39 protein-coding genes are annotated in these 48,441 nt (G+C 66.5%); 26 read left to right on the top strand and 13 right to left on the bottom strand.

Translation table 11 applies throughout. From position 1 onward, the window contains the following. Positions 1-662: 662 nt before the first annotated feature. The 6 genes from CUC05_RS23040 to CUC05_RS23015 all read right to left on the bottom strand — a co-directional run bounded on the left by CUC05_RS23040 (position 663) and on the right by CUC05_RS23015 (position 8,736). On the bottom strand, positions 663-2,807 hold the full coding sequence (locus CUC05_RS23040; RefSeq protein WP_170128100.1) for an HNH endonuclease: 2,145 nt from the start codon (positions 2,805-2,807) through the stop codon (positions 663-665). Between the two features lie 343 nt (positions 2,808-3,150). Beyond that, a complete protein-coding gene (locus CUC05_RS23035; RefSeq protein WP_157965923.1) occupies positions 3,151-3,957 on the bottom strand; it encodes a hypothetical protein in 807 nt (268 codons plus the stop codon). Positions 3,958-4,128: 171 nt separating this feature from the next. Further along, on the bottom strand, positions 4,129-4,680 hold the full coding sequence (locus tag CUC05_RS23030) for a hypothetical protein (RefSeq protein ID WP_157965922.1): 552 nt from the start codon (positions 4,678-4,680) through the stop codon (positions 4,129-4,131). Positions 4,681-4,856: 176 nt separating this feature from the next. Continuing rightward, complete coding sequence (locus CUC05_RS23025; protein ID WP_157965921.1) at positions 4,857-5,651, bottom strand: hypothetical protein; 795 nt, start codon at positions 5,649-5,651, stop codon at positions 4,857-4,859. 110 nt (positions 5,652-5,761) lie between these two features. Further along, entirely contained in the window at positions 5,762-8,125 is a 2,364-nt protein-coding gene (locus tag CUC05_RS23020) for a VPS10 domain-containing protein (protein ID WP_108668492.1), read from the bottom strand. 200 nt (positions 8,126-8,325) lie between these two features. Continuing rightward, positions 8,326-8,736 carry a hypothetical protein gene (locus CUC05_RS23015; protein WP_108668491.1) on the bottom strand — a complete coding sequence of 137 codons (411 nt, stop codon included), beginning with the start codon at positions 8,734-8,736 and terminating at the stop codon, positions 8,326-8,328. Between the two features lie 496 nt (positions 8,737-9,232). Here CUC05_RS23015 and CUC05_RS23005 point away from each other — a divergent pair, with 496 nt between their 5' ends. Next, positions 9,233-9,916 carry a TylF/MycF/NovP-related O-methyltransferase gene (locus CUC05_RS23005; RefSeq protein ID WP_108668489.1) on the top strand — a complete coding sequence of 228 codons (684 nt, stop codon included), beginning with the start codon at positions 9,233-9,235 and terminating at the stop codon, positions 9,914-9,916. A gap of 1,415 nt (positions 9,917-11,331) precedes the next feature. Here the strand turns inward: CUC05_RS23005 and CUC05_RS22995 are convergent. Further along, positions 11,332-11,544 (bottom strand): hypothetical protein, encoded by a 213-nt coding sequence (locus CUC05_RS22995; protein ID WP_157965920.1) that lies wholly within the window; start codon positions 11,542-11,544, stop codon positions 11,332-11,334. A 111-nt stretch (positions 11,545-11,655) separates the two neighbouring features. Between CUC05_RS22995 and CUC05_RS22990 the strand changes: the two genes are divergently transcribed. The 13 genes from CUC05_RS22990 (at position 11,656) to CUC05_RS22935 (ending at position 25,970) form a co-directional block, all read left to right on the top strand. Further along, positions 11,656-12,231: a YdcF family protein gene (locus tag CUC05_RS22990; protein ID WP_108668486.1), complete on the top strand. Its 576-nt coding sequence runs from the start codon at positions 11,656-11,658 to the stop codon at positions 12,229-12,231. Between the two features lie 67 nt (positions 12,232-12,298). Further along, entirely contained in the window at positions 12,299-13,681 is a 1,383-nt protein-coding gene (locus CUC05_RS22985; protein ID WP_108668500.1) for a TrpB-like pyridoxal phosphate-dependent enzyme, read from the top strand. A gap of 237 nt (positions 13,682-13,918) precedes the next feature. Then, positions 13,919-14,953, top strand: a complete 1,035-nt coding sequence (locus tag CUC05_RS26155) for a glycosyltransferase family 2 protein (RefSeq protein ID WP_108668485.1) — start codon at positions 13,919-13,921, stop codon at positions 14,951-14,953. Further along, positions 14,950-16,002, top strand: a complete 1,053-nt coding sequence (locus tag CUC05_RS22975; protein WP_108668484.1) for a DegT/DnrJ/EryC1/StrS family aminotransferase — start codon at positions 14,950-14,952, stop codon at positions 16,000-16,002. The genes CUC05_RS26155 and CUC05_RS22975 overlap by 4 nt, the downstream gene beginning before the upstream one ends. Positions 16,003-16,007: 5 nt before the next feature. Beyond that, on the top strand, positions 16,008-17,117 hold the full coding sequence (locus CUC05_RS22970; RefSeq protein WP_108668483.1) for a DegT/DnrJ/EryC1/StrS family aminotransferase: 1,110 nt from the start codon (positions 16,008-16,010) through the stop codon (positions 17,115-17,117). Next, positions 17,114-17,923, top strand: coding sequence for a transketolase (locus CUC05_RS22965; protein WP_108668482.1), 810 nt, complete (start codon positions 17,114-17,116; stop codon positions 17,921-17,923). The genes CUC05_RS22970 and CUC05_RS22965 overlap by 4 nt, the downstream gene beginning before the upstream one ends. Beyond that, positions 17,916-18,812, top strand: a complete 897-nt coding sequence (locus CUC05_RS22960; protein WP_108668481.1) for a transketolase family protein — start codon at positions 17,916-17,918, stop codon at positions 18,810-18,812. Before CUC05_RS22965 ends, CUC05_RS22960 begins: the two co-directional genes overlap by 8 nt. Before the next feature lie 35 nt (positions 18,813-18,847). Then, on the top strand, positions 18,848-19,561 hold the full coding sequence (locus CUC05_RS22955) for a sugar transferase (protein WP_205712506.1): 714 nt from the start codon (positions 18,848-18,850) through the stop codon (positions 19,559-19,561). Then, on the top strand, positions 19,558-20,142 hold the full coding sequence (locus tag CUC05_RS26150; protein ID WP_108668479.1) for a GNAT family N-acetyltransferase: 585 nt from the start codon (positions 19,558-19,560) through the stop codon (positions 20,140-20,142). The genes CUC05_RS22955 and CUC05_RS26150 overlap by 4 nt, the downstream gene beginning before the upstream one ends. Beyond that, positions 20,139-21,026 (top strand): methyltransferase domain-containing protein, encoded by an 888-nt coding sequence (locus tag CUC05_RS26145; protein ID WP_108668478.1) that lies wholly within the window; start codon positions 20,139-20,141, stop codon positions 21,024-21,026. Before CUC05_RS26150 ends, CUC05_RS26145 begins: the two co-directional genes overlap by 4 nt. After that, entirely contained in the window at positions 20,957-22,282 is a 1,326-nt protein-coding gene (locus CUC05_RS26140) for an O-antigen ligase family protein (protein ID WP_108668477.1), read from the top strand. Before CUC05_RS26145 ends, CUC05_RS26140 begins: the two co-directional genes overlap by 70 nt. A gap of 16 nt (positions 22,283-22,298) precedes the next feature. Beyond that, entirely contained in the window at positions 22,299-23,435 is a 1,137-nt protein-coding gene (locus CUC05_RS25005; protein WP_157965917.1) for a lipopolysaccharide biosynthesis protein, read from the top strand. An 867-nt stretch (positions 23,436-24,302) separates the two neighbouring features. Next, positions 24,303-25,970, top strand: a complete 1,668-nt coding sequence (locus CUC05_RS22935; protein ID WP_157965916.1) for a tyrosine-protein kinase domain-containing protein — start codon at positions 24,303-24,305, stop codon at positions 25,968-25,970. A 9-nt stretch (positions 25,971-25,979) separates the two neighbouring features. Here the strand turns inward: CUC05_RS22935 and CUC05_RS25000 are convergent, their stop codons facing one another. Continuing rightward, positions 25,980-26,273, bottom strand: coding sequence for a hypothetical protein (locus tag CUC05_RS25000; RefSeq protein WP_157965915.1), 294 nt, complete (start codon positions 26,271-26,273; stop codon positions 25,980-25,982). Positions 26,274-26,348: 75 nt separating this feature from the next. On the opposite strand from CUC05_RS25000, the gene CUC05_RS22930 reads away from it, so the two are divergent. The 4 genes from CUC05_RS22930 (at position 26,349) to CUC05_RS22915 (ending at position 32,742) form a co-directional block, all read left to right on the top strand. Next, the gene (locus CUC05_RS22930) at positions 26,349-28,265 is read left to right on the top strand and encodes a DUF4012 domain-containing protein (RefSeq protein WP_157965914.1); all 1,917 of its coding nucleotides are present in this window, start codon (positions 26,349-26,351) and stop codon (positions 28,263-28,265) included. Between the two features lie 217 nt (positions 28,266-28,482). Beyond that, the gene (locus tag CUC05_RS22925; RefSeq protein WP_157965913.1) at positions 28,483-29,073 is read left to right on the top strand and encodes a hypothetical protein; all 591 of its coding nucleotides are present in this window, start codon (positions 28,483-28,485) and stop codon (positions 29,071-29,073) included. A gap of 35 nt (positions 29,074-29,108) precedes the next feature. Then, entirely contained in the window at positions 29,109-30,692 is a 1,584-nt protein-coding gene (locus tag CUC05_RS22920) for a cell wall-binding repeat-containing protein (RefSeq protein WP_157965912.1), read from the top strand. Between the two features lie 130 nt (positions 30,693-30,822). Beyond that, a complete protein-coding gene (locus CUC05_RS22915) occupies positions 30,823-32,742 on the top strand; it encodes a polysaccharide biosynthesis protein (RefSeq protein ID WP_108668472.1) in 1,920 nt (639 codons plus the stop codon). A gap of 48 nt (positions 32,743-32,790) precedes the next feature. Here CUC05_RS22915 and CUC05_RS22910 read toward each other — a convergent pair whose 3' ends face one another. Further along, positions 32,791-33,912: a peptidoglycan-binding protein gene (locus CUC05_RS22910; protein WP_170128099.1), complete on the bottom strand. Its 1,122-nt coding sequence runs from the start codon at positions 33,910-33,912 to the stop codon at positions 32,791-32,793. A gap of 90 nt (positions 33,913-34,002) precedes the next feature. Between CUC05_RS22910 and CUC05_RS24995 the strand changes: the two genes are divergently transcribed. After that, entirely contained in the window at positions 34,003-34,443 is a 441-nt protein-coding gene (locus tag CUC05_RS24995) for an acyl-CoA thioesterase (RefSeq protein ID WP_170128098.1), read from the top strand. Positions 34,444-34,492: 49 nt separating this feature from the next. Here the strand turns inward: CUC05_RS24995 and CUC05_RS22900 are convergent, their stop codons facing one another. From CUC05_RS22900 to CUC05_RS22890, 3 genes are all read right to left on the bottom strand, one after another. Then, the gene (locus tag CUC05_RS22900) at positions 34,493-36,037 is read right to left on the bottom strand and encodes a M20/M25/M40 family metallo-hydrolase (RefSeq protein WP_108668470.1); all 1,545 of its coding nucleotides are present in this window, start codon (positions 36,035-36,037) and stop codon (positions 34,493-34,495) included. 156 nt (positions 36,038-36,193) lie between these two features. Beyond that, positions 36,194-36,814 (bottom strand): response regulator, encoded by a 621-nt coding sequence (locus CUC05_RS22895; protein ID WP_205712505.1) that lies wholly within the window; start codon positions 36,812-36,814, stop codon positions 36,194-36,196. Further along, positions 36,811-38,100 carry a sensor histidine kinase gene (locus CUC05_RS22890; RefSeq protein ID WP_108668469.1) on the bottom strand — a complete coding sequence of 430 codons (1,290 nt, stop codon included), beginning with the start codon at positions 38,098-38,100 and terminating at the stop codon, positions 36,811-36,813. The genes CUC05_RS22895 and CUC05_RS22890 overlap by 4 nt, the downstream gene beginning before the upstream one ends. A 175-nt stretch (positions 38,101-38,275) precedes the next feature. On the opposite strand from CUC05_RS22890, the gene CUC05_RS22885 reads away from it, so the two are divergent. Further along, complete coding sequence (locus CUC05_RS22885) at positions 38,276-39,169, top strand: cell wall-binding repeat-containing protein (RefSeq protein WP_108668468.1); 894 nt, start codon at positions 38,276-38,278, stop codon at positions 39,167-39,169. Between the two features lie 92 nt (positions 39,170-39,261). Further along, positions 39,262-40,164 carry a prolipoprotein diacylglyceryl transferase gene (locus CUC05_RS22880; protein WP_108668467.1) on the top strand — a complete coding sequence of 301 codons (903 nt, stop codon included), beginning with the start codon at positions 39,262-39,264 and terminating at the stop codon, positions 40,162-40,164. Between the two features lie 24 nt (positions 40,165-40,188). Here the strand turns inward: CUC05_RS22880 and CUC05_RS22875 are convergent, their stop codons facing one another. Continuing rightward, positions 40,189-41,196, bottom strand: a complete 1,008-nt coding sequence (locus CUC05_RS22875) for a LacI family DNA-binding transcriptional regulator (protein ID WP_108668497.1) — start codon at positions 41,194-41,196, stop codon at positions 40,189-40,191. A 120-nt stretch (positions 41,197-41,316) separates the two neighbouring features. Between CUC05_RS22875 and CUC05_RS22870 the strand changes: the two genes are divergently transcribed. From CUC05_RS22870 to CUC05_RS22850, 5 genes are all read left to right on the top strand, one after another. After that, positions 41,317-42,708, top strand: a complete 1,392-nt coding sequence (locus CUC05_RS22870; protein WP_157965909.1) for a sugar ABC transporter substrate-binding protein — start codon at positions 41,317-41,319, stop codon at positions 42,706-42,708. 37 nt (positions 42,709-42,745) lie between these two features. Continuing rightward, positions 42,746-44,317, top strand: a complete 1,572-nt coding sequence (locus tag CUC05_RS22865; RefSeq protein ID WP_108668465.1) for an ABC transporter permease subunit — start codon at positions 42,746-42,748, stop codon at positions 44,315-44,317. Next, positions 44,317-45,159 carry a sugar ABC transporter permease gene (locus CUC05_RS22860; protein ID WP_108668464.1) on the top strand — a complete coding sequence of 281 codons (843 nt, stop codon included), beginning with the start codon at positions 44,317-44,319 and terminating at the stop codon, positions 45,157-45,159. Before CUC05_RS22865 ends, CUC05_RS22860 begins: the two co-directional genes overlap by 1 nt. Positions 45,160-45,423: 264 nt before the next feature. Continuing rightward, complete coding sequence (locus CUC05_RS22855; RefSeq protein WP_108668463.1) at positions 45,424-47,043, top strand: 2-isopropylmalate synthase; 1,620 nt, start codon at positions 45,424-45,426, stop codon at positions 47,041-47,043. A gap of 103 nt (positions 47,044-47,146) precedes the next feature. Further along, the gene (locus CUC05_RS22850; RefSeq protein WP_108668462.1) at positions 47,147-48,352 is read left to right on the top strand and encodes an ATP-binding protein; all 1,206 of its coding nucleotides are present in this window, start codon (positions 47,147-47,149) and stop codon (positions 48,350-48,352) included. Positions 48,353-48,441 lie beyond the last annotated feature (89 nt).

Here is a 48,441-nt window from a genome sequence, read left to right as displayed (position 1 = left end):
CGTGGGGCGAGGCGGTTGGCGTGCGCGATGTGCGACGCCTGCGGTCGGGTGCCGGGTGGGGCTGGTCGCACCTCGCAGCGACAGGGCGTGGGGCGAGGCGGTTGGCGTGCGCGATGTGCGACGCCTGCGGTCGGGTGCCAGATGGGGGTGGTCGCACCTCACAGCGACAGGGCGCGGGCGCGAGGGGCAGTCCGCGATGCTCGACGCCACGCTCCAGTGTCGGATCGGGCTGGTCGCACCACAACGACAGGCGCGAGGACTGGCCGTTGCAGTGAGCGACTGGCGATGGAGCGCTCGAGGCGTCGGATTGAGGCAATGGAGGTCCGGCTTGGTCCCGGACCGGCCAAGGTCAGCGGTCTGGCGATGGGGCGGCCAGCCAGGGCTGTCGTCGGATGCAGGTAGCTCGGGGGCTTCGTCGGCGACCGAGGGGGTCAGAGCCCCTTCACGAACCACTTGGGGATCGTCCCACTCGGGATGGTCGCCGTAGGCGGTGTGCCCAGTGCGTTCGCCGTGGTCCTCTGGCTGTAGGCAGCCCGAGGGCGTCGACCCGGGCCGCTCGGGGCTCGACAGCGCCGGGTCGCCGTAGGCGGTGTGCCCAGTGCGTTCGCCGTGGTCCTCTGGCTGTAGGCAGCCCGAGGGCCCCGCCGGCGGCGGGGTGCGGATCAGATCGGTAGTCGACCATCGCCCGGGTCGCCCCGGTCCAGCCCAGCCCGGTCCGGGTCGGAACAGTCCTGACCAGTCCCGTCCACGAGCTCGGCTGCCGTGCTGACCGGCCCCGCGCTGGTGGTCGGGTCGGCGATGCTGGGTCTGGGGTTGTCGTCGGGGAACCTGGTTGTCCGTGTCACGGTTTCACCCTCGCGGGTGCGGGTGATGGTGACGGTGCCGGTGGGCAGGTCGAAGTCCAGCAGCCAGCCGTCGTGGTGCACCGCGTTGTGATGATGGCGGCACAACGGCACCCCGTTGTCCTGATCGGTGGGGCCGCCGTGACGCCACCACTGGACGTGATGCAGATCAGTCCAACCGATCGGCCTGCCACACGGCCTCCGATCAGCAGTCGGGAACGCACAGCCACCGAACAACAGGTTGGCGGCGGTGTGCTGGGCTGTCGTCCACGCCCTGGTGGTCCGACCGATGTCCAACGGCATCCCCCGAGCATCGATGATCGCGCGGGTCAACCGGGCATCACACGCCAACCGACGCGCCGTCTCCGGCGAGACCACCGTCCCGAACCCTGCCACCCCGGCCACCTCGGCCTCACCCGTCAACGTCGTCAGCGGCACGGTCACCGTCACGTGGGGCTTGATGCCACGCGACGTGGGCAGCTCACCTGCATGCAGCCCGGCGGTGATCAGGTCGAGGAACGCGTCGTAGCGACGCTGCTCGGGGGTTCGTCGTTCGTCCTCGGGGGTGTTGGGCGGGTCGAAGGTGTGGGCTGCCTCGATGCCGGCGTGGAGGAGTTCGCGGTCGGTGTCGGTCAGCACCACCCGCAGGACCGTCTGCCCGGTGATCCGATCCGACCCGAACGTCACCGATCGGCGGGCCCGCTGCGCCGCGACCGCCCGTTCCAGCGCCGCCACATCAGCGGCCCGCATCGCATTGGCTTCGGTCCGCACCCGATCAGGCGACGCCCCCGCCACCGCCGATCCCAACAGGGCCTCTTGGCGGGCCCTCCGGGCCGCCTCGTCCGCCGCTGCCCGCTCCCGCGCAGCCTCGGCCCGCTCGCGGGCGAGCTGTTCCTCGCGTGCAGCAGCTTCCCGGGCCAGCCGCATCCGTTCCGCCAGGGTGGCGGCTTCTGCCTGGGCCCGCTCATCAGCCAGACGACGCTCCTGGCGTTCGGCGTCCTGCCGTGCGGCCTCGGCCCGGGCGGCGGCGTCCTGATCGGCGGCCTGCTTCTCCGCCGCCGCGACCAACCCGGCCGCATGATCCCGCGAGATCACCCCGGCCTGCAGCCGGTCCAGCACCTCCGCCTCGTCAGCCAGCCCGACCGCCAGACGCACCTCACGTGCCGCTGTGGCCCCGGACAGGCCGAACACCCCCGCCACCCACGCCGACAACGACACCGCCCCGTCCGAAGACGGCAACCCCGCCACATCAGCCGCCACGATCCCCCGCAAACGCGCCGCCGACAACGCCGCGTCGATCCCGGCGAGTCCCTCCATCGCGCGTCGGACCGTCCAGGGCTCAATGGTCCCTGAGGAACCGTCGCTGGTCACCCCCGAGGCGGTGCCGGCAGCCATGCCCGCCAGCCAGTCGTTCAACCGGCCCAGGACACCCAGCGCCTCACCCACCAGCACAACCGGATCACCCGTGCCGCCGGCGTCCGCCCTGCCGGCGTCCGCCCTGCCGGCGCCTGTCCTGCTGGTATCCGCGTGGTCGGCACGGGCCTCGTCGGCATCCGTCGCGACGTGAGCTGACGCGAGGGCACCGGCATCTGCGGCGTCACCGGCCACGGGTGCACCGGCCCCCTGGGGGCCACCGGCACCCTCCGGACCGCCGGATGGCCCTCCCTCGTCGTCCGGTGGCTCGGCGAGGTAGGCCGCGACGTCCTCCTCCGCAAGCCACACCTCCGCCAGCCGGCCACCCCAACAGCAGGCCTCCCCAACCTCCCTCACGTCACCACCGCCAGCCGGTTGCCGTTCACGCCCAGCGGCCGCCGAGCCACCCTGGGGCAGGTCCTCCGCGAGGTAGGCGACGACGTCCTCCTCCGACAGCCACACCTCAGCCAACCGGCCACCCCACCAGCTGCCCGATCCGGCTGCACCCACCTCGTCCTGACCAGCCACCCGCCGGTCCACCGCCGTGGTCATCGTCGCGTTCACCTCCTCCCGGAATCCAGTTCTCGATGTACGGATCAAGGTACGCCTGGGGTGTGACATCGGGCTCTTGGAGGGCTGTTCGGGGGTCGGTCGGCTGCTCGCCGTGTCGATGGGACGCTTGTCCAGACCGGAGTCCCGGGACGTGCATCAGGTGGTCCGGTCCGCCGCTACCCGGACTCGGCGGGTCCGGCTGGTCATCAGCGTCCCAGATCAGGCGTCAGCACCGTTCGACGAGGCAGAGGCACCGGTGTGCGGCCTCGGCGCCGGCCGAAGTTCGTCCCCGAGCGCGACGTTGGCCGGCCCAGTGGTACCGGGCCGGCCAACCGAGCAGACGCTACTGGCCGGTGTTCACGTACTGGATGCACTGCCCCTGGTTGCGGAACGAGGGGTTGTCGAAGGTGGCCCAGCCGCCCTTCTTGCACTCGTCCTTGTTCGTGGGCGGCGCCGTGTCAGCCACACCGTTGCCGTCCTCGTCGACCTCGAAGTCGTAGACGGTCGTGTCGCCGCCTCCGGTCAGCACCACGTTGTCGAGGTAGCCGTCCAGGCCGACGTCGCTCGTCGACGTGTCGCCGACGTTGATCGCGAACACCCGGATGGTTGAACCGGGCAGAAGGGAGTCCATCGCAGCTGGAGTGGTGGGACAGGTCTCCGGTGACGTTCCTCGGGTATGAACGGGGTAGCTCGCCGAGGTGTCGAACGTCACGGTCGTCCAGTCCAAGGTCGAGCCCGTCGTCGGCACGACGTCGTAGCGGCAATCGTAGAAGTTGGTCTCCGGTGTCCCGCCGAAGTTGGCGTACACGTTCAGGTAGAACTCGTTCTCGTCAGCCGCTGTCCCGCCGGCCCCGATGAGGAAGTCATAGGAGAGCGACTCGATCTCCGCCACCGGGGTCAGCACGAACAACTCGGCGATGAACTTGTCTAATCGGTTCGTGCCCCCGATGGGTTCGATGTACACGCTGCCGGCCCCGATGCTCGCCTTGGCGTTGGTGAACTCATACGGGGTCGAGGTGGTTGTGTCACGGTTGAACATCCAGCCTGGTTCGTTCTCGGCCGCTGCGGTGTCTCCTGCCACGACCACCGTGGTGGTCGCGGCGCCTGCTGGCAACGCCATCACCACCGCCAGAAGCGTGCAGCCCAACATGATCGACAAGCGTCGCATTGCGTTCCCTCTCGTTCCGGACGGGGCGCCCGCTGCGACCCCCGCCTCCCCTGTATCGCCCGCGTCGGGTGATTGCAGAACCCTAGAACCGCATCGCCCCTGTCAGCAAGGAAACCTGATAACGAATCGACTGCTAGTGACAGCGAGTGAGGATCAGCTGGGAGTGGTGGCTACTGCCCGGATCTCGAGGACGGGGTAGTCGCGGGTCGAGCTGCTGGTGATCCGGTCCGCGCCCGCGTGCGTTCGGCGAGCCCACGTGATGGCCAGCGTCTGGGTGTAGGTGTCGACGCGTTCGTAGAGGTGGGTGATGTCGGTGTCGGCGCCGTCGTGGCCGGGGGCGGTCGAGGTGTAGTGCCGAGGGTGGCCGAACTCCTGGGCGTGGACGTCGCCGGTGTCCACGGCGAACTCCACCGCCTCCAGCTGGCACGACACTCGGTATCCGGCCACGGTGCCCGTCTCGGTCACCTGATGCGGCCCGGCAGACCAGAACCACGTCTCGAGGCCGGTGTAGCCCTCCTCCGGCGGGCTGGTCGCCAGCACCGGCTCGGGAGCCGTCGGGCAGAGGGCGGCGACGATCTGGCCATGCGTCGGGGGAGGGTCGGCGACTCCGTCCCCGTCGACGTCGGGGCAGTAGGGGATGGCGTCCGACTGCTCCGCCCCGGCGTCCACGATCCGGCCGCCCGCGCAGCCCTCCGCATTGCCCACCACGCCGAGCGTGGCAGAGCCCGGGAGGGCGTCAAGCACCCCGACGCAAGCGAGCGGCCCTAGGACGCAGGCGTTCCCGCCGTTGTCCCCGCCGTGTCCTCCTCCGCCGGTCGGGTCCCCGGCGTCGACGGCGCCAAGCAAGAGGGTGGCAATGAGGGAAACGGCTGCTGGCCGGCTCAGCAGACTTCGCATGAGTAGCCCTCCTCCGACGCCGATCGGCGAAGCCACTCGACGGCGACTTCGCCTCGAGCCAACGCATCCTCCACGTCTGACTCACCGACTAGGAAGGGCCCGAACGTCGCCAGGATCTCACCCTCGAATGAGATGACGTACCCCCAATGGGCCGTTGTGGCGGAGGTGTCGTCTTCGTGTTGATACGTGGCGCTCCACAGGGCCGTGTAGACCCTTTGACTTGGGTAGATGTCCTCGACTCCACCGAAGGCATTGAACGCCTCGGACAGTTCGGCTCCGCCGAACGCGGGGCGGGTCACGGGTTCGCCTAGTTGGACTGCCTCTGCTGCCACCTCTGCGGTGATCTGGTCCCACAGCCAGTCCGGTTGGTTCTCCTCCGCCGGATCTGCCCAGAAGTTCGCGTAGCCGAAGGTTGACCCCGGCGCCGCGTCCGGGTGGGTGATCTCGGCTACCGACCCGATAGTGCGCCACGGGCCCTCCGCCGGGCCGCCGCGGAACAGCACGGTCTGGCCCTCCGGCACGGCCGACACCGACGGGGAGGGAGACGGCGTCGGCTCCGCCCCCTCCGTCTCGCTCGGCTCCACCTCCACCTCGGACTCAGTCGCCGTGGGCTCGGGCGCGGTCGTCGGCTCGGGCCCGGGCGTCATGACCGCGGTGGCCACCGGCTCGGGCTCGGCCCCCGATCCGCGCGTCACCCAGGCCACCCCGACCCCAACCACGATCACCACCATGACGGCGACCGCGACCATCTGCTGGCCCCACTCGCTCACCGCGTCCACTCCCCTACGCGCACTGCACCGACTGCCGACTGCACCCCTTGACCTCCCCTGGCCGCACACCGACCGCTCGCCGGTGCACGGGGAAGGCTACGACGAACCCCGCCCCCTCCTCATCCGCTTGTCCACAGGCCCCCCGCCGACCACACCAGACCCGACCCCACGAGACCCGAAGCCGAAGCCGGCGGCAGCTGCACCCGCCACGCGCTCCGACCGAACGTCGCCACGGTCAGCAGGCCGCCGGGCTGCACGTCCAGGTCCATCGCCGGCGCCTTCGGCAGGTTCCCGCCGACCGCCAACCACACCGGCTCACCCCCACCCTCAACCAGGGACACGAACACGCCGACATCCGACGCCACGACGACTCGCCCGTCCCCGACCAGCACGAGGTCGTTCACCGGCGCCGCAGGCAGGTTGCCCGACACGTCCGCCCACGTCTCCCCTCCATCACGGGTCAAGAGAACCCGCGCCGCATCGTCTCCCGTCCGGAAGCCCGAGAACGTCACGAACACCACGTCCGCATCCGCCGGGTCGATCGTGATCCGCGTCACCCAATCACCGGGCAGCACACCCTCACCGACCCGCTCCCACGTCTCCCCACCATCAATGGTCCGGTGCACCAACCCGTCATCGGACCCCGCCCACACGACCGAGGGGTCGCTCGCCGCCCCCGCGATCGTGGTAAGGGTCTGGTACGGATAGCCCGCCGGGTCGATCTCCAGCTCCCCACCCCCCGTCAGATCGGGCGAGATCGCCTGCCACGTCAACCCGGTGTCGTGCGAGACGTTCACCCGCTCGGACCCGTAGTACATCGTCGTGGACGACCCCCCGTGGTACTCCACCGGCGCCATCCAGTTCGTCCGCGCCACCGACGTCCCCACGAACGGCGTCCCCACCAGCTCACCGCCCAGCGCGTACCGGCTGCACGCCCCGTACTGCGAGCACCCGTAGATCGTCGTGTCCACCGTGGGGTTGAACTGGACCTCCAACCCATCCCCACACCCGAAGCTGTCCCACCCATCGACCGCCGGCGTCGACCCCAACGAGTAGTTGCGCACGCACCCGTTGTCCTGCAACCCGGCCAGCAGCTTCGAGGGGTCCAGGTCCGAGACGTCCAGCGTGTACAGCTGCGTCCACGCCTCACCGGTCGCCTTCTGCCACGACCCGCCGTTGACGTCGGAGCGGTAGAGCCCGCCGTCGTTGCCCAGGTACACCCGCCCCTCGACCGCCGCGTCCCACACCATCGCGTGCTGGTCGGCATGCACCCCACCGGAGGAGGAGAACGACGCCCCACCGTTGCTCGACACGCTCAGCGACACACCCGGGATCCACACCCGATCGGCGTCGGCGGGGTCGACGAAGATCCGCCCGAACCACCAGCCGAACGACGACTGCGACGGCACCGACCCAACCCGCTCCCACGACCCCCCGCCATCGGAAGAACGGAACAGCCCGTTGCCCGAGGACCGGCCGAACGTGTCGATGACTGACACGTATACGACCTCGGGGGAGGAGGGGGCCACCGCCACGCCGATCCGGCCGATGTCGGCGTTGCCCGGCCCGAAGTCGGCGGCGTTGACCACCGACCACGTCTCGCCGCCGTCGAGGGTCACCCACAGGCCCGACCCCTCGCCGCCGTAGGTGCGGATCTCCGGCTCGCGCAGGTGGTCCCACATCGCCACGTACACCCGGTCCGGATCGGTCGGGTCCATAGCCAGGTCCACCGCACCGGTCGTGTCGTTGAGCCCCGCCAGCACCAGCTCCCAGCTGTCCCCACCATCAACGGAGCGGTACAGCCCACGCTCCCCGCCGGGGAGGTACAGATGGCCCGCAGCCGCCGCCCAGATCACGTCGGGGTCGGTCGGGTGCACGAGGATCCGCCCGAACGCCGCGGTGTCGGACAGGCCGACGTGCTCCCAGGTCACCCCCGCGTCAACAGACCGGTACATGCCGGTCCCGCCGAAGGTGAACGAGCCGCCACCGGGGTTGGCCTCGCCCGTCCCCGCGAACACCACGCCGTCGACGGTCACCGCCAGCGCACCGATCGCCGGGGTCAGGTCGTCGGGCCACGCCGGCTGCACGGTCGCCCCGGCGTCGTCGGAGCGCCACACCCCTCCCGAGGCTGCCGCCACCCACACCGTGTCCGGCCGGGTCGGGTCGACCGCGAGGTCGGTCACGCGCCCGCCGATGTTGGTCGGGCCCATCAGCGTCCACTCGGCGGCCGCCAGCGCCGGGTCGACGTCGGCCGTCAACGCCTCCACCGCGCCTGCATCCTCCAGCGCCGCGGCGTAGGCCCGCCCGTCGGGCAACCCCCGGGCGGCGTTCATCCAGTCCGCCGGCTCGGCCAGCGGGCCGATCGCCGTGCGGGGGTCGAAGGCCACCGTCGTCTCGGCGGGCAGCGTGGCCAGCACCAGGCCGACGGCCAGCAGGAAGGAGACGAGGAGGGCGACTGGCGGGGAGACGCGCGAGAGGGTCATGGGCGCCTACTACGCCGCGACGCCCCAGAACTCCTGCACGATTTGTTGCGTGACCGACGATGGACCGCTCGCGTGACCGCCGAAGACACGGGACGAGGGCACCACGCACGGAACCCCAGCGTTAGGAGTCTCACAGGCCCGCCCATCAGGCCCCTCCCACGGTTGCTCCACAACGTGGTGGCATGTTGATTCGCCACCCCTCACCAGAGATCAGCACCGCCGCCCCACCAGCCACAACCCGGCGCGACGCCGTCCGCCGGTTCGTCGAGGACCGGCTCGCCGTCCCCCCCGTGGATCCTCGTCGTCCAGCTCTTCATCGGCACGGGCTGGCTCCGCGCCGCCATCGAGAAGATCATCGACGTCGAGTGGTGGAACGGCACGTGGCTGTCCACGTTCCTCGACCAGCACGCCGGGACCGCGCTGCCGTGGTACCAGCCGTTCGTGGACGTCGTGGTCGAGCCCAACGTCCTCCTGATATCCGTCGTCGTGGTGGTGGCCCAGCTGTTCGCCGCCGCCACCCTGCTGTCCGGGAGGAACCTGCTGGCCGGTATCGCCGTCGGCGCGTTCCTGAACCTCAACTTCGTCGCAATAGGCGCGGTCGACCCGTCCATCTTCTACCTGATCTGCCAGCCGCGATCCTGCTGTGGGCGCTCCACGGTGCGAGGACGCGGTCCTTCCGGCTGCTCGCCACCGGATCCGTTGCGCTGGCGGCGCTCAACCTGCCGTTCGTCTCCACCCTCGACCCGCACGAGGTCATCCAGGACCCCGGCGATCATCCTGGTGACCCTCGGCCCGCTGGTCGCCACGACAAGCGTCCTGTCCGTGTGGCAGTCCCACACCCCTCGCCACCCGGCGGTGGACACCTAGCCCCATTCCCCCAGTAGCGCCCGACGAGGCCCATCAGACTTTGGTGGGCCCGAACTCGGACGCGAGGGTCCCCCAGTCTTCGGCGGGGCTGGCGACACTCGGGCAGCACTTGCGAGGGTGCCTCTGTGATGTAGTGACGGCCGCCGCCGGACTGGGCCTACCCGTCGATCAGTTGCGTCTCGCCTCCGCGTTCCGACGCCGCGTGATAGCTTGACCACCGCTTCCGAGAGAGGGTGGGTCATGCGACTGCAGTACAGAGCCTTGAATGCTGTCAACGGGGTGCTGCTAAGGCGGAACCTGGTGGTGACACCGTCCCTGTTCCAGCGCCCGAACGGGCACGCCCTGTCACTGGCGGAGCATTCGTTCGACTACATACGTGCTGCCACGATCCGAGAGGCTCTGACCTCTCTGGACGAGCGCGGCATCGACGGCGACATCGCGGAGCTGGGCGTCTACCAAGGCCGCACGTCGGCGCTGATGAACGCCACCAGCCCAGACCGGACCCTGTACCTGTTCGACACCTTCGAGGGCTTTGACGAGCGCGACCTCGCGGTCGAGCGAGCCAACGCCTACTCCCACGGCAAGGTCGAGTTCGAGGACACCAGCGAAGCCGCCGTCATGGCCCGCATGCCCCACCCTGCCCACTGCATCCCCGTGAAAGGGTTCTTCCCTGAGAGCGCTGGAGACGTCGACGCCAAGTTCGCCCTCGCGGTCATCGATGTCGACCTGTACCAGCCGATTCTTGAGGGCCTGCGATGGTTCTGGCCTCGACTGGCCCCGGGCGGTGTCATCTTTGTGCACGACTTCGGTACGACGAAGTTCAAGGGTGCACGGGCGGCAGTCCAGAAGTTCTCGGCCGAGCAGGCGGTCCACTACCTGCCGCTGCCGGATACGGCCGGGTCGGTAGTGTTCATAAAGTCCTGACCGACGGTTCGGTCGACAGAACCTGCACGGACCCGGTCGCCAACCGGGCGCACAACTGCGTCTTGCCAGATGCGATGTCGCGCACGAACAATCGACTTGGTCGGTGGCCGGGGTGCCTGGCGTAGACACCTCCGTGACCTGCTTGTACCCAACCCGGTGGTGTGCCCCTGCGCGTTCACGTCGAAGTAGGTTGTCCAGCCCCGTACGGCGCGGAGGAACGACTTCAGTGCCCGTTCGGTGGTCGCCAGAATCGTGGTCGGCGTACCACTGCCAGTGTTGGCGTCCGCCACATGGAGCCCGATGGTGTTCGAGGGGTGGATGAGTTGGAGGAGCATGGCGAAGACGTCGGTGGTGAAGTTGATCGGGAACCGAAGTCCGCCGCCACCCTTGTCGGTCGGGTCGAAGATCATGGTCCGAGTGCCCACGGCGCTGTCGGGCGTCGTGGTCGTCTCGAAGTGGGTAAGAATGACCTGGGTCTCCGGGACGCCGGACCCGTCGGCGATCCCGGTCGTACCCTGCTCAATCCGACAGAACGCGATGACGTGGCCCCGGCCACCCCAGGCCGAGCTGGTCGAGAGGTCGAACGCCGACGTGAACGCCTAACATCCGATGACCACGTCGTCGTTTATGTCCACGATATTGTAGCCGGTGAGACAGTTGTTGGCCTGACCTGCGCAGAACCGGGTTTCGTTTACCCGCGAGCCGAGGTCATAGCCGATGGTGCAGGTCTCGGCGGCGACGTCAGTGAAGTTGTTGGACAACGACGCCTGTCCCGAAACGTCTGGGTCGTTGAGCTTGATACCGGTAGGTGAGGTTGGTCGTGGCGACGTTGTCGTAGCGGCCCAGCGTGGAGTTCAACACCTCCAACCCGACGGGCGTGCCTGACGCGCCGCCCCGACAGGGGCAGGTCGCACAACCCCTGGCCGATAGGTGCGGGCACCGCTCGTCTGGGTGATGGCCGACCCACCCGAACCGGTGTAGGCCAGCGTCGTCCGGCCGTTGTCCGCATCCCGGATGAGTACGTTCTGGAGCTCGATGCCGGTGGAGTAGGAGAACGTCCCCAGCCCCTGCTCTCAATCAGGCCACCCGCAGCGAGCAGTGCCGCGATGGCCGTCGCAACGGTGCCGTCCCCCGAGGAACGGCCGTTGTTGGCATCCAAGCCCGAACGCGGTGGTGTAGCGCACCGCGTCACCGGACGGGACCGGCTGACTCATAGGTGGTGCTAAGTGCAGTCTAGATCGTTCCGAGTTCGTCGACGTAGTTAAAGGCGGACGAGTCCCCGTAGAAGCGCAGGTTGGACAGAGTCTGCGCGACGGGGGCGTCGCCGAAGTTGAGCGGCAGCGTGTCCATCTCGTCGTGGGCAGGGTCATAACCAGGGCGATTGCGACGGCGATGACCTCGTCGGTGTTGGCTGTCTACGAGGCGGTGGCTCGTCGGTCGTCGTTCTGGTGTCCGCGTCTGTGTCGGCGGGCCGCGTCGGCGTACTCGGTCGGTTCGACGTCCGAGTACGTGGCGCTGTCCCCAGCCGTCGATACCTCCGCGGTGGGGTTGTCGGTGTCGAAGCCGCACGTGACAGCCCTCAGGACCGGTACCAGCATGAGGGCCAGCAGGGTCGGACGGCTAGACATCGGGTTTCCTTCGGATGTCGGACTCCCGCGAGCCCAGAGGGGTCACATCGGTGGGGCACGGTGGGTGAGGGCCTGTGACGGAGATGTCGTTCCGCCGGTAGCGTTGGCAGGGTGCAGGAGGAGGTCACAAGCGGGGGAGGGGCGGGCGCGCGGCGGGCGGTGGTGGTCGCCGTCCTGCTAGGGGTGCTGACCTACTCGGCGGGGGCGGTCTGGGTATTCGGCGCCTCACCCGACCCGTTGCCCGGCGACGCCGACGTGATCTTAGTCCTGGCCGGCAACGACCACCGCGCGGTGACAGGCATGGACCTGCTTGAACACGGGGCGGCGCGGGAACTGGTCATCACGTTCATCGCCGACGACGCCGATGATCTGAGACAGGCCTCTGCTGCCCGGATCTGTGCCGACCCGCCTCCCCACGTGCGGTGTATGGACCCCGACCCCGACACCACCCGGGGAGAGGCTGCGGTGTTCGCCGCGATGGCGAAGGAGGAGGGGTGGGACGACGTGATCCTCGTCACGGCCGGCTTCCACGCCCGGCGGGCCGAGGCCACCGTCGCCGGGTGCACCGACGCCGAGCTGTCGGTGGTGCACGCGCCATACCTGAAGACGCCGTGGCTGGATGCGGGGTGGGTGGTCCACGAGACCGGTGGGCTGCTCGCGCTGCTGATCGACCCGGCCTGCTCCTGAGCGGTTCCGCAACAGGACTGGCAACGGGGTGGCGCACGTACCGCCGGTACCTCTATACATGCGGGTGATGAGCGACCTGACCAAGATCCTTCTCGACGAGTCCGAGCTGCCGACCGCCTGGTACAACATCGTGCCGGACCTGCCGACGCCGCCTCCGCCGCCGCTGCACCCGGGCACGCACCAGCCGATCGGCCCCGAGGACCTCGCGCCGCTGTTCCCCATGGCGCTGATCGAGCAGGAGGTGTCGGCCGAGCGCTACATCGACATCCCCGAGGAGGTCCGGGAGGTCTACAAGCTGTGGCGCCCGAGCCCGCTGTACCGGGCGCGACGGCTGGAGAAGGCGCTGGGGACGCCGGCGCGGATCTACTACAAGTACGAGGGGACCAGCCCGGCGGGGTCGCACAAGCCCAACACGGCCGTGCCGCAGGCGTACTACAACGCCCGTGAGGGTGTGCAGCGGATCACCACCGAGACGGGAGCGGGCCAGTGGGGGTCGGCCATGTCGTTCGCGTGTGCGCAGTTCGGGCTTGAGCTCGACGTGTGGCAGGTGGCGGCCAGCTTCACCCAGAAGCCCTACCGCGGGTCGATGATCCGCACGTGGGGCGCGACGATCCACTCGAGCCCCTCGGAGCTGACCGAAGCCGGGCGGGCAATCCTGGCGCAGGATCCGAACTCGCCCGGCAGCTTGGGCATCGCCATCAGCGAGGCCGTCGAGATGGCCGTGAAGGACGAGCACACCAAGTACGCGCTGGGGAGCGTGCTGAACCACGTGCTGCTGCACCAGACGGTGATCGGTGAGGAGGCGCTGAAGCAGTTCGCCAAGGTCGGGGACACGCCGGATGTGATCGTCGGCTGCACCGGCGGCGGCTCGAACTTCGCCGGCCTGACCTTCCCGTTCCTGCGGGAGAAGCTGGGCGGGTCGATCAGCCCGCGGGTCATCGCCGTCGAACCGGCCGCGTGCCCGTCACTGACCAAGGGGGAGTACCGCTACGACTTCGGTGACACCGCCGGCATGACGCCGTTGGTGAAGATGCACACGCTGGGCCACGACTTCGTCCCCGACCCCATCCACGCCGGTGGGCTGCGGTACCACGGCATGTCGCCGCTGATCAGCCACATGTACGAGGAGGACATGTTCGAGGCCGAGTCCATCGGTCAGGTCGAGTGCTTCGAGGCCGCCGTGCAGTTCGCCCGTACCGAGGGCATCGTCCCGGCCCCCGAGCCCTCCCACGCACTGGCGGGCACCATCCGCGAGGCGCTGAAGGCCAAGGACAAGGGGGAGGAACGAGTGCTCCTGACGGCATTGTGCGGCCACGGTCATTTCGACATGGCGGCCTACGACGCCTACTTCGCGGGCGACCTGAGCGACTATGACTACCCGGAGGCCAAGATCGCCGATGCGATGAGTCGCGTTCCGGCGATCGAAGGTCCGGTCAGTAGACGGGAATAGTCCACACGTGCCTATACCTCTGGGAATCTGACCAAAAATCAGGTTCAGCCGAGATCCACTGGCCGACGTCCATGAACTAACATGCTGTCATAGTGCCGACATATCTCCTAGAACACGGATGGCCCTTTGGCTACCCAGCGTGCGAGTCCGCGGTACTGGTTCACCTTGCAGAAGCGCGGTACACCTTCACTCTTGTAGACTCTGCATGCCCCAGAACACGGTCATCTGTAGGCCCGTATGGAAAGCAAAGACTTGCGAGAATCGAAGACTGTCGCCGGCACGAGGGCCCCGCGCGTCCTGATAGCGATGCCTGTACTAAACGAGGCGCCACATATTCGCAGACTCCTAGAGGGCTTGAGGACGGGGACTTACCCAGTGTCTAGGCTTCGCGTACTTGTCCTTGACGGGGGCAGCACGGACGGCACGGTTGGCCTTGTAGAGGACTACGGCCGCAAGTATGACTTTGTGGAACTTCTACATAATCCGGGAGGCTCCAAGCCTGCGGCCCTGAATCTAGCCCTCCAGCGACGAAAGAACTACGAGGTTTTTGTCCGGTTAGACGCTCACGCTTCGTATCCCTCCACGTACCTGGAGGACCTAGTTGGCTTCCTCATGGATAGTGGAGCAGACAACGTGGGGGGCGTCCGAGATACCCATATCCCATCGAGGCTAGTCGGGGCCGCTTTGGCTGCGCTCTTGAATGATCCGTTTGCGGCCGGTGATGCGAGCTATCGACTTGGGAGCGCAGAACCAAAGGACGTCGATACAGTGTTCGGGGGCTGTTATCGGATGGATGTATTTGACCGAATAGGTCTATTTGATGAGCGTTTGCTTCGAGCGCAGGACCGAGAGTTTAACTACAGGCTTCGTCATGCTGGGGGCCGAATAGCGATGTCTCCTACTATTCGTTGTGAGTACGTCGCGAGGTCTTCCGTTAAGGAATCGATCAAATGGACATTCGACGGGGCACGTTGGTTGTTCTATGCCGACTCACTTACAGACTTTCGATTGCTGGCACGACGGAATTTCGCCCCTCTAAGCCTCTTGCTGCTGGGTCTTACTTGGCTCGGACTCCTAAAAGGGAGGTGCTCCAAACTAACCTATGCTCCGATCCCCTATGTCGCGTTGTCCCTAGTCTATGCGAAGCGAAGTGCCGACAGATTGGGACGGTCTGACGTATTGCCTGTTGTAGCCCTTCTATACCCGATCCACCACGTTGCCTACGGTGCCGGTTCGCTACTTGGCCTACTTGATCGTGTGGTACGTCGATGAACGCCACGGAAGTGCTGTTGCCACAGTTCGTGTTTCCTCGCGGTCGGGTCGCTATGGCAACCGCGTTGAGAATTCTAAATCTTGACCCGAAGTCTCGGGTCGGTCTTCAGGCATACACCTGTCGTGCCGTGCCTGACGCGGTGGTTGCTGCCGGGCACCATCCGGTGTTTGTAGATACGGCCGAGAGGTCCATCTTCCCTGGTGCGGCGCAGGTGAGATCTGCGGGTCACCTAGACGCCTTTATTGTTCAGCACACGTTCGGTGCGACGTTCCCCCGAACTTCACTGGAAGCGCTCCCGTCCTCCGTGCCAATTATTGAGGATGCCGCGCATCGAACGGATGCACCGTACTTTGAGGAGGGTCGGGCGTTCGCAAGTGTCTTCTCCTATGAGTGGGGAAAACCACTGCCCTTGGGCAGGGGAGGCGGACTAGTCCTCAACGAAGAATATCGCCGACTTCTAGCAGATGTCTATGCGGCGTCCTATGAGTTGGCCCCATCCGATCCAGTTCATGACGCAATGGCCGCGGCATTCAGATACTCCTATCGGCCAGAGACATACTGGGCACTAAAAGCGAGTTTCAACCTCATCGGAAGATTTTCATCTAAGGGAAACTTTGACATCAATGATACGGAATTCAGGAGAAGGTTGGAACCCGGCACGGTCGCGCGAATCGAAACCGTGGGGCGCAAACGCGCCGAACGCGAACCGCACCTTGGGGCCATCCGATCCATCTATGACGCCGTCGTAGGTGCCTCCGTGGACCATGAAGACGAGGCAGAACTTCTTCGTTACCCAATATGGGTGGCCGACAAGGCCAGAGTGCTCTCGGCTGCCAGGCGTCGGTTTATCGAATTGGCAGACTGGTTCGCGACCTCCGTAGACCCCCTAACAGATGACCTAGTGCCCCAGATCTACAACTCCCAGATTGCTCACACTCGGAATGCAAGAGAAGCCTCTCAGCACATCGTGTCGCTTCCCATCACACCCCGACTCTCGTTGGGTGAGGCTGCCCGAATAGCACGTTTCGCCCGCAGTTGGAAGGAATAGCCGTTATGCCAGTTACCTACTTTCCCTACTCCGAACACTACAAAGTTGACCGGGCCAGTTACCAGAGGGCAATCGAAGGTGTCCTCGAATCAGGTGGCTTCATTCTGCAGAAGGCATTAACGGATTTCGAAGTGGCGTTCTCGGATTACCTCGAGGTGCCTTCGGTGGTTGGCGTCAACAACTGTACCGACGCCTTGGAGATCGCTCTGGAACTACTGAGCCTGCCCGCGGGAGGCGAGGTCTTAGTCCCGTCACATACATTTGTGGCCACAGCCGAAGCTATCCACTGGGCTGGACTTAAACCCATTCTGGTAGACTGTGGGGAAGACCACCTTATCGACCTAGAGCACGCTGAGAGTTTGATTACATCCCGCACGGTCGCTCTAGTGCCGGTCCATCTCAATGGTCGAGCCGTCCACCCCGCTGCCATCAAGAGGCTTGCCGAACGGCATGACCTTCGGGTGGTGGAGGATGCGGCGCAAAGCGTCGGGGCGCGCGTCGACGGTTTGACCGCAGGTACAGTCGGTGACTTCGGGGCCTATAGCTTCTACCCGGCCAAATTGCTCGGAGCGTTCGGGGACGGGGGGGCACTGGTAAGTCGCCATGGGGACATGTTGCCCCGCATGCGGGCCTTCCGCGACCATGGACGAGATGAAACCGGTGAGATCAGGACGTGGGGTAGGAACAGTCGAATGGACACGGTGCAGGCGGCGGTCCTGTCCGTGCAATTGGAAAAGTACGAACGGACAGTGGACCGTCGCCGGGACATCGCGTCCCTGTATGATCAGGAGTTGCGGGACTTGCCCCAGTTGCGCCTACCTGCGCCCCCTGGCGAGGAACCGAATAGGTTTGACGTCTTTCAGAACTATGAGATCGAAGCGCATGATCGAGATGAGTTGAGGGACGCGTTGGCAGACCAGAAGATTGGAACTCTTCTCCCTTGGGGAGGGAAGGCACTTCACCAGCTTGGGTTGCCTGGTTTAAGTGGCGACTGTCCGAGAACGACTGAGGTTTTCTCTCGTATCCTCATGTTGCCGATGAACCCCTATATGTCTGATGCGGACGTCCTAGAGGTGGCAGCGGCTGTGCGGAGTTTCTACGAGGGACCCGCATGACGCAGGAGAAGGTTAATCTCGCACGTAAAGTCCGTGAGCATTGTCTTGAAATGACGAACCGGGGAAAGAGCAGTCACGTTGGCTCTGCCCTCGGCATCGTAGAGATCCTCGTCCAGCTGTATTCGGATGAACTTAGTCACTGGCCCAAAGACCCGCAGGCACCGGAACGAGACCGCTTCATTCAGTCTAAGGGCCATGCGGGCGCCGCCCTCTACGCCGTACTTGCTGAGTTCGGGTACTTCCCACTTGACTACCTGCACAGGCACTACGCCGACGGTAGCCTCATGAGTGGCCACGTCTCTCACGTCGGCCTCCCGGGAATCGAGTTCTCGACGGGATCGCTAGGTCACGGCCTGCCCGTGGGCGTGGGGATGGCGCATGCCCTGCGGAGCACGGGGCAACGGCCCCGCGTATACGTGCTGATGAGTGATGGAGAGTGCGATGAGGGCACCACATGGGAGTCAGCTCTCATCGCGGCCCACAATGGGTTAGGCAATCTTACTGCGATAATTGATTATAATAAGATTCAGAGTCTCGCAGCCGTTGCAGAGACGGTGGGCTTGGAACCCTTCGCTGAAAAATGGCGGGCATTTGGTTGGAATGTCTCAGAGGCCGACGGGCATGACTTCAATTCGCTGAAGGCAGCCTTCGCGGAAGCAACGCCTGATCGGCCAAACGTTATTCTGGCGCATACCACCAAGGGAAAAGGTGTTTCCTTCATGGAAAATTCGGTCCTTTGGCATTACAGAACGCCCCAGGGGGACGAGTTCGAGGCGGCCTTGCGGGAGGTACGACAGCATGCGTGACGAGTTCATCGAACAACTACTGTCAGTTGCTACGAATGACGCCAGCATCCGTCTAGTGACCGGAGACCTTGGGTTTGGCATCTTTGATGCCTACCGACATCAGATTCCTAAGCAGTTTATCAACGTAGGGGTGGCCGAACAATTCATGATGGGCTTCGCGGCCGGTCTAGCCATGGAGGGTTGCAAGGTCATAACGTATTCCATAGGCAACTTCGCTACTATGCGGTGCTTAGAGCAGATCCGCAACGATGTTGCATACCATCAGCTACCAGTGATCGTAGTCGCGGTGGGCGCGGGTTTCGGTTACGGTCCACTCGGCTACTCCCACCATGCAACTGAGGACATCGCGATCATGCGGGCGATTCCCAACATGAATGTGTACGCGCCTGGGGACGCTTCCCAAGCGAGAGAAGCGTTGACTGAATGCCTTGAGCAAGGATGGCCAGCCTACATAAGATTGGAACGCGGATCGTCAGAGGAGGTTTCTGGCGACTTTCGTGGGGGATGGGCGTCGCCGGGGGACGCTGCACAGCGTGAGGGGAACGCTGTCGCCTTGGTTGGCGTGGGTGGGACGCAGCAGATCGTAGAACGTGCGTCCAAGACATGCGGTGCGACTCCCGTCTACTTGAGCAGAGTTAAGCCGTTGCCGGAGTCATTCGTCCGATTCTTGGATGGCTTCTCCAACGTCGTCGTAGTGGAAGAACACAATCGTGACGGCGGGGTATATGAGGCGATTTCCTGTCGATTGCGAAGGAAGGTCGCGCACTTCTCCGTGTCCGTGCCGAATGTCCTGAGTTCGGTTGTAGGTAGCCAGGAATATATGCGTTCGACCTACGGTCTCGATGCCGAATCGGTTTCAAACATGGTCTTAGGGGAGGTTCTGGCCTAATGGGTCAATGCCAAGGTACAACGACGAACCAGTACGTGTCGTCGAAGCGTAAACGATTGCTGGACTTAGTAGGCGCAACTCTAGGGCTGGTGGTCCTTGGGCCGGCGGCGGGCATCGCGGCCTTGGCTACCTTCTGGGAAGACAGGCATAATCCTTTGTATGTTGCCGATAGAATCGGTCTGGGAGGTAAGCCGTTCCGCCTAATAAAACTGCGTTCGATGGTCGTGAATGCCGATAAATCGGGTGTCGCCTCTACCGGTGTAGGTGACAAACGGATTACTAAGGCTGGCGGTGTGATTCGAAAGACAAAGCTAGACGAGGTCCCCCAATTCCTGAATGTCCTGCGAGGGGAGATGTCGCTGGTCGGACCACGACCGCAAGTGGCGGCTGATGTGGCTCGCTACACACGTGCGGAGAGAACGCTACTGACGGTCCGCCCGGGTATCACCGACGCGTCATCAATCGTGTTTGCAGACGAAGGCGAGATCATTGCCGGGTCAGATCCTGAGGGTGAGTACGACCGCCGTATTCGACCTTGGAAATCTAGACTGGGGCTACACTATATCGCGACCAGCAGTTTAAAGTATGATCTCGTTTTAATGGCATTAACCGGGATGAACCCCATCAATCGGCGGCTGGTGCTTCGACTGCTGGTTAATCAACTCGCCGAAAGGGGCTTGGATCCTGAGACTCTCGAGGCTGCCTCGAGGAGGGTATCAAAGCCGGACGAGGGGTTACCGCCAGAATGATTGAAAGCCTTACCATCGACGACGCAGGGGAAGTGGCTGGGATACATGCCGCAACGATGTCGGAGGGATTGTTGGTGATGTATCGACCCTCGGCACTGGCCAAGGTTTATAGTGCATTGATCCGCGCGCCGGAATCCGTTTCAGTTGGCTTTAGGGCCGGTGGTGCCCTTAAGGGATTTGCTGTTGCGTCACCTGCCCGGACTCAATCGCTCCCGTTTCTTATCAGGCATGGCCACACTGGTCTGATCCGTGACGTCGCCTACGTCCTTCTTCGCCACCCTGTCGAGGTCAGACGGCGATGGTTGTCAGGGACTGCTTCGGGACAGCATTCGGCCGAGGTGTACAATTTGTATGCCATCAGTGTGGCGCCGTACGCCCAAGGAGAAGGTATCGGGCGCCGCCTCCTGGATGAGGTCGTGCGTATCTGCTCTCAGCGAGGTGTAACGCTTATTCGCGCTGAAAGCGGTCAGAATCAGACCGCAGGGCATGCGTTGTACGAAAGGGCAGGTTGGGACTTGGACCCGGACACCGCTATAGGTCCACGTCCGAGGTGCTACGCAAAGGTGTTGCGTAGTACATGACCCCCTTTTTGTACGCCTCTCTTCGACCGTACATTAAGGTCGCCGCAGCATGGATCTTTAGTGTGTTTCCCTTCGGCAAGGCTGTCTACCATTTTGTACAACGCCACGTCACCCGCACGGTCCCTAGATCTGAGAGTGTGGGTCAGGAGGCCCTCAAGGTCTACTCCGCGAACGAACGACTTTTACACAAGTACCTTGGCACACGCGATACTAGAACGTTCGAATTTGGTGCGGGTTGGGATTTGCTCAATCCATTGATGATGGCACGTATGGGGTATACGCGGCAGGTGGTGGTCGACATAGAACGCCACTTGGACCTACCCTCCCTGTCGCTTGCTCGCGATTGGGTGAACGCGTTGGCCTTGGACGCCGAACCTCTGCCGAGTGTCAAGCATGTGGAAGCAATTCTCACTGACTTGGGCATTGAGTACTTAGCGCCCATGGATGCTCGTTGCACGGGCCTAGCAAGTGCAAGTATTGATGGGGCCACGAGTGCGCATACTTTGGAGCATCTCCGGCCAGCGGATCTAGATGCCATCCTTCTTGAGTTGTTTCGGGTCGTCCGATCGGGCGGTGTGGTGGTCATGCACGCCTCCATGGGAGATCACTATATGTCCGCCCGACCCTTCTCGTTCTACCAGGCTTCAGAGAGGGTCTGGAGACTGTGGAACCCCCCCCTGCACTACCAGAATCGACTGCGGTCCTCTGACTTTGTCCGTGCATTCTCGGAGGCGGGCTTCATTCACCTTGAGACTCTGACCACGGATATCCGCCCAGTTGATGAACTCCCTCCTCGCCTGTCTGGGAGATTTTCATGCCCGACCCCCTACTCGCTCGAAGACCTTTTGACGGTTCATGCTCACTTTGCTTTCAGGCGGCCCTAATGAGCCTCCCAGCGCGGCGTGAGTCTGCTGGTAGGAGATCCGTAGTAGGAATGTCAACTTCTTGGCGAGTCCGGATGCGTCGAAGGGATCGTGCTAGCGCGGTCGTCAGTGGCGTGGCAACCGCCGTTTATGCGTTTGTGGGTCGGTGGAATCCCTTCGAGGACGACCCGGACCCCATTTTTCGGACATTGTCTAGGCCGATGCTTGTAATGGCTCTTCTAGCCTTCGGGTCGGCTGTCCTAGCAGCGTCGGGGCAGGAGAAGACCCCCGTTGTACGAACCGCCTGGCTACCGCCTCTTCTGGTGGCTTGGGTTGCGCTGTCAGGCATTTGGGCGATCCAACCTCGACTGGCACATGCGAGGGCTTCAGAGCTGGTTCTCCTTCTCCTAGTCTTGTTGACCGTTGTTATATGTGTATGGTCCGGGAGGTCGAGTGACTTCTTCCAGGGTTTATTCGTTGGGGTGCTGCTGCTAGGGTCCATCCTGGCGCTCTTCGGACTGTTGGCTTTGGGAGGTGGCCGGCTGGCTGTGCTCGGTGGGGGGCCGAACACACTGGGCCGTCATCTTGGGACCCTCTTAATGGGCTTGGTGTACTTGGCACTTCGGTCAAAAAGGAAGACGTACAGGGTTTGGGCTGGTGTGTTCGCTCCCATCGTAGGGCTTTTGGTCCTAGCTACGGGTTCCAGGGGGGCAATAGTTGCGTCCCTATTGGCTGGAATGGTTCTTGTAGTGAAGTTGAGGCCGAGTGCACGGACCGCTTTGGTGGCCATAACGGTTGTGGGAGTCGCCGTATTCCTTATATGGTCCTATGCGCCCGCCAGCACGGCAAGTGTGGTGGATGTGTATGATGATCGTATTGTGGATCGTACGTTCGAGAACTTATACCTATCGCAGCGTGATGTGTTATTTACGAGTGGTCTCGAGTGCGCGAGAACATCTGGCTTGATCGGGCTAGGTACTACATCCTTCGCTAGTATGTCGCGATGGCCCTATCCGCACAACGTATTTCTCGAAGTCGGTTGTGAGGCAGGGGTGGCAGGATTGGTAGTCCTTGTTTTGACGATTGGTACCGCCGGAGTCGCGATATTTCGGTCCTCTCGTCCGAGTTCCATGCTGCTATCGTCGTGGTTCATTCTGGCGTTGGTAGGGGCTCAGGTCTCGGGTGATATTGTGGACAACCGCGCAATGTTTGTTTATGCAACGCTTCTTCTTGCGATAGGTCAACCGCATGGTGAGTTCCATCAGTCCACGTTCTGAGGGAGGTGCCCGGCGCTTGGCCGCAGTTCTGGTTGTCTCACAGGGGGCGACGGCGCTCGGAAGTCTAGGTATAACCTTTATCACCGCCGCACTCTTGGGCCCGACTGGGCGTGGTAAGTATGCTCTCCTTCTGCAACTCATATATGGTTCTGCCATAGTTGTCGCTGGTGGCGTCGAGCGGCTTGCGCCGAGCTTGGTTGAAGCGAGGATTCTTGGATCCGAACATGGCCGAGCACGGGCTTTTAGCGCAGTCGGTCTGATATTGGCTGGGCTAAGCTTCGCTCCGTCTCCGGAGGTCGCTTTGCTTCGGGAAGGAGTTGTGGTCATCGGAGGCGCTCTCTGCTTTGCGGGCTACAGCATTGCGCGAGGACTGCTGATTGCTGAGCGGCGAACTCGTGATCTCCTGCTGCAAGCATTCGTCGGGCAAGTCCTAGGCTTGGCCGCGATTTCACTGTTCTTGAGGGGTCGATCTGATGGTGTCGTTGGGGCGGTATCTCTGCTCTCCTTTAGTCTGGCCGTCTCGACCCTTGTCATAGAACGTACAAACAGACTTGAGTTCCTGGGGCACTGGAGAGCGTGGTCCTACCACGCCGGCCTCACGATGTCTGGAGTAGCGCTATTTGCGACGCGTAGAGCCGACCGTCTATTGTTGCCAGCATTCCAGAATTTGGCCACGTTAGGTGTGTACTCGGTTCCGGCAACGTTGGGGGAAATGCTTGGGTGGCCCGTTCAGATGCTGTCAGAAGCGTCCATGCGTCCGGATGGAATGGCAGTGCAGCGATTCGGCATGAGTAGGCTAGTGCTGGCCCTGTTAGGTGCCCTCCTGCTGATAGGTCCAGTTGTACTCTACTTTGTACCGCTTATCTTAGGGGAACAGTTCGCCATATCTTGGTGGTTGGCGTTCTGGCTCACTGTTTCAGGTCAGGCGTTCGCCGTCTCCCGCCTCTGGGTGAATCGGCTAATCTCTCTCGGGCAAACACAAGCGGCGGCGTCGACAGATCTTATTAGCGGGATGATCGGGTTGATTGTCTACCCAATTCTGATACTTGGCTGGTCGGCAGAGGGTGCTGCGTTGGCGTCTGTTCTGGTCTACTCAAGTGCGGCGTTATATGCAGTGCGGAGGCTCTCCCGGGTAGTCGCTAGCGAGGTCTGATAGGACGGGGGATGAGTCCGGTAGGTAGTTGGCGGGCTCGCAGCAACTAGTTTTGCTAGGTCTCCTGTCTGAGTTTCAGGCGTTTTGCGTGATCATGCCACCATTAGCGACCGATGGGTGCGGGAAGGGAGGGTGGCGGGGGGCGACCATACAGCGAACGGAGGTAGCTATCGGTGCGAATGCGATCGAGGGCATGTTTGGAGTTGGACACGTTCGTACTGGTCGTGAACACTGCGTCAAGGTCGCAGCCCCCCCAATAGCGCGCGGGATGGCCAGTGCCTCATGTCGGTGGGCCCCGGTTGCCTAGGGCCCCCTGGGTCGTGGCGGTGTTTTAATCAGCGGGCTACGGATCGCCAACCGCGACGGCAAAGGAGAAGATCGAAGCAGACCGACGAGGCTGCGTCTCAGGCGCATCTGGCAGCAATACTACGGCCACTCGTTCTTGCGTTGGGGTGATCGACCAAGGCGTGGCGGACCCCAGGCCGGCTTCATCTTGTACACCGGGTACCGCGCACGCTTGGGGTCGCGGGCGGTCGAACCTCGAACATCTTGGTGGGGCGGCGCCGAAAGCGGCATGCTGGAGGGTATGATCGGGCTGACTAGGCCCCACCACACCGAGGCCAAGAGTCTCACGTTGACGCCTTCCGCAACCTTGCTAGGCGCGGAATGGGGCAGCGTCCGCTCGGTCGGTAGGTACGAGACACCGTTGTGCCTGCAGCAACTAGGACTCGTAGCACCCGATGAATTCGTGCAGGCACGAGGGGGGTTGTCAATGCGTGAGAGCGAGCGTTGATGCCCTCATACCACGTTCGGGAGCATCCTGGGCTACGGTTCGTCTCTAGAACTTCGGAGGACCCTTTGAGTGAGATGCCAGAGACCCTCGTCGCAGGTACGCCGGCGAGTCCAGTGATAGCCAGCGTGGTAACTCAGTGGCGTCGAGTGCTGCTCGTGACAGTTGCAGCGGCTCTGCTCGCTTTCGGCGTCTCGGCTCTTCAACCTGTTGAATACACAGCAGAGGCGTCGCTCCTTCTCGCCGACCCTCGGAACACAGGTTTATTCGGTGAGACCGGTGTGAACTTCTTGGATCCGTCCCGGTATGTGCGTAATCAGGCGGAGTTTGCCCAGTCGAACACGGTCCTTCATCGGGCTAGCATTCTCATGGACGGTCGCCTTGATGTACAGGCGATTCGGGATCAGAGCCTCATTCGCCCAGCCACTGATCTTGATCAATTGACCATCGAAGCGACCGATTCGACGGCGAACGGGGCGGCGAGTCTCGCAAACGCTTTAGGGGAGGCGTATCAAGCGGTCGTTCGCGAAGAGTCGGCGCGTTCAACCCAGGCATCCCTATCTGAGCTGCAAGCGCAACGATCGGATCTTCAGGAAACTATTGATCGATTGGACGAACGGTTGTCGACCGCGCCGAGCGATACCAGTTCCCGCGCGGAGCGTGATGCGGCGGTAAACCAACTGATCTCGATAAACAGCCGGATAGATCAGATTGCTGTTGACTCGGTCCTCTTTGGGTCGGGGGTGGAGTTATTTGAACGTGCTGTGGCGCCGCGCACTCCGTCCGCGCCTACCCCGATTCGCAACGCTCTCTTAGTCGGTATCCTCGGCGCCCTGGGTGCTGGGACCTTTGCGTGGTGGCGCGCAGATGAGAGGGCGACCGCTGACGATCGGAACGATCCGTCCCGGATGCTGAAGGCCCCATTGTTAGGCACTGTGCCGAGCTTCGACGAACTCGGCCTCGAGGGGTCAGTCCCCACGGTGGAAGCACCGAAGTCGCCCGCTGGTGAGGCCTACCAGTTCCTCGTGGGCGCGCTCGCGTTCGCCTTGGCTGAGAGTGGTGGGCGTTCCGTGGTCTTGACCTCGGCGTCGCCCGTGGATGGCAAGACCGTGACGTGCTTGAACCTTGCCGTAGCAGCCGCTCAAGATGGCCGTGCCGTGGTTCTCGTCGATGCTGACACTCGCGTGAGGGGTCTGACCCGAAGACTCGCGGCCAAGGACACCGGTGGTTTGCCCGCCCTGGCAGATTCGAGAAACGACCTCGCGGACATCGTGGTGCCCCTGACCGCCGACGAGGGGAAGCACGTCCCCTTCATCCCGGCGAAGTCACTGGGCGATGATACGGCTGCGTTCTTCCGCACGCCGGGATTCCGACAGGCTATCAGCCGCCTCAAGGACGTTGCCGACCTGATCATCGTGGACAGTCCGCCCTTGCTGCTGGCCTCTGACGCGTCGGCAATCGCAACGAACGTGGACGGCATCGTCGTCGTCGTGGCGCGAGGCACTAGCTTGAAACTGCTGGCCGAGATGCGCGAGCGGCTCGACAGGATTGGAACTCCCGTCTTGGGCTATATCTACACCAAGGCCAAGCTCGACGGTGGTGGATATGGAGACTATGCCTATCGGTACGGGTACAGCTACGCGTACGGGTACGGAGAGACGCCGGCCGATCGCCGTGGGTCGAAGGCTTCCAAGGGGCGTCGGCGCAACCGCGGCAGTGCCGCTGAGACTGCAATGAGCGAGTAGCGACAGTAGTCAGGTGGCGGGATTGGCGTCCTCCAGGGTGCGCAGGTCCACCTGTCGCTTCATCGCCCTCTTGAGATCATCCGACATGCGCCTCTCCGTCTTCTTGCTGGCCGTGGAAGTCGCGGCAGCCCCGTGTGCCTCCGCCCAACGCGCCACGCAAGTCACTGAACAGAGCTGAGCAGGCGCATGTGCGTCCTTCTCTCCGCTCCATTGAGCGGCAGCGAACGTGATCGTCCGCCACTCAGCGGTCAGAGCGGAGGTCGCCTCCTCTGCCCCGCAGACGTCACACACGACCTTGATCACGCTTCGACCTCCCTGCCACGTTCGGATTCGCCGGTTCGGCGCAGCGTGACTGTATCAACCCCTAGGGATGGCACCATGACCACTATGTCGAGAACTCCCCGGCGTCGACGACACCTGCTAGGGGCGGTCGCCGCAGTCGGCCTGGTCGTCTCCGGGCTTGCTGCCTTGGGCATCTTCGCGGTGCGCGATGCCCGAGCTGCCGAAACCGCATTGACCCGGGCGCGAACGGCCATCCAGGATGCCAGCGGCGCCGTCTCTGCAGGCGATCTGGACGCGGCCTTGAGCCGCGTTGCCAGCGCTCGCGCCGATGCGGAGATGGCCAGCGGTCTCCTCACTCGACAACCGCTCAGCGTGATGCAGGTCATGCCCTTCGTGGGTTCCACCGCGCGCAAAGCAGTGGCATTGGCGGATACTGCAGCCCGAAGTGCACGCACCGGGGAAGCCCTTCTACAGGCCGCCTTGGACAGCGGGGCTGGTCTGACCACGTTAGCGCTCGACCTTGATTCTTCCGGGTGGCTGGATCAGCTTGCATCGCTGCAGAGCCCGCTCGCGGATGCCCTTGCCGAGTTCCGGGACATCCGCGATGCGTTCGGGCAGGCACCGGAGCAGACGCGCGTTGCTCGGATCGATCAAGCTGGCGATCAACTGCTGGCAGAACTCGAGCAGATCATCGGGACCATCGAGGCCGGCGTCGATCTGGCTGGCGTCCTGCCCATCCTGTTCGGACAAGACGGCACGCAGCGCTACTTCGTGGGCGCCCAGAACCCGGCCGAGCAGCGTCCCCTCGGAGGAATCATGGGTGCCTACGGGTTCCTGACCGCGATCAACGGACGAGCAAGCCTGTCACAGTTCATCAGCGTTGGAACCCTCCCAGGGGATCTCCTCGACGCCGACACCGCGCCATCCGAGGAGTTCCTCAATCGGTACGGCACCGCGTACCTTGGACGAGGCAGCTGGTCCAACGTCAACAGCTCTCCGCATTTCCCCTCTGTCGCGAACGTGATCGAGGCCTTCGCCCCAGAGGCCGTCGGGCAGGGCATCGACGGTGTGATCGTGGTTGACCCGTTTGCGATTCAGACGTTCCTGCGGGTCACAGGCCCGGTAGAGACCGAGATTGGCACCCTCCGAGCCGACACTGTCATCGAACAGGTCATACGAGACGCCCCAGAGCAGTTCGACAGCCAAGGGGAACGTCGGGCAGCGGTTGGGATCGCGGCGGAAACCGTCCTCGAGGCCTTCTTGACCAGCGATGCTGCCCCTCGCGCTCGGTTCGACGCCCTTGCAGAGGTCGTCGGTGACGGTCACCTCCTGATGCATCACGCCAACCCCGACGTGCAGGAGTCCCTCGGCCGCCTCGGGGTTGCCGGGGAGCTCCTGCCGCCGGAACCGGGGAACTTCGCGGCCATCGCCTTCAACACCTCCGAGTCGCACGTGGACTACTTCACGCATCAGGAACTCGACCTGGAGTTGTTCCTGAACCCCGACGGGTCAGCGACCGGGACGATGGCTATCACGATCGTCAACGATGCCCCGACCGGCGGCGTTCCGTCCTACTTCATCGGCCCGAACGTCGACGGCGACAACCGGTTCCGGGTAGGCGACGCTGTGTCGCTGATCTCGCTGTACTGCGGCCCCTGCAACTACACCGGGGTCAGGTCTCCGGACGCGCTCGAGCTCGGGCGTTGGTACGACAACGAGCTCGGCCACCGGATCGCCAACACCGTCGAGCGAGCACCCGCAGGCGATCAGGTCACCGTGGTCCACGACTTCGAGCTGGTCAATCTCTGGGACGCAAGTGGCGCGGAGGGCAGCGTCAGCCCAACCCTGTGGTACCAGCCGACGATCAACCCCACGAGCTACAGCCTGACCGTCCATGCGCCTCTCGGCTGGGCGCTCGAGGCCGAGGACGGTGTGCGCACGGCGTCAACAACCATCGACGGGGTGTTGTCACGCACGGCGTCCTTCGATCTACGTCTGGTGCGGTCCAGCTGACGCACGGTGACTAGTTGAGGGGTAGTTGCGAGAATGCACCGGCTGATTCGCTAATCGGATCAAATACTGGTGTACTTCGCGGCCGGCGATTCGTTATGCTGCGGGTCGCTCACGGGTGGGCTTGGGATCCAAATCGGGTTCGCCTCGTTGTGCTTCGCGAAATCCCAAGAGCTAGGGGAGAAACATGCTGTACAGAGTCCTACTCGTCATGACGCTCATGGTGGCGTCCTTCGGCGTGTTGGCACCCGCGTCGGCCCAGGCGCCGTGCGTGCCAGGCCGTTATGTCTCGTGCCCGCCGCCTCAGGGAACTCCGGAACCCACCGAGGGCCAGATCCGTCAGACGACGCCGTGCGGCACGATCATCGTCACCGGAGACAACTGGGGGAGCTCCACGGTCACCATCGACCGCGAGTTCGACTCCGACGACTGCCCGGGCGAGCCCGGCGCGCCGGACGTCATCGAACAGGACCCGGTGAACCCGTCAGGCCAAGCAGCCTTCGCGGCGTCGAGGGAATCGACGATCGTGGCTGACGTCGCCGAGGACGGCACGTTCAGCGTGGCCCTGCAGGTTCCTGCCGACGTCGACACCGACACCTACGAGGTGCGCGTGTCCGGCCAGGACCTCTCCGGTCAGGCCAAGAACCAGACCTACACCTACAACGTGACGCCCACGGCGGCCTTCACTCCCAACACGGCGGACAGCGCGACCTCCAGCAACACCGCGTACGCAATCGCGGCGCTGCTGATCGCCTCCATCCTGCTGGTCGGGCTCAACTGGCAGCCCCTCATCCGGCGGATCCGCCGGTGACCCGCGGTCGCAACGAGCAACGGGAGACCAACACCATGAAGACGCGCACTTCTGCACTCATCGTTCTCGGTGCCCTGCTGACGGCTCTGCTGCCGGCAGCCGCCGCCGGGGCATCGACCTCTGCCGCTGATCGCCTGCTCGCCGCAGGCGCCGGCGTCGGCTTCGGCCCGGCAGCCACCCAGTCCGCATTCGCCGCCCAGGCATGCGGTGTGGACGGCACCGGCGACGTGGTCGACCTGGACAACGACGACGCCGCGATCGACGAGGGTCGCGCAGACATCACCAACTACTGTGTCAACTACGGCGCCACCACCGTGACCCTCAGCGTCACCGTGGACGAGGCGACCGACCCGGCCACCGACCCCAACTGGCAGAACAGCCTGCTGGGCATCTTCATCGACACCGATGAAGACGGCGCTGGCGAGTTCTTCGCACAGCTGTCCTCCGACTCCGCAGGCGGTGCGCTCACCGCCTCGGTCGAGGACCGCAGCACCACGCCGGCTTCCGAGGCCTGCGACGCCGGCTGGACCTACAACGACGGCACCACCACGCTGACCTTCCCGGCCAGCTGCGTGGACAGCCCCGACACCATCGCGGTGAACCCGGGCGTCATCTACGACCAGCGGGTCACCGACACCGACGGCGTGGCGGCGTTCGACACCGTCTTCGAAGGCGACACGGGGATGTCCGACCCGGTCGGCGCTGGTGCGCTGCCCGACGGCGTCACCCGTCTGGCCGGCGGCGAGCGCATCGCCACCGCCATCGCCATCTCGCAGCAGGGCTGGGAGGACGAGTCGACCGACACCGTCGTGCTGGCCCGTGCTGACCTGTTCCCCGATGCCCTCGCCGGCACCCCGCTGGCGATCTCCCTCGACGCCCCGATCCTGCTGACCCCGACCGACAGCCTGTCGGACCTGACCAGCGCCGAGATCGGCCGTGTCCTTGGTGACGACGGCACCGTCGTGCTGCTGGGTGGCGAAGCGGCCCTGTCCGCCGACGTGGACCTGGCTGTCGCAGCCCTCGGCTACGACACCGTTCGCTACGGCGGTCCCAACCGCTTCGCGACGGCGGTCAGCATCGCAACCGACGGCCTGACCACCCCCGACGAGGTCCTCCTCGCCGACGGTGGCGACTTCCAGGACGCCCTGGTCGGTGGTACCGCAGCCGGCACCGCCGACGAAGGCGACGCCGCGGCGCTCCTGCTGACCGACGGCGACACCATCCCGTCCGAGACCCAGGCCTACCTCGACACCATCACCGGTGACGACGTGACCGCGATCGGCACCATGGCCTCCGGCGCCTCGCCCGGCAGTCCCTCCATCGCGGGCGACTCCGCAGCTGCTACCTCGGCCCTGGTTGCCGAGGCGTACTTCCCGAACCCCACCGCGATCGGCATCAGCCGGGACGACGTCTTCGCCGACGGCCTGACCGGTGGCGCCCTGGTCGGCAATCCCGACCGTGGGTACGGACCGCTGCTGCTGACCCCGACCGACAGCCTTGCGGCCGAGGTCAACGACTACATCGACGCCAACGCCGACACCATCGACTCTGCCGTGATCTTCGGTGGCGTCGCAGCCGTCAGCGAGGACGTCGAAGCTGAGGTCGCCGACTCCATCTAGGGGCTAGCGACACAGCCAGGACAGCAACTCCAACGAGCGCGGTGTGGCAGCAGCCGCACCGCGCTCGTTGCGTTCGGTCGTGGGGACCGAACAGCAAGCCAGTGAGGGCAAGGACCCAGGAGGGGTGGGCATGACGAAGAACACGACAGCACCGATGGCACGGCGGGCGGCACGACGAGCGGTTGACATAGCGCTGTTGGCGTTGGCGCTCGTGGTGGCGTACTGGATCAGGTTCGACTGGGACATCCCGGACCGGTCCTTCACCCAGCTCGCGCAGGTCCTCGTGTTCGTCGTCGGCCTGGAGTACCTGCTCATGGTCCGCCTGCGCGTCGTGGAGGGCAGCTGGCGCTACGTCACCATCGGCGACCTCGGCCTGCTGGTCCGGGCCCTCTACATCGCCTCGGCCACCCTGGCCGTCCTGCGCCTGCTGGGCCCGTCGCTCGACCTGCCGGGACTGCCAGGCGAGCTGACGTCCATCCCCTTGGGCGTCACGGCGATCAACTTCTTCACCTCCCTCGTGGCGGTGGGTGGGGCACGGGCCGTCCGTCGGTCGCTGTCGGAGTCTGCCGAGATCCGACGGGCCACCGGCGACTCGGTCACCCGGACGATCCTGATCGGGGCCGGCGAGGCTGGTGTGGCGGTCGCTCGCCAGCTGCGCCTCCGGCCAGACCTCGGCCTGGACCCCGTCGGCTTCGTCGACGACGACCCCAACAAGCAGGGGCAGCGGATCCACAACCTCGACGTGCTCGGGGGCATCGCGGACCTGCCGGAGCTGATCCAGGCCCACGAGACCGAGCAGCTACTGATCTGCATCCAGACCCCGCCCGCCGACCTGGTGCGGCATCTGGGGGAGATGGCGGCCACCGCCGGCATCGAGGTCCGGAAGGTCGCCGGCCTCGCCCAAGTCGTCGCCGGCAGCATGGAGCTGCGCCCCCGCGCCATCGAGCTCGAGGATCTGCTGCACCGCGATCCCGTCGCGACGGACCTTGCCGGCCTCGACCGGCTGGTCGCCGGCCGTGTCGTCATGGTCACCGGCGCCGGCGGCAGCATCGGATCGGAGCTCTGCCGACAGCTTGCCGCACGCCGACCCGCCAAGCTGGTCATGGTCGAGCAGGCCGAGAACGCCCTGTACCAGATCGAGATGGAGCTGCGCCCCGACGCGGGCACGACCGAGCTGGTCTGCGCCATCGCCGACGTCGTCGACCGGCAGCGCATCCGGGAGGTCATCTCGACCCACCGGCCGTCCCTGGTCGTGCACGCCGCCGCGCACAAGCACGTCCCGATGATGGAGGCCAACCCGGTCGAGGCGTTCAAGAACAACGTCGTCGGCACCAGGACTTTGGTCGACGCCTGCGCCGACGGGGGAGTGGACCGGTTCGTCCTGATCTCCACCGACAAGGCCGTCAACCCCACCTCGGTCATGGGTGCCACCAAGCGCGCCGCCGAGCGCTACGTGGTGGCGAAGGCCGCCGAGATCGGCCGTCCCTACTCCGCGGTCCGGTTCGGCAACGTCCTGGGGTCATCGGGCAGCGTCGTCCCCCTGTTCCGCAAGCAGATCGACCAGGGTGGCCCGATCACGGTCACCCACCCCGAGGTCCGTCGCTACTTCATGACCATTCCGGAGGCCGTCCAGCTCGTCCTGCAGACGGCGGTCATGGGGACCAGCGGCGACATCTTCGTCCTCGACATGGGCGAGCAGATCAAGATCACCCAGATGGCCGAGGACCTGATCCGGCTGTCGGGCCTGCGGGTCGGCCAGGACATCGACATCGAGTACGTCGGCCTGCGCCCGGGGGAGAAGCTCTACGAGGAGCTCGGGCTGACCTCCGAACGCGCCCTGTCCACCGAGCACCCCAAGATCTACCGCTGGCAGACCGCCGGGGAGGTCCCGGTCGCCGAGCTGGCCGCCCAGCTCGACGCCGTGCCCTTCGACGCCCCGCTGATGCTGCGCTACCTGCGCCGGCTGGTGCCTGAGTTCGAGACGCCGTCGGAGGCCCGCCCGGACCTGATCCTCTCCGACATCAGCCAGACGGTGGACGTCACCACCTGACCGGCCAGTCGCTGCCCGGCCACGAGGACCGGGCAGCGCGCTGGTTCGTCAGTCGAACGCGGCGGCCCACGTCGCCGGGCCGACGATGCCGTCGGCGGTCAGGCCCCGCTCCTCCTGGAACAGCCGGGCTGCCCGGTCGGAGTCCGGGCCGAAGATGCCGTCGACGTCCAGCGGGGCACCGTCGGCGCCACGCCAGCCGCGTTCCCGCATGCGGGCCTGCCACTCGCGGACGTCCTCGCCGCGGGTCATCGGGTCGGTCAGGCGCAGCAGCCGGCCGGGGAACGTCCCGTCCGACACCTGCTGCGGGTCGCCTCCCGCCGCCGACACGGGGACACCCACCGACTCCATCGCCGCGAGGGTGGCCGGGCCGACGATGCCGTCGACCTCCAGCCCTCGCGCCTCCTGGAACGCCCGGGTCGCCGCATCGGTCGCCGGGCCGAAGACACCGTCGGCCCCGAGGCCCGCGTCGACGGCACGGTTCAGCGCTTCCTGCCAGGCCTGCACCGCCTCACCACGATGCCCAAGCCGCATGGCACCCGAGCCTCCCTGACCCGGCACCTCCCCGCGAGCCACGGCGGCGACCAGGCTGGGATAGGGGTTGCGGTAGTGCTGGCGCCACGGCGCCCGTTCCAGCTCGGGGTCCTCGAACGCGGTGTCGAAGATGGAGAAGTGCAGGTGCGGCGGGGTGTCCTCGGCGTTGCCCGAGTCCCCCAGCCAGCCGATCAGCTGACCTCGGGTGACCTGTACGCCGACACGGATTCCCGGCGCGTAGGCACGTTCGTGGCCGCCCTGACCGTCGTCGGTCCCGGGCGTGTCGTTGTTGAGATGGATGTAGGAGTACGTGACCCCATCTCGGCAGATCCGCAGCATGTAGCCGTAGCCGGGCATCGGCTCGTTGATGCCCGGTGCGAAGCAGATCTCGCCCGACACCACGGCGTGGACCGGTTGGCCCTTCACGCCGAAGACGTCTGTGGCCTGATGACGCCGATCACCACCGTCACGGTTGGCGGTGTAGGTGTCGTCGAAGGTGACGGACCCAGCCACTGGGAAGGCCAGGTCCAGGACAGCGTTGCGGTCCGGTGCAGCTGACGCGTGCGGGACGTTCAGCAGAACGGCAGGCAGAGCGATCAGCAGAACAACGGCACCGACGAGGGGGAAGTCTCGATGCACGACGGAAACGTTACGACCGGATCGTGTGCGAGTGTGGGACGTCGTGCACACGTCTGGTCCCGAAGGCGGACGATCAGCGAGGATACGCCCATGCCTGCCAACGACACGACCGACCACGACCTGACCGACCCGTCCTTCTACGACTGGTTCACCACCGAGCGGGTCAGGTTCTCCGACACCGACATGGTCGGCCACGTCAACAACGTCGGGCACACCGCCCTGATCGAGACGGGACGGATCGCCTACGCCATGGAGCTGTCGGGCCGGGTGGAGGTGCCCTTCGGCCGCATCATGTTCGTCCGCCTCGAGGTCGACTTCCGCGAGGACCTGTACTGGCCCAGCCACGTCGACATCGGTGCGCGCATCGTCGGCGTCGGCACCTCCTCCTTCCGCATCGCCACCGGCGTGTTCCACGAGGGCGCCTGCAAGACCACGGCCATCAACGTCATGGTCCACCTCGGCGACGACCGCCGGGCCGCCCCCATCCCCGACGACATGCGTACGGTCCTGGAGGGCGAACTGCCCGGGTGAACACACCCGGGCAGCCACGATGGTCAGGCGTGGCGCCCGACCGACATCCCTAGCTGGTCACGTGGTCCTCGTCGTCGTGCAGCCCGGAGGACGTCCCACCCGGGTACCCGGCAGCTGACGAGCTGCCCGACCCCACCGATGCCGAGCCCGGGACCGGCTTGCCCGGTACCCCGTTGACGCTCTGCGTGGAGTACGCGTAGGTCAGCACCGAGTAGGCGACCGCGTCGACGTTGACGTCCAGCGCGTGCAGGTTGACGTTGTCGTAGTCGTCGCAGGCCAGGTGGTAGCAGGGGTCGTACTGATCACCGGCCGTGCCGCCCCAGGTCTCGGCCTCCGCAGCCGTCTTGATGCCTTCCGCGCCGGTGAAGAGGCCGCCGGACGGCACACCCCGTGCGATGAAGGGCCCGTAGTCGGAACGGCCGGAGAAGTCAGTGCCCTTCCACGACTCACCGACCTGCCGGTAATAGCTCTCGAACAGCGTCTCGATGGCGGCCGATCCGGCCGGCCCGGGTCCGGCGCCGACGCCGTCGGAGTCATCGCCGTCGTAGACGAAGAACACGTGGTTCGGCGACCCGATCATGTCGAAGTTGAGGTACAGCGCGATGTCGTCGAGCTGCTCCTGGGTGCGAGTGTCGATGTAGTGGTGGGCACCGAGCAGGCCCGACTCCTCCGCGCCCCACAGGGCGAACCGCACCTTGTTGCGAGGGTTGACCTTCTGCATCGCCTCGGCCGTCTCCAGGATGGCCGCGGTTCCCGAGCCGTTGTCGTTGATGCCGGGGCCGGCGTTCACGCTGTCGAGGTGCGCGCCGACCATGACGACGTTGTCGGGGTTGCCACCGGGCGTCTCGGCCAGGACGTTGGCGGTCGTGGCGGTGCCGCGGAATGTCTCGGCCTTCAGGCGCATGACCAGTCCGGAGGTGGTGGCCAGCTGCTGCCCGACCTCCTGCGTGACCGACGTGACCGGGATGTCCAGCGTGAACGACGACGACAGCGTGCCATTGAGCGTTCCAGTCGTGTTGTTGTAGATCACTACGCCGGCAGCCCCAGCCGCCGCGGCGTTGCTGGCCTTGAGCGCGAAGGCGCAGGCGCCGCGGCTGATCAGCGCGATGTTCCCGACCGGGAAGCCGGCGAAGTCGCCAGCCTCGCACCCGGGCGTCGCGTCCGCCGGGGGAGCGGGCAGCGCCGTGACCGGTGCGGTCACGTCGCCGCTGCCGGAGTAGGACATGATGTTGGTGGCCACCGGCCCGGCGGGTGCCGGTGCCACCTGTTCGAGGACGGTCCGGGACAGCGTGAGGAACGTCTGGAACTGAAACTCCTGGACCGTCACGTCGTAGCCGGCGGCGCGGAACACGTCAGCGGCGTACGCGGCCGAGGCGTCGTACCCGGGTGTGCCCGACGTGCGGATCCCGTTGTGCTGGTCGGCGATGGCCTGCAGCGCTGCCTGGTGTTCCCGCGCCCCGTCAAGGGTGACGCAGTCCATCAGCTTCTTGTAGGTGTTGTTGGTGCGGCTCTCGCAGCCGCTGGCGCTGGCGCCGGCCGCCGGCAACGCCACCGCGGCGAGCGCGAGGACAAGCAGGATCATGTATCTGCGCATGGCAAGGACCTTTCCTCCTTGGGGCCCGCCAGCGGACTGCGATGGGCCGTGAATCCGCGGGACACTAGTACTGAATGACTACTGAGACCAGACCCATTTCAGCCGATATCGACAGACCGTCATGTCGTTGATCGAGCGTGATGTGGCTGGGGCGGGTCAGCCGCGACGACGCTGGACCCACAGCGCGGCCTGCGTCCGGTCCTGCACGCCGATCGCCTGGTAGATGCGGGTCAGGTGGGCCTTCACCGTCCGCTCGGTGATGCCCAGCCGGCGGCCGATCTGCTTGTTGGCCAACCCCTCGGCAACCAGGTCGAGGACCTGCTGCTCCCGGTCGGTCAGGGCCGGGCCGGAAGGGGCGCTCCGGGCGTCCAGCATCGCCCTCGCGGCCTTGGGATCCAGCACCGCCCCACCCTCGTGGGCCGTGCGGATCGCCTCGGCGATCTCGGCGGGTTCGGCGTGCTTGAACAGGTACCCATCGGCGCCGGCGTCGATCGCCGCCACGATGCGATCGGGCTCGCCCAACGACGTCAGGACGACCACCCGTACGCCCGGGTGTGCGGCCTTCAGCGCCCGGGTGGCCTCCACCCCGTCCATGACCGGCATGGCCAGGTCCATCAGCACCACGTCGGGAGGATCGTCGGCCGCCAGATCCACCGCCCGCCGGCCGTCCTCGGCCAGGTGCACGACGTCGAACCCGCCGGCGGCCTCGAGCAGCATCCGCAGCCCGTTGCGGACCACCGCGTGGTCGTCGACCACCATCACTCGCAGCACGGTCACAGCGGCACCTCCAGCTCGATCGCGGTCCCGGCCCCGACCCCGGAGGAGAGGGTCAGCAGGCCGCCGAGCTCGCGGGCGCTGTCGGCCAGCAGCCGGAGGCCGAAGTGGCCGTCGGCGTCGCGGTCGTCCCCGGTCGGGTCGAAGCCGCTGCCGTCGTCGTCGACCCGGAGTCGCAGCCGGTCGTCCACGGCGGTCAGCGTGACCACGACACGGCCCGCCCCGGCGTGCTTGTCGACGTTGCGCAATGCCTCCTGGGCGATGCGGTGCACCAGCTCGGCGGTCGGACGGGGGATCGGCACCCGGACGTCGGCGTCCAGCTGCACGTCCCGTCCGGCCGCGCGATGTCGGGCCAGCAGGTCCTCCAGCGCCGACGCGAGGCCCTGGCCGTCCAGGTCCGGCGGGTAGATGTCGACCAGCAGGGTCCGCAGCGCCCCGACGTTGGCCCGCAGCGTGGTGGCCGCCGACTCAGCAGTCTCCCGCACCCGGTCCGGATCCTCCGCGGACGCGACCGCGGACAGCTCGAAGGACAACCCGGCCAGGTCCTGCACCACCCCGTCGTGCAGGTCCCCGGCGATCCGACGCCGTTCCAGGGCCGAGGACTCGAGGCTGCGGACCAGCAGCTGCTGGCGGTGCACCGCGCCGTCACGCAGCCGGCGGGCCATCGACCACGCCAGCGGGACCTGGACCAGCTGCAGGACCAGCAGCCCGCCGATGACCAGCGGGGCGAACGCCGTCCACACCCGCCGGCCGGCCTCGTTGACCCGGCGGAGGTCGAAGTACGCCTCGTACAGCAACGGGGCCCCGTCGGGCCCGTCGATGGGCAGGTAGACCTCCAGCAGCTCGGACTGGGACGCCTCGAACCGGTTCTCCGGCGACGACAGGTCGGACTCCTCCACGACGATGTCACCGGAGGCGATCGCGGCCTGCTTCTCCTCGTCCCAGGGGTGTGGTTCGCCGATCAGCCGGCTCTCGTCGGAGTACAGGATCGTCCCGCCGTCACCGTCGGGTTGCCACAGCTTGACCCGCACCAGCGACCCGCCGAGCACGGCGTCGATGACCGTCTGGTTCAGCGATGACAGGCTCGTGGCGTCGCCGGTCAGGATGCCCGGGTCCAGGGCGGGCTGGATGATGCCGACGCCGGTCAGCCGGGCGATGCGTCGGGCCTCGTCCAGCGCCACGTCCCGGCCGACGGACTGGCTGAGTGCGACGCTCGCAAGGAGGACCAGCCCGAGGGCGATCAGGCCCGCCGCCGCGAAACGCCAGACGAGCCCGACGACGCTGGGCACGCCGACGGATCGGACAACGGCTATTGAGGTCTCGCCGGGGGGTGCCGACATGGGGGAGGCATACCACGATTCACCGGGTCAGCACGGAGTACTACGACCAAGGTCCAGTGGTGGGACCCGACCGGGTCGCCCGCAGGATCATCGTGCTGTACTCGCCGAACGAAAGGACGTCAGCGTGACCACGCCGACCGCGATCAAGACCCTCCTGTCCATGCTCCTCGTGCTCGTACTGGGGGTCTCGACCGTCGCCCTCGCCCAGGATCCGGTGGACGACCCCGCCGAGGACACCACGGACCCGACGGACGAGGAGTCCGAGCCCGAGGAGGAGGAGTCCGAGCCGGAGGAGGAGGAGTCCGAGCCGGAGGAGGAGGAGTCCGAGGACGAATCCGACGACGAATCGGATGACGACGAGTCCGACGACGACCGACAGGTGCGCGGCGCGCGGGTCTTCGGTGCCGACCGCATCTCGACCGCCGTGGCCATCAGCCAGTACGAGTTCCGCGGTGGTGCCAGCGAGGTCTACCTGGCCCGCGCCGACAACTTCGCCGACGCCGTCGCCGCTGGTGCGCTGCAGCACGGTCCCGTCCTGCTGGTCCCCAGCTGCGGTGAGCTGCCCCCGATCGTGGCCGAGGAAGTCGCCCGCCTGCACCCGCACAAGGTCGTCGCCCTCGGTGGCCCCAACGCCATCTGCGACGACATCCTCGACGCGGCGATCGCTGCGGCCAGCGCCGGTCGAGGCCACGATGACGACGACGATGACGACGACAACGACGACGAGATCGGTGACGACGAGCCGCGCACCGAGGAGACCACCTACCTCGACCTGGCCGTCGGCGAGCAGGCCACGCTGGACGCCGCCGAGATCGGCACCGTGACCATCGAGCGCACCGAGACCGGCGTGTCGCTGGTCGACGCGGTCGCCGTCGACGACACCTGGACGGTCACCGTCGAGGACGACGAGGTCGACGAGGTCCACGTCCGGTTCCGCAACGGTGACACCCGTGTCGACCTGGGTGCGGAAATCGAGGACGAGCAGGTCCGCGTGCGGGTCCGTACCCGCCAGGACTGACCGCCGGGGAACACCACCACGAAGGAGGAGGCCGCCGGGGCCCTGCTCGCCCCGGCGGCCACCGCCACCAGCCCGTGGGAGACTGACATCCGATGGACCACCCCGAGCGCCGGACCGTCGTCCTGCACGACCCCGACCGGTCACCGACCGGCCCGGCGCCGAGCGCTCGCGAGTCCCTGCGGCTGACCGGCGCGTCGGTCCTCGCACTGGTCCTCGTGGTCGGCGTCGGACTGACCGGCGCGCAGCTGACCAGCAGCTTCCTGACCGACCCCGCCCGCTCCGCGCTGGAGGGGCTGTGGCTGGAACCCGCGGCCGCCGCCACCGTCGCCGAGGACCCCGACGACGACACCGTCGAGGACCGCCCCACGGCCACGGAGTACGAGGGGGACGACACGCCAACGGAGGAGGACAGGGAACCGTCACACGACGGTGTCCTGTCCGGCGTGGACGGCCCCGACGACGACCGGCCAGCGACATCTGCACTGCCCGGCACCGACACCCCGGACCGGGACGGCCCCGGCGAGGACGACGACGAGCCCGCGACGTCGCGCCCGAACAACCAGGGCCCGGGCTCGAGCTCCCAGGGATCTGGCAGCCAGGGGTCCGGTGACGACGACCCGGACGACGCCGAGTCCGAACGGGACGAGCCCGAGGACGACGAGTCCGAACGGGACGAGCCCGAGGACGACGAGTCCGAACGGGACGAGCCCGAGGACGACGAGTCCGACGAGCGCGACGAGGTCGAGGCCCCCGAGCGGGACGAGCCCGACGAGGTCGAGATCCCCGAGCAGGACGAGCCCGACGAGGTCGAGATCCCCGAGCGGGACGAGCCGGACCAGCCCGACGAGATCGAGGTTCCCGAGCCGGACGAACGCGACGAGGTCGAGGCCCCCGAACGCGACGAGCCCGAGCGGGACGACGCCGAGGAGCGGGACGACGCGCGGGAACGGGACGAGCCCGAACACGAACCGGACCTCGACGACTCCGACGACTGACCGGTCGGGCGGTGGTCCGCCGGGTCAGGCCGGCGCGGGCCCCGTCGACCCGCGGGCGATCAGCTCGGGGTGGAACGCAAGCTCGGTGGTGGACAGCTCGGCCCCCTCCGCCGCCTGCACGCACAACCGGGCGATCGCGCGGCACAGCTTGTCGACCGGCTGCCGCACCGTCGTCAACGGCGGGTCGGTGTGGGGGATCAGCATGCTGTCGTCGTAGCCGACCACCGACACGTCCTCGGGCACCCGCAGCCCCCGTCCCCGCACCGCCTGGACCACGCCCAGCGCGATGATGTCGGACGCCGCGACGATCCCCGTGACCCCACGGTCCAGCAGCACGTCACCAGCCCGACGACCGCCGGAGATCGTGTAGGCCTCCTCCACCACCAGTTCGTCGGCATGGACCCCTGCCGCCTCCGACGCGGCCGCCCAGCCGACATGACGCTGTGACGCCGCCATGTAGCGCAGCTGGCCAGCCGCCAGGCCGATCCGACGATGTCCCAGCCGCAGCAAGTGCTCGGTCGCCAGCCGGCCGGCCTCGACGTCGTCGGTGGTCACCGCCGGCAGGTGCTCCAGACCCGGCGCCCGGCCGTTCACCACGATGACCGCCACCCCTCGCTCCCGGAGCTCGTCGTAGACCCCGTGGTCGGCCCCGGTGTCGGCGTGGGTCCCGGCGACGAACACCGCGGCTGCCACCCCGATGTCGGCCACCGCCTCGACGTGGACCCGCTCGCCCACCCCGTCGGGGCTCGACGTGCACAGGATCGTCGTCATCCCCGACCTGCCCAGCCGGCTCTCGATGCCCTGCGCGAACGCCGGGAAGATGGGGTTGGTCAGCTCGGGCACGAGCAGCCCGACCGTCCGTCGTCGTGGGCTGCCGCGCATGCCGCTCGGCTCCCACTCAAGCTGCCGCAGCGCGTCGACCACCCGGTCGCGCACGGCGTCGCTGACCCCCGGGCGGTCGTTGACCACCCGGCTCACCGTGGCGGTGCTGACGCCGGCAAGCGTCGCGACGTCCTTCAGCCGTGGCCGCATGCCACGCACCATACCCGACTGAAATTTCTTGCAGAAGCGGTTTACGTTCTTGCAGTGGCTGCGTAGCATCGCGTCGACCGGGTGGAGGGCCCGCCGATCGACACGCACGAGGAGACAGCCGTGAAGCGACACGTTCTTGTCCTGCTGATGGTGGTGCTGGCCATGGTGGCCGCCGCCTGCAGCAGCGACGACACCACGACCGACGACAGCACCGAGGGTGCTGCGGTCGACCAGACCGACGCCACCGAGGAGGCCGCCACCGAGGACGAGCCTGCCGAGGAGGCGACCACAGAGGCGACCGAGGAGGAGGCGACCGAGGAGGACGCCGCCGCCGAGCCCACCGAGGACGAGGCCCCCGTCTCGCGCGCCGACGCCGACCTGGTGATCTGGGCCGACGAGACCCGCGTGCAGGCCCTCGAGCCGTTCGTGGAGCAGTTCGGCACCGACAACGGGATCACCGTCGCCCTGCAGGAGCTGGAGTTCGACGAGATCCGCAGCCAGTTCTCCACCGCCGCCCCCGCCGGCGAGGGTCCCGACATCATCGTCGGCGCCCACGACTGGCTCGGTGAGCTGGTCACCAACGGCCTGGTCGCCCCGATCGACCTGGCCAACGCCGCGGAGTACGCCGACGTCGCCATCGACGCGATGACCTACGACGGCCAGCTCTACGGCGTCCCCTACGCCATCGAGAACATCGCCCTGGTCCGCAACACCGACCTGGTCCCCGAGGCGCCCGCCACCTTCGAGGAGCTCGAGCAGATCGCCCTGGACCTGCAGGAGTCCGGCGAGGTCGAGATCGGCCTCGCGCTGCAGGCCGACGCCGCCGACCCGTACCACAACTACCCGCTGTTCACGGCCTTCGGCGCGAGCGTCTTCGCCGTCAACGAGGACGGCACCTACAACCCCGACGAGCTGGGCCTTGACACCCCCGAGGGCCTCGCCGCCGCTGAGCAGTTCGGCGCCTGGGTCGAGTCCGGCCTGATCAACCCGTCGGTCACCTACGACGTCATGGTCGACAGCTTCGCCAGTGGCAACGCCGCCTTCGCGATCACCGGCCCGTGGGCGGTCTCCCAGGAGGACCCGCCCGGCTTCCGCGCCCAGGGCGTCAACTACGCCGTCAGCCCGATCCCCTCGATCCAGGGTGGCACCCCCGAGCCGTTCGTCGGCGTGCAGGGCCTGATGATCTCCTCCTTCAGCGAGCAGGGCCTGCTGGCCCAGACGTTCGTCCAGGACTTCATCGGCACCGAGGAGGTGCAGCTGGCGCTGTTCGAGGCCGGCGGCCGTCCCCCGGCGCTGCTTTCCGCCTTCGAGCAGGTCGCCGACGACCCCGACGTCCAGGGCTTCGGTGAGTCCGGCCAGAACGGCGCCCCGCTGCCCGCCATCCCCGAGATGGGCTCGGTGTGGACCGCCTGGACCGACGCCTACGAGCTGATCTACGACCAGCAGGGCACGCCCACGGAGAACTTCCAGGCTGCGGCCGACCAGATCCGCAACCTGATCGCCGAGGGCTAGGCAGGACCCGCAGCAGGAGAGGAGGGAGGCGCCGCCGATGTCGGGGTTCGTCGAACGAGTGACCGGCGGGGCCTCCCCCCTCGGGATCCTGCTGCGGCTGAGCGTGCTCGGCCTGGTCGTCTACCAGGCCGTGGTGTTCACCGGCACGCTGGTGGGGGAGCAGGCCTGGGTGGGGCTTGGCGCCATGTGGGCGGCCACCGTCGCACTCGTCTGGCTGTTCACCCGACGCGGCCACACGCCGCTCAAGTTCATCGTCCCGGGCACCCTCTTCCTGCTGGTGTTCCAGATCTATCCCGTCCTCTACACCGGCTACGTCAGCCTGACGAACTTCGGCACGGGCAACGTGCTGGACAAGGCCGGGGCGATCGAGCAGCTGCAGGCGCAGGCGACGCGGGTGCCTGCCGACGCGGTCCGCTACGACGTGGCCGTGTTCGCCGACCCCGACGCCGGTGAGGACGCCGGGGTCGAGGGGATCGGCCTGCTGCTGACCGACCCCGACGAGCAGGTGTTCTTCGGTACCGCCGAGGAGCTCGTCCCGCTGGAGGACCTGCCCGACGTCACCGTTGAGGACGACCGGGTCGTCGCCGTCGGCGCCTATGAACGCCTGTCGTTGGTCGAGGCGCAGGCCGTCCAGTCCGCCCTCGGGCAGCTGCGCGTCCCCGCCGAGGCCGGTGCGATCCAGCTGCAGTCCCTCACCACCGCGGCGCGGGCCGAGACGACCCGCACCTACGACGAGGAGCGCGACGTCCTCGTCGACCTGACCACGGGGGAGGAGTACGCGCCGGTCGACGGCAACTTCGTCAGCGACGACGGCGACGTCCTGCAGCCCGGCTGGGTCGCCGTCACCGGCCCCGGCAACTACACGCGGGCGTTCACCTCCCCCCTCATCCGCGGGCCGTTCCTGCGCGTCTTCGCGTGGAACTACGCCTTCGCGATCGGGTCGGTGTTCCTGACCTTCGCGCTCGGGCTGGCGCTCGCGCTGGCCCTCAACGAGCCGCGGCTGCGGAGCCGACGGCTGTACCGCAGCCTGCTGGTCATCCCCTACGCGCTGCCGTCGTTCCTGACCGCGCTGGTGTGGGCCGGCCTGCTCAACACCGAGTTCGGCGCCGTCAACGAGCTGATCGGGGCGAACATCCCGTGGCTCAACGACCCGGTGTGGGCCAAGGTGTCGATCCTGCTGGTCAACCTGTGGCTGGGCTTCCCCTACATGTTCCTGGTGTGCACCGGCGCGCTGCAGGCCATCCCCGGCGACATGCTCGAGGCGGCGTCGGTCGACGGCGCCAACGCGTGGCAGAAGTTCGCGCGGATCACTCTGCCGAACCTGATGATCACGGTCGCGCCGCTGCTGATCGCGTCGTTCGCGTTCAACTTCAACAACTTCAACACCGTTTACCTGGTGACGCGCGGTGGACCGCCGATCCAGGGCGCCCAGACCCCCGCCGGCCACACCGACATCCTGGTCAGCTACGTCTACCGGATCGCCTTCGAGTCCGGCCGTGGTGCCGACTACGGGTTCGCCGCCGCGATCGCCGTCCTGATCTTCGTGATGGTCGCCGGGATCAGCGCCTACAGCTTCCGCTACACCCGCTCGCTGGAGGAGATCGCGTGATGCGATGGTTCCGTGACCTCGGCTGGCGCCACCTCGTCGGGCTGCTCGCCGTCGCCTTCGCCCTGTTCCCCGTCGTGTGGGTCGTCTCGGCGTCGGTCAACCCGACCAGCACCCTGTCGGGTCAGCAGCTGGTCCCCGACAGCCCGACGCTGGACAACTTCCGGCGGCTGTTCGAGACCGGCTTCTGGACGTGGTTCCGCAACTCCATGGTCGTCGCCGGGGCCGGGGCGTTCGGCACGGTGGTGCTGGCCGCCCTCGCCGCCTATGCGTTCAGCCGGCTGCGCTTCACCGGACGACGCGCCGGGCTGCTGAGCCTCGTGCTCGTGCAGATGTTCCCCCAGCTGCTGGCGTTCGTGGCGATCTACCTGATGATGATCCGCATCGGCGACGTCGCCCCGTCGATCGGGACCGGCACGATCAGCGGCCTGATCCTGGTCTACCTGGGTGGCGCCATGGGCGTGAACACCTGGCTGATCAAGGGGTTCTTCGACACCATCCCCCACGACCTCGACGAGTCCGCCCGCGTCGACGGCGCCACCCACTGGCAGATCTACAGCCGGATCATCATGCCGCTGGCCGCCCCGATCCTCGCGGTGGTCGGGCTGCTGGCGTTCGTGACGATCCTCAACGACTTCGTGATCGCCAACGCCGTGCTGTCCAACAACGAGGACTCCTGGACCCTGTCGATCGGCCTGTTCCGCTTCGTCGCCGATCGCTACGGCGCCCGCTGGGGCCCGTTCGCAGCGGGCGCCGTCATCGGATCGGTGCCCACCGTTCTGCTGTTCCTGTACCTGCAGAAGTACATCGTCAGCGGCCTGACGCAGGGCTCGGTCAAGGGGTGACGGATCGTCCGGGCCGATCGGTCCAGCACGGTCGAGTTGACGCGGCGCCGTCGGGCACGTACACATTGTGCCGATGACGTGCACGATCGTTTCGCCGCTGACCAGCCTGCCGCTGGTCGCCGATGACGTGCGCGCGCTCGGCCTCCTTCTTCTTTGACGCCGCAGGGTGATGCGTCGCATCCACTCGCCCTGCGGAGTCGTCAGTGGATGCATCTCGCGTGATTCCCACGCCGCAACGCATCGATCCAGGAGAAGACCCCCGCCATGTCCCAGACCGGTACCCCCGTCACCGACGTCCCCGCCACCACCCCCGACGGCAAGCCCGTCACCATCTTCGACACGACGCTCCGCGACGGCGAGCAGGCCCCCGGCATCTCGCTGGACGTCGGTGAGAAGCTGGAGATCGCCGAGCAGCTGGCGCGCCTGCGGGTCGACGTCATCGAGGCCGGCTTCCCCATCACCTCACAGGGCGACTTCGACGGGGTCAAGGCCATCGCCGACACCGTGGGGACGCACCGGTACGCCGACGGCGGCGCCGCGCCGGTCATCGCCGCGCTGGCCCGCTGCCATCCCGACGACATCCGCAAGGCCGCCGACGCGCTGAAGGGTGCGGACGCCTCCCGGATCCACGTCTTCCTGTCCACCAGCGAGATCCACCGCAACGTCATGCTGAAGGGGGCCAGCGAGGACCAGATCATCGAGCAGTCCGTCGAGGCGGTGAAGCAGGCGCTGTCCTACACCGACAACGTCGAGTTCTCGCCCCAGGACGCCACCCGCACCAACCCCGACTTCCTGCTGCGGATCGTCGATGCGGTCGTCGAGGCCGGTGCGACCACCGTCAACATCCCCGACACCGTCGGCTACGCCCTGCCCCACGACTTCGGCGCCCTGATCGGTGACATCGTCCGCCGGGTCGGCGACGACGCAGCCATCAGCGTGCACTGCCACAACGACCTGGGCCTGGCCGTCGCCAACTCCGTGGAGGCCGTACGCAACGGCGCCCGCCAGGTCGAGGTGGCCGTCAACGGGCTGGGGGAGCGGGCCGGCAACTGCTCGATGGAGGAGGTCGTCATGGCGCTCAACACCCGCCGCGACCTGATCAACAAGTCCCTGGGCATCAACACCAGGGAGATCGCCCGGACCTCCCGCATGGTGGCCCAGCTGACCGGCTACCCGATCCAGTTCAACAAGGCCGTCGTCGGACGCAACGCCTTCGCCCACGAGTCGGGCATCCACCAGCACGGCGTGATCCAGGACCGGCTGACCTACGAGATCATGAACGCCGAGGACCTGGGCTACACCGGCGCGCAGATCGTCCTGGGCAAGCACTCGGGTCGGCACGCCTTCGCCCAGGCGCTGGAGGAGATGGGCTACACCCTGGAGAAGGAGGAGATCGGCCGGGCGTTCGACCGCTTCAAGGAGCTGGCCGACCGCAAGTCCGACATCTCCGACGCCGACCTGGAGGCGATCCTGGCCGACGAGCTGTACAGCGCGGCCGAGGACGCCTACGAGCTGGTCTGGACCCAGGTGTCCGGCGGCACGACCACCGCGCCGACCGCCACCGTGCGGGTCAAGCACATGGACGACGGACGCGAGGTCACCGAGGCCGCCGTCGGCGACGGCATGATCGACGCCGTCTGCGGCGCGATCCGTCGGGCCTGCGGTGTCGACGGGCGGCTCGTCACCTACAACGTGGCGGCCGTGACCCCGGGCGTCGACGCCCTGGGTGACGTGACCTGCCAGGTCGAGGTCGACGGCCGCCGCTACACCGGCCGTGGCGTGTCCACCGACGTGGTCGAGGCGTCGGCCCGTGCCTTCGTGAACGGGCTCAACAAGGCGTTCCGCCTGGCCGGAAACCCCAAGGCCCAGACCGGCGCCCCCTAGGTCCCTCCCTGAAACTGGCAAGACCTCTCGCGAGGTACTGTGACGTCGGCCGCAGCACATCGGTACTGTGACGTCACTCTCACCTCAGCGGTACTCTGACGTCATGGCTGACGTCAGGACGGTGCTGAACAACCCGTTCGAACCCGGGTCGGGGGCGGTCCCCCCGATCTGGGTCGGGCGAGACGACGAGCTGGCGGACATCTCCAGCCGGCTCGTCCCTCGTCGACGGGCAGGACTGTTCGAGCGCGGCAGGACCTACCTCGGTGATCCCGGGCTGGGCAAGTCGGTGCTCGTCAACCGCATCGCCGAGGAACGTGCACGGGCCGGCGACCTGGTCGCCGGCCCGTTGCGCATGGCGCTGGGCCGCGATCCGCTGGCGGCGCTGGCCGACGTGCTCGCCCCGCTCGTGCCGGCGGGGGAGCGGGTGGCCGGCAGGGTCACCTCGGCGCTGGAGCGCGTGCGCGAGGTCGGGTTGCTGGGGGCACGGGTCGGGATGACCGTCGCCGACGAGGACCGCTACGCCTCGTTGTCGGACCTGGTCGAGGGGCTGGCGGTGCTGGCCTCCGAGACCGACCGGCTGCTGGTCATCCGCGTCGACGAGGTGCAGAACCTGTCGGGCGCCGGGCTGTCGCAGCTGCTGACGATCCTCGGTGACGCGCTGGAGATGCAGATGCCCGCCACCGACGTGACCGGCAACCGGGTGATGGAGTACGCGCCCGTCGTGGTGCTGCTGTCGGGGCTGCCGGCCTTCCCCGAACGGGCGGCAGCGGCCGGTGCCACGTTCTCGCGTCGGTTCGCGACCACCTACCTCGACCCGTTCACCGACGACGAGGTCAGGGCGGCGCTGGCCTTCGCGTTTGCCGACGGCTACGAGGTGTTGACCGACGACGGCCCCGCGCTCGTGCACCTGGAGGTGGCGGCGCGCGAGGCGCTGGTCGAGGTGTGCCTGGGCGACCCGTTCCTGTTCCAGCTGGCCGGTGCCGCGGCGTGGGATGCCTCTCCGGGGGCGGTGCTGACCGCGGCCGACGTGCGGACGGGCTGGGATCGGGTCCGGCGCGAGGTCGGGGCCCACGTGCGACAGCGCACCGCCGGGTTGACCGAGCTGCAGCTGTCGGTCCTGACGGCGGCGGCGCGGGCTGACGGCGAGCAGGCCAACGGCACGACGCTGGCGCAGGCGGTCGGCCGCCGTGCCTCCTCCGACATCGGGTCGACCCTTCAGGCGCTGGTCACCAAGCGCCTGCTGGCGCTCGGCCCCGACGGCTATCGCGTCGTCTCGCGTGCGGTGGCGCGAAGCCTGGCGGGCGGCTGACCGTCAGATCGAGTCGGGATCGATCCCGGCGGCGCGCAGCGCCTCGGCCAGGCGATTCGCCCGTTCGGTCTGTCGGCGGGCTTCCTCGG

The organism is Euzebya rosea (assembly GCF_003073135.1).
GTDB lineage: Bacteria > Actinomycetota > Nitriliruptoria > Euzebyales > Euzebyaceae > Euzebya > Euzebya rosea.
Note: the sequence above shows the minus strand (reverse complement) of the source record. Positions and strands in the feature narration are given on the sequence as shown.

Bases quoted from the DNA above. Each gene is read 5' to 3' on its own strand.
- CUC05_RS22855 (WP_108668463.1), top strand. From the start codon at position 45,424: ATGTCCCAGACCGGTACCCCCGTCACCGACGTCCCCGCCACCACCCCC.
- CUC05_RS22975 (WP_108668484.1), top strand. From the start codon at position 14,950: ATGAACGCCACGGAAGTGCTGTTGCCACAGTTCGTGTTTCCTCGCGGT.
- CUC05_RS22965 (WP_108668482.1), top strand. From the start codon at position 17,114: ATGACGCAGGAGAAGGTTAATCTCGCACGTAAAGTCCGTGAGCATTGT.
- CUC05_RS26145 (WP_108668478.1), top strand. From the start codon at position 20,139: ATGACCCCCTTTTTGTACGCCTCTCTTCGACCGTACATTAAGGTCGCC.
- CUC05_RS22970 (WP_108668483.1), top strand. From the start codon at position 16,008: ATGCCAGTTACCTACTTTCCCTACTCCGAACACTACAAAGTTGACCGG.
- CUC05_RS22850 (WP_108668462.1), top strand. From the start codon at position 47,147: ATGGCTGACGTCAGGACGGTGCTGAACAACCCGTTCGAACCCGGGTCG.
- CUC05_RS23040 (WP_170128100.1), bottom strand. From the start codon at position 2,807: ATGACCACGGCGGTGGACCGGCGGGTGGCTGGTCAGGACGAGGTGGGT.
- CUC05_RS22880 (WP_108668467.1), top strand. From the start codon at position 39,262: ATGGACCACCCCGAGCGCCGGACCGTCGTCCTGCACGACCCCGACCGG.
- CUC05_RS22920 (WP_157965912.1), top strand. From the start codon at position 29,109: ATGAAGACGCGCACTTCTGCACTCATCGTTCTCGGTGCCCTGCTGACG.
- CUC05_RS26155 (WP_108668485.1), top strand. From the start codon at position 13,919: ATGGAAAGCAAAGACTTGCGAGAATCGAAGACTGTCGCCGGCACGAGG.
- CUC05_RS23020 (WP_108668492.1), bottom strand. From the start codon at position 8,125: ATGACCCTCTCGCGCGTCTCCCCGCCAGTCGCCCTCCTCGTCTCCTTC.
- CUC05_RS23005 (WP_108668489.1), top strand. From the start codon at position 9,233: ATGCGACTGCAGTACAGAGCCTTGAATGCTGTCAACGGGGTGCTGCTA.
- CUC05_RS22900 (WP_108668470.1), bottom strand. From the start codon at position 36,037: ATGCGCAGATACATGATCCTGCTTGTCCTCGCGCTCGCCGCGGTGGCG.
- CUC05_RS22960 (WP_108668481.1), top strand. From the start codon at position 17,916: ATGCGTGACGAGTTCATCGAACAACTACTGTCAGTTGCTACGAATGAC.
- CUC05_RS23015 (WP_108668491.1), bottom strand. From the start codon at position 8,736: ATGGACGGGTCGACCGCGCCTATTGCGACGAAGTTGAGGTTCAGGAAC.
- CUC05_RS22930 (WP_157965914.1), top strand. From the start codon at position 26,349: ATGACCACTATGTCGAGAACTCCCCGGCGTCGACGACACCTGCTAGGG.
- CUC05_RS23035 (WP_157965923.1), bottom strand. From the start codon at position 3,957: ATGTTGGGCTGCACGCTTCTGGCGGTGGTGATGGCGTTGCCAGCAGGC.
- CUC05_RS22995 (WP_157965920.1), bottom strand. From the start codon at position 11,544: ATGTCTAGCCGTCCGACCCTGCTGGCCCTCATGCTGGTACCGGTCCTG.
- CUC05_RS26150 (WP_108668479.1), top strand. From the start codon at position 19,558: ATGATTGAAAGCCTTACCATCGACGACGCAGGGGAAGTGGCTGGGATA.
- CUC05_RS24995 (WP_170128098.1), top strand. From the start codon at position 34,003: ATGCCTGCCAACGACACGACCGACCACGACCTGACCGACCCGTCCTTC.
- CUC05_RS22985 (WP_108668500.1), top strand. From the start codon at position 12,299: ATGAGCGACCTGACCAAGATCCTTCTCGACGAGTCCGAGCTGCCGACC.
- CUC05_RS22925 (WP_157965913.1), top strand. From the start codon at position 28,483: ATGGTGGCGTCCTTCGGCGTGTTGGCACCCGCGTCGGCCCAGGCGCCG.
- CUC05_RS26140 (WP_108668477.1), top strand. From the start codon at position 20,957: ATGCCCGACCCCCTACTCGCTCGAAGACCTTTTGACGGTTCATGCTCA.
- CUC05_RS22915 (WP_108668472.1), top strand. From the start codon at position 30,823: ATGACGAAGAACACGACAGCACCGATGGCACGGCGGGCGGCACGACGA.
- CUC05_RS22860 (WP_108668464.1), top strand. From the start codon at position 44,317: ATGCGATGGTTCCGTGACCTCGGCTGGCGCCACCTCGTCGGGCTGCTC.
- CUC05_RS22875 (WP_108668497.1), bottom strand. From the start codon at position 41,196: ATGCGGCCACGGCTGAAGGACGTCGCGACGCTTGCCGGCGTCAGCACC.
- CUC05_RS22865 (WP_108668465.1), top strand. From the start codon at position 42,746: ATGTCGGGGTTCGTCGAACGAGTGACCGGCGGGGCCTCCCCCCTCGGG.
- CUC05_RS22935 (WP_157965916.1), top strand. From the start codon at position 24,303: ATGCCAGAGACCCTCGTCGCAGGTACGCCGGCGAGTCCAGTGATAGCC.